Genomic DNA, 56,760 nt, shown 5'->3' with positions numbered 1-56,760 from the left:
TCGATTTTGCGCGCGAAGGGTTGAACGAAGGCTTCAAGTTCTATAACCCGAACGTCAAGGATGAGTGCGGTTGCGGAGAAAGCTTCCGTATCTGATTCATCGCGGCGGAAGTCGCATTTCATCGGAGCCTGACAACGCGCAGGCTCTTTTGTTTGCAGCACACCAGAGACCTGTTTCCAACCACGCCGAACAGCGGCACGCGTAGCAATCGCCAACGCAGCATGCACAATCACTTCGAACTCTTTCAACTCCCCGTTCAGTTTGCGATCGACCAGTCGGCGCTGGATCGTGCCTATCACGAAGTACAGGGCAGGGTGCATCCCGATCGTTTCGCCAATGCCTCGGATAGCGAAAAGCGCGTTGCCATGCAATGGGCCACACGAGCGAACGAGGCATACAAGACGCTCAAGAATCCGTTCAAGCGCGCGGCCTATCTGTGCGAATTGCATGGGATCGATCTTGAGGTCGAATCCAATACGGCGATGCCCGTTACCTTTCTGATGCAACAGATGGAATGGCGCGAAACGCTGGACGATGCACGTGGCAACAAGGATGCCGCTGCGCTAGACAAGCTCGAAGCCGGCTTGCGCGCCGAACGCAAGGAAACGCTGACGACCATTGCCGCGCAGCTCGATGCAGGCCAGTTCAAGGATGCAGCCGGTCTGGTGCGTCAACTGATGTTTCTGGAAAAATTTTCCGAGGAAGTCGCCAATGCACAGGATGCATTTGCCTGATTTCTCCTTGTATCCTGTGCCATGCACAGGATAAAACCAAGACACTACAAAGCATTCAATCGTTATGGCTTTACTTCAAATCGCAGAACCCGGCATGTCCACCGCGCCGCATCAGCACCGGCTGGCGGTGGGGATCGATCTTGGAACGACCAATTCGCTGGTGGCGACTGTGCGCAATAGCGTGCCTGAAGTGTTGAGCGACGAAGAAGGGCGCACGCTGTTGCCATCGGTCGTCCGCTATCTGCCGGATGGCAATGCACATATCGGGCACAAGGCACAGGCTGCGCAAAACAGCGATCCGAAGAACACCATCGTTTCGGTCAAGCGCTTCATGGGCCGTGGCCTGAAAGATATCGCCTATGTCGAAAACCTGCCGTATGACTTCATCGATTCGCCAGGCATGGTGCAATTGAAGACGGTTGGCGGCATCAAGAGTCCGGTCGAGACTTCGGCCAATATTCTGGCAACGCTGCGTCAGCGTGCGGAGGATGCATTGGGCGACGATCTGGTCGGTGCGGTCATTACGGTACCGGCTTATTTCGATGATGCGCAACGTCAGGCGACCAAGGATGCTGCCAAGCTGGCCGGCCTGAACGTATTGCGTCTGCTGAATGAGCCGACGGCTGCCGCGATTGCCTATGGCCTCGACAATGCTTCGGAAGGTATTTTTGCGGTCTATGACCTTGGCGGCGGCACATTCGACATTTCGATTCTGAAGCTGACTAAAGGCGTATTCGAGGTCCTTGCGACCGGTGGTGATTCGGCGCTCGGTGGTGACGATTTTGATCATCGCCTTTTCTGCTGGATCATTCAGCAAGCGGGGTTGTCGCCCTTGTCGGATGAAGACACCAGTCTGTTGATGGTCAAGGCGCGTGAAGCCAAGGAACTGTTGTCGAGTCGTGCCGAAACGCATATCGATGCAGTCTTGAGTACCGGCGAAGAAGTGCGCCTGACATTAAGCGCCACCGAGTTTGCCGAGATGACGCAGAATCTGGTTGCCAAGACGCTGGCGCCGACGCGCAAGGCATTGCGCGATGCGCAATTGTCAGTGGACGATGTCGATGGCGTCGTACTTGTCGGCGGTGCCACGCGCATGCCGCACGTACGCAAGGCGGTTGGCGAATATTTTGGTGCACCTCCGCTCGGCAATATCGATCCCGACAAGGTGGTGGCGTTGGGTGCGGCGATCCAGGCCAATCTGCTGGCGGGTAATCGTACTGCCGGCGATGACTGGTTGCTGCTCGATGTGATCCCACTGTCGCTCGGTATCGAGACGATGGGCGGATTGGTCGAGAAAGTCATTCCGCGCAATTCGACGATTCCCTGTGCCCGTGCTCAGGAATTCACCACCTTCAAGGACGGCCAGACCGCGATGGCGATTCACATTGTCCAGGGTGAGCGCGAGCTGGTCAGCGATTGCCGTTCGCTCGCGCGTTTCGAGCTGCGCGGCATTCCACCAATGGCTGCCGGCGCGGCACGCATCCGTGTGACGTACCAGGTCGATGCCGATGGTTTGTTGTCGGTTTCCGCGCGTGAATTGCGCTCGGGCGTCGAAGCCTCGATCAGCGTCAAACCGTCTTACGGTCTGGGCGACGATCAGATTGCCCAGATGCTGCAGGATTCCTTCCAGTCTGCCGATCATGACATGCTTGCACGCGCGTTGCGTGAAGAGCAGGTCGACGCAGAGCGCATTGTGCTGGCGACGCAATCGGCACTCGATGCCGATGGCAATCTGCTTTCCGATGACGAACGTGCCGAGGTTGTCCGCTTGCTTGATCTGGTAAGGCAGGCAGCCGGTGGCGACGATCACGAAGTGATCAAGGCGGCCGTGCATGCGCTCGCGCATGGAACGGAGGAATTTGCTGCGCGCCGCATGGATCGCAGCGTGCGTACCGCGTTGTCCGGCAAGAAGCTGGATGAAGTCTGATTCCCAAACCTATTTCAATCGAACCGAATATTTCATTTGCAGAGGTAGTTCAAGTGCCCCAAATCGTCGTTCTTCCCCATCATATTTTGTGCCCTGACGGCGCGGTCATCGAAGCGCCTGCCGGCAAGACTGTCTGTGACGCCTTGCTGGAACATGACATTGACATTGAACATGCCTGCGAAAAATCCTGTGCCTGCACCACCTGTCACATCATCGTGCGTGAGGGTTTCGATTCGCTGAATGAAGCCGAAGAAAAGGAAGAGGATTTGCTCGACAAGGCTTGGGGACTGGAAGCGCAATCGCGCTTGTCGTGCCAGGCAATTGTGGCCGATGAAGATCTGGTCGTGGAGATTCCGCGCTACACCATCAATCACGCTAGCGAACATCATTGAGGAGTGTGAGCATGAAATGGACTGATACGATTCGCATCGCAGAAGAACTCAACGACAAATTCCCTGACATCGATCCCTTGACGGTGCGCTTTACCGATCTGCATCGCTGGGTGTGCGAACTGGAAGACTTCGACGACAACCCGAACAATTCCGGCGAAAAAATTCTGGAAGCGATCCAGATGGCATGGATAGATGAAGCAAAATGATCATCCAATAAAAAGAGCGGCTTGAAGCCGCTCTTTTTTGTTTGCCTCGCCGATTAGCGAATTAGCGGGCGCGCAGATAACCGTCGACAACACGTACGCGGTCACCTTCAGACCATTGTGGCGGATTGTTGTAAGGGAAGGTGCGGATGTTACCGTCTTCCATACGGACGCGGACCTGGTACGTGGTATGCGTGCGTGTGCGTTTTTCAATCTCGTTACCGGCATAGCCGCCGCCTACGGCACCTGCGACTGTGGCCAGGGTTTTGCCATTGCCGCCGCCAATCTGGTTACCGAGCAAACCACCGACGACAGCACCGCCGACGACGCCGACGCCGCTAGGCTGACCGGCAGTCTGGACGGTACGTACCGATTCGACGCGACCGCAGTTATGGCAAATCGGCGCTTGCGCCACTTGGGTTGGACGATCATCCGCCTTTGCTGCTGCAGCACGGCGACGTTCTTCTTCCTTGCGTAATTGCGCAGCCTTGTCTGCTGCGACCTTGGCCTCGGCCTCTGCTGCAGCCGCTTTTTCTTCCGCAGCTTTCAATTCAGCCTGCTGGGCGGCAATTTCCTTGTTGTCACGGTTGGAGCTATTGGAGGTCGGCAGCAAGCCGGTCATTGCGGCAACACCGACGAGGCTAACCAGCAAGACGGCAATGGCAGCTGCCGCGACCAGGGGATGAAGGCGATTCGAATTGTTGTTGGCTTCCATGATGTCCTCCGTTGAGGGAACTGGTTGTTGATCACGTACAAAGTATTACGGACACACAGATAAATAAAAAGCATGAACCTGTGTAAGTTGTAAGACGATGTTACTCAGACATCAAGGTGCAATTTTGGTTGCCAACAGACAAGCAGGCATCCGGCATATAAGAAAAAAGGACTGCCGTAGCAGTCCTTTCCGTGGAGCAATGTAAGTTTATTCTTCGCGGCGCAGGTGGGGGAACAGCAGCACGTCGCGAATGTTCGGCGAATCGGTGATGATCATCATCAGGCGATCGATACCGATACCGCAACCGCCGGCTGGCGGCATGCCGTATTCGAGTGCACGGATGTAGTCGGCATCGTAATACATGGCTTCTTCATCGCCAGCGTCCTTTGCGGCAACTTGTGCCTGGAAGCGTGCGGCCTGGTCTTCGGCGTCGTTCAATTCCGAGAAGCCATTGGCGATTTCGCGGCCGACCATGAACAATTCGAAACGCTCGGTAATGCCTTCACGTGTATCCGATGCACGTGCCAGTGGCGAGACTTCAACCGGATAGTCGATGATGTAGGTCGGTTCCCACAATTGGGCTTCGGCCGTTTCCTCGAACAGGGCCAGTTGCAATGCGCCGAGACCTGAATGTGCATGCGGCTTGACACCAAATTTCAGCAATTCCTGCTTGATGAATGCGGCGTCGTTGAGTTGTTCGTCCGTGTAGCCGGGCGCGTACTTGTTGATGGCTTCGACGATGGTCAGGCGATGAAATGGTTTAGCCAGATCGAGTTCACGGCCGCCGTAGGTCAGTGTCGCCGTACCGTGCGCATCGATGGCTGCCTGGCGAATCACGGCTTCGGTGAAATCCATCAGCCATTTGTAATCGGTGTAGGCAGCGTAGAACTCCATCATCGTGAATTCCGGATTGTGGCGGATCGAGACGCCTTCATTACGGAAGTTGCGATTGATTTCGAACACGCGATCAAAGCCGCCGACGACCAAGCGTTTCAGATACAGCTCCGGCGCGATACGCAAGAACATCTGCATGTCGAGCGCATTGTGATGCGTGATGAACGGTTTAGCCGACGCGCCGCCCGGAATCGTGTGCAGCATCGGCGTTTCGACTTCCATGAAGTCATTCTTTGCCATGAAATTACGAATGGAAGCGATGGCTGCCGTACGCGCCTTGAATGTACGACGCGTCTCTTCGTTCATGATCAGATCGACGTAGCGCTGGCGATACTTGGTTTCCTGATCGGCCAGACCGTGGAATTTGTCCGGCAGCGGGCGCAGCGATTTAGTGATCAGGCGCAGTTCGGAAACCTTGATCGTGAGTTCATCGGTCTTGGTCTTGAACAAGGTGCCGGTCACGCCTAGGATGTCGCCCAGATCGTAGTGGTGCAGGGCAGCCATCGCTTCTTCCCCGACCTGATCCAGTTGGACGTAAATCTGGATACGGCCATCGGCGCGTGCGCCCGAGGCATCCTGCAAGGTCGCAAATGCTGCCTTCTTGCCGGCTTCGCGCTTGAGCATCATGCGGCCGGCCAAAACGACCGTTGCTGGCGCGGCTTCGAGTTCTTCACGGGTCTTGCCGTCGTATTGCTCGTGCAGTTCCGCAGCCTTGTGTTGCGGGCGAAAATCGTTGGGGAAGGCCACGCCTTGCGTGCGCAGTGTAGCGAGCTTGGCACGGCGCTCGGCGATGATCTTGTTTTCGTCCTGTGGCAGTGGAGCGGCGGCGTCAGTATGCGTGGTCATGGAATGCAACGATCGGTTGGGTACGTAAGATAAAAATGAAATGAGCACGTGCGTTCATACCGCACGTGCTGCCGATTACACGCCCTGCTTGAGCGAGGCGGCGATGAAGTCGTCCAGATCGCCATCGAGCACGGCCTTGGTGTTGCCGGTCTCGAAGTTGGTACGCAGATCCTTGATGCGCGACTGGTCGAGCACGTACGAACGAATCTGGTGACCCCAGCCGACATCGGTCTTGGAGTCCTCAAGCTTTTGCTGTTCACTCATGCGGTTGCGCAGTTCGAGTTCGTACAGCTTGGCTTTCAGCATGTCCCATGCTTCGGCCTTGTTGCGATGCTGCGAACGGTCGTTCTGGCATTGCACGACGATGCCCGACGGGCCGTGCGTCAGACGTACGGCGGAGTCGGTTTTGTTGATGTGCTGACCACCCGCGCCCGAAGCACGGTAGGTATCGATACGCACGTCGGCCGGGTTGATCTCGATGTCGATCGAATCATCGACTTCGGGATAGACGAACAGACTCGAAAACGATGTGTGACGACCATTGGCCGAATCGAAAGGCGACTTACGCACGAGACGATGCACACCGGTTTCGGTACGCAGGAAGCCATAGGCATATTCCCCCTCGACTTTCAGCGTCGCGGTCTTGATGCCGGCAACCTCGCCATCGGACTGTTCGAGAATTTCAACCTTGAAGCCCTTGCGTTCGCAATAGCGCAAATACTGCCGCAGCAGCATGGACGCCCAGTCTTGCGCTTCCGTACCGCCGGCACCGGCTTGAATATCGATGAAGCAGTTGTTCGCATCCAGCGGGTTGCTGAACATGCGACGGAATTCCATCTCTTCAACCAGCTTCAGCAGTTCCTGCGCATCGGCTTCGATGGCGACAATGGTGTCATCGTCATTTTCTTCGCGCGCCATCTCGAACAGGTCGCGTGCATCGGCCAGTTCGCTGTCGATCTTGATCAGGGTGTGGACGATCGCTTCCAGCGACTTTTTTTCCTTGCCCAGATCCTGGGCGCGCTTGGGATCGTTCCAGACGTCGGGGTCTTCGAGTTCCCCGTTGACTTGTTCGAGTTTCTCCGACTTCACATCGAAGTCAAAGATACCTCCGAAGTTCGGCTTCGCGATCGGCCAGATCGGTCAGCAGGGATTGTAGGGAATTGAGGCGTTCGGCTTCCATGATGTTTTCTTTTGCAATCAAACCGGTGATTATACCTGCTCGACGGTCTTTTTCAGTGTGCCGGCTGTAGTAGTCGCCTGCGCAAGTATTCCGTGGCATGATCCAGGACTGGTCATTTTGACAAGGAAAAGATGATGCGCGTAACGATGATGTTGGTGCTGGGTCTGGCCGCATTGTTGAGTGCTTGTTCGACAGCGCCAGGTCCGCGTGGCGAAGTGCGCGGCATGACCAGCGGTGGCGGTGAAATGGGGCAGTCCGATACCAATCGCATGGCGACGATCACCATGCGTTACAACCTCGACAGCCTCTACCTGCTGATGGACAAGCTGTACCGGCGTAATCCAGCCGAGTGGAAGAAGACGGCAGCCAGCCGTGAAGATGCCATCGGCAAGGTGCGCAGCACGATCGAGCAGCGCGCGCCGTGGCCCGGTTTGCAGGGCGAACGCGACATCCGCGCCTTGTCGCTGGCATTGCGGCCCGATTTCGCGGGCGATCGCGTGGCGGCCTTCATCTACGCCACGGCCGACATGATCATCGCCGCGCATGGCGGCAAGACGGAATTCTTCCTGGTCGATAGCCTCGATGCGCAGCATCTCTATAACGCAGCACGCAATGTGGAAATCGCCGTATGGCTGCTGGGTAGTCGGCGTGATGCCAATGGTCAGCCTTTGCTGCTGGCAGACGACATCGGTACCGGCGCGCGCAATCTGAGTTTCGAGCGTGAATTCGGCAAGATCGTCGGTCGGCTCGATGTGCTGGCAACCTTCATGACAGAGAAATACCGGCGTGCCGGCATCAACTATGTGCAGAACCTGATTGGCGGCGGCTTCATCCAGTTCTTGCCGGTACGTTAAGGCTCGCTGTTGTCAGTATCGTTTTCTTTGCGATGGCTGTGATGCCGGAGTTTCAGGCGGCTTCGGCGTGTTCCACCAACAGCTGCACGCGCGTGCGTCCATTGAATTCGTTGGCATCGAGTCGGTAGGCAACGCGCGCGTGGCTAGGCAGGGAGTCGCTGTTGCCGAACCAGATCGCATCGAATTGCTGGCCGTCTTTTTCCAGTGTCAGCTTCAGGTGGCGCTCCTTGAGGATGCGCTGGTTGACGACGCGGAATTCATCGCAGAACACAGGCGGCGCAAAGCCCTGGCCCCATACCTGATTGTTTATGATGTCGATGAATTGCGTGTTGAAGTAGGGTAATTCCAGCGAGCCATCGGTTTCCAGCACACGTTCGAGCTGGTTGTCGTCCAGCCATTCGCTACCGACGGCCTCGAAAGCCTGCGAGAACGCATCGAAGGCATCCGCACGAATCGTCAAACCGGCTGCCATCGCATGGCCGCCGAATTTATCGATCAGTGTCGGCGCATGTTTGGACACCAGATCGAGCGCATCACGCAAATGGAAGCCTGCGATCGAGCGTCCCGATCCCTTGATCCAGCCATTGCCGGCATCGGCAAACGTAATCGTCGGGCGATAGAAACGATCCTTCAGGCGCGAGGCGACGATACCGATCACGCCCTGATGCCAGCCGGCATCGAACACGCTGATGGTGCTTTTATTTTGTGGATCGAAACTGTCGAGAAGATGCAGCGCGGTTTCCTGCATGTCGGCTTCGATGGTGCGGCGTTCGCGATTGATTTCATCGAGCTGTTGTGCGATGGCCCAGGCGCGCCCGGGATCGTCGGTCGTCAGGCATTCAATACCGAGTGACATGTCGGCCAGACGACCGGCCGCATTCAAGCGCGGCCCGAGCGCGAAGCCCAGATCGAACGGCGACGCGCGTCGCGCCTCACGGCCAGCCGCACGGAACAGCGCGGCAATGCCTTCATGCATGCGGCCGGCGCGCATGCGCTTCAGGCCCTGCGCGACGAGGATGCGGTTGTTGGCATCGAGCTTGACGACGTCGGCCACGGTGCCGAGCGCCACCAGATCCAGCAGGCTGTCGAGCTTGGGCTGGGTATTTGCATCGAAAATGCCACGCTTGCGCATTTCGGCCCGTAACGCCAGCAGCACATAGAACATGACGCCGACTCCCGCCAGATTCTTGCTCGGGAAGCCGCAGTGCGGCTGGTTGGGATTGACGATCACGCGTGCCGCCGGCAGCTTGTCACCTGGCAGATGATGGTCGGTAACAACGACATCGATCCCGCGCCGGTTGGCTTCGGCGACGCCATCGATGCTGGCGATGCCGTTATCGACTGTGACGATGATGTCGGGCGATTTTTCGCGCACCGCCAGTTTGACGATTTCGGGTGTCAGCCCGTAGCCGTATTCAAAACGATTGGGCACGATGAAATCGATTTCTGCGCCGAGCGCCCGCAAGCCGCGCAAGCCGACGGCGCAGGCAGTCGCGCCGTCGCAATCGTAATCGGCGACGATCACCATTTTTTTATGTGCGGCAATCGCATCGGCCAGATAGCCGGCGGCGGCGTCGATATGCAGCAGGCCGGGTGGCGGGATCAGTGCCGTCAGATCACTGACCAGTTCACGTGCATCGAGCAGGCCACGTGAGGCGAAGATGCGTGCCATCACGGGATGCAGGCCGGATTGCAGCAGGCGTTCCGCATCGCTGGCGGAATAGGGGCGAACGACGATACGGGTCATGCTGCGAGTACGGACAGAGAAGGTTTTTTCCAGAATTTGCGCAGAGAGCTGGCGCTGACGTCAATGTGCCTGAGTGCGGCGTGGTGGCCGAGCGTGATGCCGAATTGGCGAATCCTTCCCGTGCGGAGCGCTTCCAGTAGCGGCGCGAACCACTGTGTTTCCATCGCATTCAGGCGGGCAATCCATTCGGCCCAGTCTTCGGCGAGTATCGTTTCGGTGAGATCATCCAGCAGCAGGAGCGGGCGTGCCGTCGTACTGGCAAGCAGGGCATCGACGCCGGAGGCCTGATGCGCTTGCAGGCTCGCGAGCAAACCGTTTGTGGCTGCCGAGCCCGCATTCGAACTGGTATGAATCACATCGAAACGCCGGGTATCGACATCTTCTGTTGCTGCGCCACCCCACAGCCAGACGGAATTGATCGGTTTCTGACCGCGCGCAGCACGTTCGTCGTTGATGGCATGGTTGTGCCAGTGCATCTGGACTTCGTTTTGCAAGCGCCGCCAGTCACGTGCGCGTTCACCTTGTGCCATCCAGATATCGACATTGTGGCCGCAGGCTGCATCGGGCGAGGCGGTTTGCAGTTCGTGCCAGTCATCGGCGTGCAGCAGCCACAGACCGGCGTCGGCATACAGCAGGGTTTTGCCGACTTCGGCAAACAGGCTTTGGGCCGTATCGAACAAAATGTGCGATTCGTCCTCGCTGATTTTTAACTGGCGCGGATCGGTCAGCACCAGATGGTCGCGCGCCACGTGCAAATGGAAAGGCTGCAGGATGAACCAGAAGCCTGCTTCCAGCGTGATTCCCTTTGCCTTTGCCAGATGCGTGGCGAGCGGCAGATGGCCGCTGTTGCCATGCGGCGTCTCTTGCCCGAACCGTTGCCCGAGCAGCCAGTATTCGTGCGGCAGCGCGCGGGCGAATTCGTCGCTCGCATGTTCGCCGACGCGTTTGCCGCGTCCGAGCAGCATGGCCAGCGAGGGCGTGTGCAGTTCGCGCTGCAGGTCGCGCGCGAGTTCGGGCGGTGTCAGGGAAAAGGGTAAAAGCAGGTCGAGGCGATTCATGCCGCGATTGTAGGTCAATTGCCGCGCATGCGGGCGGCAGGGAACGGAATCGCGCGCCGGCAGTCCATTCCAGCGCATTGCAGTTTCATGCATTCATGGGAGGGACGGCTTTGCTGCCGCCGTGCAATATATGGCACACTGCCGGGCAACCTGCTTGCCCCGGGCAGAAAAAAACGTGCTGCAAACTGGAGTCTTTTTTGAGCATCATAAAAAATCTATCGTTCGAATGGCTGATCGGCGTGCGCTACACGCGTGCCGGCAAGCGCAGCGGTCGCAACAGCTTCATTTCCTTCATTTCCCTGATTTCGATGGCCGGCATTGCCGTCGGTGTGGCGGCACTGATCATCGTGCTGTCGGTCATGAACGGTTTTCAGAAAGATGTGCGCGATCGCATGCTGTCCGTGCTGTCGCATATCGAAGTGTTCGAACCCGGCGGTTCCTTGCCCGACTGGCAGAAAACGGCAGAGGAAGTCAGTGCCAATACCGAGGTGATCGGCACCGCACCCTACGTCGATTCGCAGGCGATGATGACCCGTGACGATACCTTGCGCGGCGTCATGATTCGCGGCGTGCTGCCCGATCAGGAGCCGCGTGTGTCGGATGTGGCCAAGCACGTCAAGCAAGGCAGTCTCGACAATCTGCGCCCCGGCGAATTCGGCATCGTGCTCGGTAGCGAGCTGGCGCGTGCCATGCATGTCTACATGGGGGAAAAAGTCACCATGATCGCGCCGCAGGGGCAAGTGACGCCCGCCGGCGTGATTCCGCGCCTCAAGCAGTTCACCGTGGTCGGCGTGTTCGATTCCGGCCATTTCGAATACGACTCGTCGATGGCGTTCATTCATATTCAGGATGCGATGACGATGTTCCGCCTCGCTGCGCCATCGGGCTTGCGCCTGAAGATCACCGATATGCAGCGTGCGCCCCAGGTGGCGATGGATCTGGCACGGCATCTCAGCGGCGATCTGCTGATTCGTGACTGGTCGCGACAGAACCGAAACTGGTTCGCTGCCGTGCAGACTGAAAAGCGCATGATGTCGCTGATCCTGACGTTGATCATTGCTGTGGCCGCATTCAATCTGGTTTCCACGCTGGTTATGACGGTGACGGACAAGCAGGCCGATATCGCCATCTTGCGCACGCTGGGTGCGTCGCCAGCATCGATCATGAAGATTTTCATGATTCAGGGAGCGCTGGTTGGTTTGATAGGCACGGCAGTTGGTGTCGCCGGGGGCGTGCTGGTGGCACTGAATATCGACGTGATCGTGCCGTTCATCGAAAGCGTGTTCCAGGTGCAGTTCCTGCCCAAGGATGTGTACCTGATCAGCGAGCTGCCATCCGATTTGCGCTGGCCGGATGTCTGGACCATCGGCGGTATCGCTGTGGTGCTGGCCTTCCTGGCTACGCTCTATCCAAGCTGGGCAGCTGCCCGCGTCAAACCTGCGGAGGCTTTGCGCTATGAGTAATTCTGTTCTGTCCTGCCGCAATCTGGCCAAGACTTTCACCCAAGGCAAATACGCGGTCGATGTGCTGAAAGGTATCGATCTGGATGTGGTCAGAGGCGAGCGTGTGGCGATCATCGGCGCCTCGGGCTCCGGCAAATCGACGCTGCTGCATCTGCTCGGCGGGCTCGATGTGCCGACTGCGGGTTCCGTACATTTGCTGGGTGAGGATTTTGCGAGTCTCGACGAAAAACGCCGAGGCACATTACGCAACCAGTCGCTCGGGTTTGTCTATCAATTCCACCATCTTCTGCCGGAATTCACGGCTCTCGACAATGTCGCTATGCCGCTCATGATTCGTCGTGTGCCGCGCGATCAAGCGCACAAGGTGGCGCGTGCGATGCTGGCGCGCGTCGGGCTGGAGCATCGTGTGACGCACGTGCCGGGCGAACTATCGGGCGGCGAGCGTCAGCGCACGGCACTGGCGCGTGCACTGGTAACGCAACCTGCCTGCGTACTGGCTGACGAGCCTACTGGCAATCTTGATCGGCATACGGCACAAAAGACCTTCGATCTGATGCTGGAACTTTCGCAGTCGCTGGGAACGGCCTTCGTCATTGTCACGCACGATGTGGAATTGGCGACGCACTGCGACCGCATATTGCGCTTGTCGGATCAGGGTTTGCAGCTGTATGAAGAGCCAAAGACATCCGATAGTCTGGTGAGCTGAGTAATCGAGTTCACAAGATGTTGTGATCCTGATTTGCGTTTTCATCAGTTATCAAGTGATTGGATGTTTCCTCCACAACGCATGACTTCGAACTTTTATTTCACTGTCTGATTGATTATGTGGATCGATACGCACTGTCATCTGGATGCAGCGGAGTTTGCCAGTCAGGCAGACGAGGTGGCGCGTGCGGCGGCGATCCGGCAGGTTGGCATGATCGTTATTCCCGCGGTTGAACGCGGCAATTTCGATGAGGTGGCTCGTCTGGCACATGCGCATGCGAATTGCAGTTATGCGTTGGGCATACATCCTATTTACGTGCCGCAGGCACAAGAAAGCGATCTGCAGGTCTTGCGCGAGTGCGTGGCGCAGGCAATGGCCGATCCGCGTTTCGTGGCGATAGGCGAGATCGGTCTCGATTTCTTTGTTCCCTTGCTGACCGAGCCGGCCATGCGCGACAAGCAGGAGCATTTTTACATCGAACAATTGAAGATCGCACGCGATTTCGATTTGCCTGTGCTGCTGCACGTGCGTCGGTCGCAGGACCAGATTCTCAAGCAATTGCGGCGCATCAAGGTGGTCGGCGGCATCGCGCACGCTTTCAACGGCAGTTTTCAGCAGGCGCAAGTATTTATCGATCTCGGCTTCAAACTTGGTTTCGGTGGCGCGATGACGTTCACGCGTGCCTTGCAGATACGCCGTCTCGCTACCGACTTGCCGCTGGAAAGCATCGTTCTGGAAACCGATGCACCGGATATTTCGCCAGCCTGGCTACATCCGCAACGCAACAGTCCTGAGCAATTGCCGCGGATTGGCGAGACGCTGGCCGAATTGCGTGGAGAAGACTCCGCTGTCATTGCCCGGCGCACTTCCGACAATGCACGTGCGGTCATGCCGCGCCTGCAAGCCTTGCTCTGACAACGCATGCGCAGCGCGATCATCGGCTTGGTTGTCGGTGCTTGGCTGTTGCAGCAACAGGCTGCGCTCCCTTCCTTCATTCTTCTCGCGGCGCTTGGCGCGCTAATCCTTCTTTTGTTCGCGTCATGGCGACGTGCGCTTGCCCGTCCGCGCCTGCGCATGTTGCTTGCCGCGCAGGCCGGTCTTCTGACGGGTTTCGTCTGGGCCGCATTGTTTGCACACTGGTATCTGGCCGAGGAATTGCCGCACGAGTGGGAAGGGCGCGATGTCACCCTCATCGGCACCGTTGACAGCTTGCCCAATTATTTCGAGCGTGGTGTGCGCTTCCAGTTTGCGGTAGAAGAGGTAGTGCCGGTCGATGGTGTCATGCCCGTCGTGCCGGCAACACTGGCGTTATCTTGGTATTCGGCATTCAATCCAGATGAATGGCAGCAGGTTGGTGCAGTGCACGCCGGCGAACGCTGGCGCTTGACAGTGCGCTTGCGTCGGCCGCACGGCAATGCCAATCCTTACGGTTTCGATTACGAACGTTGGTTGCTTGAGCAGCACATCAGGGCGACTGGCTACGTGCGTCCCGATCAGCGCTCATCGGTAAAGAATGAACGACTGGCAGATTTTGTCCCCGGCTTTGGTCACGCGGTGGAGCGTGCGCGCGGCTATCTGCGCGATCGCATCCAGCGCTCCTTGCAGGGGCAACCCTACGCGGGCGTCATCGTGGCACTGGTGGTGGGCGACCAGCGCGCCATCAGTCAGGAAGACTGGACCATTTTCAATCGCACAGGTGTATCGCATCTGGTCTCGATTTCAGGCTTGCATATCACGATGGTTGCCGCCCTGTTTGCGCAATGCGTGCTTTTTCTGTGGCGGCGTTCGTTCTTTACATCTGCCTCGTTGCCACTGCTGCTGCCAGCGCAGAAAGCCGCGGCGATTGCCGGTGCGTTTGCTGCATTCGTATATGTGTTGCTGGCGGGTTCCGGTGTGCCGGCGCAACGCACGCTGTGCATGTTGCTGGTCGTCGCCGCTGCAATGTGGTTCGGCAGGCTGACGAATGTGTCGCATGTACTGTGTCTGGCGTTGGCGGCGGTGGTGCTGATGGATCCGTGGGCCGTGATGGCACCGGGATTCTGGCTGTCGTTTGGCGCGGTGGCAGTCATCCTGTATGCCAGCGTCGGTCGCGCGCGGACGCAGGGTGAACATGGCCGACCACATTGGCAGACTGTGCTGGAAACCGCGGTGCGCACGCAATATGCCGTCACGCTGGGTTTGGTGCCGCTGACCGTGCTGCTGTTCGGCCAGGCATCGCTGATCAGTCCGCTTGCCAATGCGATTGCGATTCCGCTCGTCAGTTTTCTGGTGACGCCCTTGTCGCTTGTCGGCAGCGTATTGCCGGCACCGCTTTCCGATGGTTTTCTCTGGTTGGCGCATGGATTGATTGCAGCGATGGCGGGCTTGCTGGGCTGGTTCAGTGCCATGCCGTTATCGGTCTGGACCGTACCGATTCCAACATGGTGGATGTTTGCTCTGGCGATGCTGGGAACGCTCTGGTTGCTGGCACCCCGAGGTTGGCCCATGCGTTACCTCGGCCTGTTCTGCTGGCTGCCGCTGGCTTTCCATGCGCCGCAACAGCCACGTGATGGCACGCTGTGGGTGACTGCATTCGATGTGGGGCAGGGCATGGCTTTGTTGATCGAAACCCGACATCATCGCCTGCTGTACGATACCGGCCCGGCATATTCGCCTGAAGCCGATGGCGGTAATCGCGTGGTGTTGCCGTACTTGCGCGCGAGAGGTATTCATCGGCTGGATGGTGTGATCATCACCCATAGCGACACCGATCATGCAGGTGGCGCGATGTCGATTTTCAGGGAAATGCAGGTCGGTTGGACTGCTTCTTCATTGCCGCAAACACATACGATTGTGCAGGCCGCGCCAGGGCATCGCCGTTGCGAGGCCGGGCAGCGCTGGGAATGGGATGGCATTCTCTTTGAAATGCTGCATCCCTCTGCGGAATTTCACGACAGCGAGCGCTGGAAGCCCAATGCGCGCAGTTGCACGCTCAAGATCACGCAGGGAAATCGCGCCATCCTGTTGACTGGCGATATCGAGGCGCAGCAGGAGGCCTTGCTGGTGCGAACGTATGGCGAAGACTTGCGTGCCGCTGTCTTGCTGGCACCCCATCACGGCAGCGGGACGTCTTCGACGCTGCCGTTCCTGCGCACGGTGGATCCGCAACTCGCGCTCTTTCAGGTCGGTTATCGCAATCGCTACCGGCATCCCAAACAGGAAATTTATGATCGATACGGCGAACTCGGCATTGCGCGCCTGCGCAATGATATATCGGGTGCGATCACCATTCGTTTCGAAGACACAATGACGGTTGGCGAGTATCGACGCGAGCATGCACGTTACTGGTACGGGCGATGATGTCGGTCCGCATGCAACGCGCTGCAAATTTTGCCGGATGAAGCTCAAAGAGTCGTACCCATTTGGGGTATAATTTGAATTTCCCGCATGTGCCGTTCGGCACCTACAGCAATGACCAAGTTTGTTTTCGTCACTGGCGGTGTGGTTTCTTCCCTTGGTAAAGGGATTGCCGCCGCCTCTCTCGCTGCGATCCTCGAATCGCGCGGCCTCAAAGTCACTCTCCTCAAGCTCGATCCGTACATCAACGTCGATCCCGGCACGATGAGTCCGTTGCAGCACGGCGAAGTGTTCGTCACCGACGACGGTGCCGAGACCGACCTTGATCTGGGCCATTACGAGCGCTTCATCTCGGCCAAGATGAAGAAGGTCAACAACTTCACGACCGGCCAGGTATACGAATCGGTGATCCGCAAGGAACGCCGTGGCGAATATCTGGGCAAGACGGTGCAGGTGATTCCACACATCACCAACGAGATTCAGGAATTCATCCATCGCGGTGCCGAAGGTTTTGATGTGGCGCTGGTCGAGATCGGTGGCACGGTTGGCGATATTGAATCGCTGCCTTTCCTCGAAGCAGCACGTCAATTGAGCCTACGTGCAGGCCGCAACGCGACGGCTTTCGTGCATTTGACGCTGGTGCCGTTCATCGCCTCTGCCGGTGAACTGAAAACCAAACCGACCCAGCATAGCGTGCAAAAACTGCGCGAGATCGGTATTTTCCCCGATGCATTGCTGTGCCGCGCCGACCGTCGTATTCCTGACGATGAGCGCTCGAAGATTTCGCTGTTCTCCAACGTGCAGGAAGAGGCCGTCATTTCGGTCTGGGATGCCGACACCATTTACAAGATTCCGCAAATGCTGCTCGATCAGGGGCTGGATCGCATCGTCTGCGAAAAGCTTGGCCTGTCGCCGGCACCTGCGGATCTGTCGATGTGGAGCAAGCTTGTCTACACGCTGGAAAATCCAAAGCACAATGTCACCATCGGCATGGTCGGCAAGTATGTCGATCTAACAGAATCGTACAAATCGCTGACCGAAGCACTGCGTCATGCCGGCATTCACACCGAAAGCCGCGTCAATATCGAATATCTGGATTCGGAAGAGATCGAAACGGCAGGCCCGCAATCGCTCGCGAAGTACGACGCGATTCTGGTGCCCGGCGGTTTCGGCAAGCGCGGTGTGGAAGGCAAGATTGCCGCGGCCCGCTTCGCCCGTGAAAACAAGATTCCTTACTTGGGCATTTGCCTTGGCATGCAGGTTGCGCTGATCGAATACGCGCGGCACATGGCGGGTCTCACCAAGGCAAACTCGACCGAATTCGATCCCGATACAGAACAGCCGGTTGTCGCGCTGATCAACGAATGGCAAAACCACGATGGCAAGGTCGAGCGTCGCGATGTCAATTCCGATCTCGGTGGCACCATGCGTCTCGGTGCGCAAACCTGCGATATCAAGCCGGGTACGCTGGCTGCCGAAATCTATGGCGACAAGGTGACGGAACGTCATCGTCATCGCTATGAAGCCAACAACCACTATCTCGGTCGCGTCGAAGAAGCGGGCCTGATCGTGGCGGCGCGTACACCGACCGAATCGCTGTGCGAAATCATGGAATTGCCACGCACTGGCGACAATGCGCACCCTTGGTATGTGGGCGTGCAATACCACCCCGAATTCAAGTCAACGCCGCGCGATGGACACCCGTTGTTCATCTCGTTCATTCAGGCCGCGCTGGCGCATCAGCAAGCGAACAAGGCGTGAACCAATCGCGACGACGCGCAAATACAGTAAAAAATCTGAGATCAGGAGAAAAATAGATGAGTGCAATTGTTGACATCATTGGCCGCGAAGTAATCGATTCGCGCGGTAATCCAACCGTTGAATGCGACGTGCTGCTGGAATCAGGCGTCATGGGCCGCGCAGCGGTACCGTCGGGCGCATCGACCGGCTCGCGCGAAGCGATCGAACTGCGTGATGGCGACAAGAGCCGTTACTTCGGCAAAGGCGTGTTGAAAGCCTGCGAAAACATCAACACCGAAATCTCCGAAGCCATCATGGGTCTTGATGCCAACGAACAGGCTTTCCTCGACCGCACCCTGATCGACCTCGACGGTACCGAAAACAAGGAACGCCTCGGCGCGAACGCCACGCTGGCCGTTTCGATGGCTGTGGCAAAAGCCGCTGCCGAAGAATCGGGCCTGCCGCTGTATCGCTATTTCGGCGGCTCGGGCGCGATGCAGATGCCGGTACCGATGATGAACGTCATCAACGGCGGCGCACACGCCAACAACACGCTGGACCTGCAAGAGTTCATGATCATTCCGGTCGGCGCGCCAAGCTTCCGTGAAGCAATTCGCTACGGTGCCGAAGTTTTCCATACGCTGAAGAAAATCATCAACGACAAGGGCTTGTCCACCGCGGTCGGTGACGAAGGCGGTTTTGCGCCTTCCGTCGAAAACCATGAAGCTGCCATCAAGCTGATCCTGCAAGCAATTGAACAAGCCGGCTACGAGCCAGGTCGTCAGATCGCGCTCGGTCTGGATTGCGCTGCCAGCGAGTTCTACAAGAACGGCAAGTACGAACTGCACGGCGAAGGCTTGACCTTGTCGAGCAACGACCTGACCAACCTGCTGGGTACCTGGTGTGACAAGTACCCGATCATCTCGATCGAAGACGGCATGGCCGAAAACGACTGGGAAGGCTGGGCTACTCTGACCGCTGCACTCGGCAAGAAAGTCCAGTTGGTCGGTGACGATCTGTTTGTGACCAACACCAAGATCCTGCGTGAAGGCATCCAGAAAAACATCGCTAACTCGATCCTGATCAAGATCAACCAGATCGGTACGTTGACCGAAACCTTCGCTGCCATCGAAATGGCCAAGCGTGCCGGTTACACGGCGGTGATTTCGCATCGTTCGGGCGAGACCGAAGATTCGACGATTGCCGATATCGCGGTCGGTACCAATTCGCTGCAGATCAAGACCGGCTCGATGTCGCGTTCGGATCGCATGGCGAAGTACAACCAGTTGCTGCGTATCGAGGAAGATCTGGGCGACATCGCTACCTATCCTGGTCGCGACGCGTTCTATAACCTGAAGTAATCGTACGATCGGCCATGCAATTGCATGGCCGATCTTTTGTTCACAGTCGGTAGTTTATGTTTGTCTTTTTGCGATGCGCCTGATCATTCTCAGCCTTGCATTTCTGGTGGTGTTGATCCAGTACCCGCTCTGGCTGGGAAAGGGCGGTTGGCTGCGTGTGTGGGATCTCGATCATCAAGTGCAGGATGCGCGCAAGAAGAACGATGAACTGCGCGCACGCAATGCCAAGCTAGGTTCCGAAGTGCAGGATTTGAAGGATGGCACGGGTGCCGTCGAGGAACGTGCGCGTTTCGAGCTCGGTATGATCAAGGAGAACGAAGTGTTCGTGCAGGTCATTGATCCGAACAAGCGTTCGACTTTCGTGGCAATTCCACCGCCGCCAGTTGAACCGAAAAAGGAAAAGAAGAATTAAAAAACGCGCCCAGGGCGCGTTTTTTTTTGTCTGCCAAATGAGTAAGTGAGGTGGCAGATGCGCAAGCCAACGTAGCTCGTCATGCTGGCTATACGGTGGGCAGGGCAGGTTGTGCAAGTAGGCTATACATTTGACTACCTGGAGCCACGACAACAATCAGGTGATTGTGGCGGCGCTGTGCTTTTAATGCCGTTGCTCGTTCGCTGGCAACATCGTTTCCACTGGCGAGGCATCGACAAACAGTTGCGCGCAATCGACACGGTCGAATTCGTAATGCTGCCCGCAGAAGTCGCAATCGATTTCGAGCTTGCCGAGTTCTTCAACGGCTGATGCCACTTCCTCTTCACCCAGCATTTTCAGCATGGCACCAACCTTGTCGCGCGTGCATGAGCATTGGAATTGCGGATGACGAGGATCGAAGACGCGAATGGTTTCTTCCCAGAACAGGCGGCGCATCAGCGTTTCGATATCGGTACTCAGCAATTCCTCGCGTCGCAGCGTTTGCGCCAGCATGACACTGCGTTCCCAGGTAGCGAGATCGTCGGAATCACCTTGCGTGTCGGACGTGCCGCCTTCACGTGGCAGTTTTTGCAGCAGCAGGCCGCGTGCTACGTGATCGTCGGCTGCCAGCCAGAGCTTGGTGTCGAGCTGTTCCGAACGCAGCATGTAGTTTTCGATGACGATGGCGACCGATTCACCGCTCAGCGGCACGATGCCTTGATAGGCTTGCTGGCCCGGCAGTTTGTCTTTCGGATCGAGTGTAATAACGAAGCGACCTTCGCCGTGTGCATTGACGAGATCGGTAAGGCTGGCATCGTCAGCCACGCTCACGCCTTCCGCGAGTTTGGCGGTGGCGCGCAGATTCAGATCGGAATCACATTCGACGACGAGCAGGCGTACCGGGCCGTCGCCATGAATCTGCATGACGATCACGCCATTGAACTTGAGATTGGCCGACAGCAGGGCGGCGGCTGCGACCATTTCGCCAAGGACGGTCTTGACGGCAGGCGGGTAGTCGCGGTGCTGTTGAATGTGTTGCCAGGTGGCCGATACATCCACCAGTTCGCCGCGCACGGCGCTGTCTTCGAACAGAAATTTTTGCAGCAGATCTGCCATGGTTATCCTATTTTCTTCAATTGTGTTTTGAATAGACGACTGCGCTCGGCGTAGCTGTCGGCAATGCGGCGCAGGTTGGCGATTTCAGTTTCATCGAGCGTGCGCAAGACGCGTGCCGGCGTACCGATGATCAGGCTATTGTCGGGAAAGGATTTGCCTTCGGTGACGAGCGCGCCAGCCCCGACCAGACAGTTTTTGCCGATACGTGCGCCGTTGAGAACGATGGCTTGAATGCCGATCAGCGAACCTTCGCCAATCGTGCAGCCGTGAATCATTGCCTGATGGCCGACGCTGACGTTGTCTTCCATGTTGATCGGGAAGCCGGGGTCGGCATGCAGCACGGCACCTTCCTGCAGATTGCAGTTGCGCCCAATGACGATGTCTTCATTGTCGCCGCGTACCGTGGATTGGAACCAGACGCTGGAATCCTCGCCAATCGTCACGCGACCGACCACGGTTGCCGAATCGGTCACGTAGGCCGATTCAGCAATGTTTGGGACGTGTTCGCCTAATTGGTAGATTGACATGGTTTCAGTAGAATGATGCGCTACACGATGTAGCCTTGCGCTGATTGGGGCTTCGTCTGATGCTGTACCGCCGTGCTGGCTATGGGCTGCTCAGCGCCTGCCTTGCCAACCCAGATGGGGACGGCGACAGAAATCGAAAGGGCCGGCGTACTCGACAGGACAAGTGGCGGCACGCTTGCATCATGTGTCGCCGCGACAAAGCCGTTATTTTACGTTACCCATGACAGATTCTTCTTCCTTCGCTGCAAACGCCATGGCATTGCCTTTCAAGGAATTGCGCGAAGCGGCGTTGTGCCTGCTGGTCGAGTGTGATCCGGGCATCAAGGCCGGGCAGACGATTGCCCTGGCAAAGGCATGGGCGGAAGGTGGCATCACGCTCGATACGGTTGCGCAACTGCTGCCGTCGGCACCGATTCCCGGACGCCCGGCGCATCCGATTTTGTTGCCACCCAAGGATGTGGCGCGGCGCGCCATGCATACGCCCGAGGGCAGGGCGATTGCCATTCATGCCTTGACGCATATCGAGTTCAACGCGATCAACCTTGCCTTGGATGCGATCTGGCGCTTCGCGGACATGCCGCACGATTACTACGCCGACTGGTTGAAGGTTGCCGCTGAAGAGGCTTTGCACTTCTCGCTGCTGGCGGCGCATTTGCAGCGTTTGGGTTACGCCTATGGCGATTTTTCAGCGCATAACAGTCTGTGGGAAATGACCGAAAAAACGGTGGGCGACGTGCTGGCCCGCATGGCATTGGTGCCGCGCACGATGGAAGCACGCGGGCTTGATGCATCGCCGCCGATGCGCGCCAAACTGGCACAAGCTGGTGATGCCGAGGCAGCGGCCATTCTCGACATTATCCTGCGCGATGAAATTGGCCATGTTGCAGTCGGCAACCGCTGGTATGCCTTTCTATGCGCGCAGCGAGGCCTGGAGCCGGTTTCCACCTATCGGCAGTTGTCGCGCCATTACAAGGCACCTATCGTCCGTGGGCCGTTCAATCTGGCAGCACGGCGCGCCGCCGGCTTTAGCGAGGCCGATCTGGCCGATTTGCTGTCGGCAGCACAGTCGTGACGAAATAACAACGTTACACCTTGTTACCGAGTTGCAAGAACTTGGGAAAAAGATCACAGTCAAATTGGTGCGTGACGATGCAAAGTCACCGCATCGCGGACGCACGAATCTATGAAGGGATCATGATGAATACTAAAAAAACCTTGATGGCAGTACTGGCAGTTAGCGCATTGGCATTCGGTCTTGCCGCATGCCAGAAGAAGGAAGAAGGACCGGCCGAGCGTGCAGGCAAGAAGATTGATGAAGCCACCGCAACGGCGGCGGAAAAGGTCGAAGAAGTCACCGCCAAGGTCGGCGAGAAGATGCAGGAAGCAGGAAAAGAAATCCAGAAAGCTGCAGACGACGCAAAGAAATGAAAACAAGCGAGGTAGCGGAGTCGATCCGTCCTCGCCAATGATGTCTTCCCATTCCCTCATCCTGAAAGGATCATTACCATGAATACCAAGAAAACCTTGCTGTCCCTGATCGCTGTTGGCTTGCTGGCTGTTGGTTTGAGCGCCTGTCAGAAGGAAGGTCCTGCAGAGCGCGCCGGCAAGCAGGTCGATAACGCCGCAGCCAGCGCTGGCGAGAAAATGAAAGAAGCAGGACAAGATATCCAGAAAGCCGCAGACGACGCCAAGAAGTAAATGTTTTGCTGGCTGCGCGCATCGATGCTCAAACATCGATGCGCGTATTTTTTTGTAATTGCGCGCGCGATGCCGTGACGGCTTTAGTGCGCGCCAGACAGGATGAACGAATTGCAGGATATGAAGCCTTCCCGTTCGGAATGGATTACCTTGCGGGGTTTGCGGTATCACGTGCGCCATTGGGGCGACGATGGGGCACCTATCGTCGTCATGTTGCATGGCTGGATGGATGTGTCGGCCACTTTCCAGTTTCTGGTTGATGCCATGCAGGCGCGCGTACACTTCATTGCGCCGGATTGGCGCGGTTTTGGTGGCACGGCGCATGCGCCCGGCGGTTACTGGTTTCCCGACTATCTGGCCGATCTGGATGCACTGCTGGCGCACTATGCGCCTGATGCGCCGGTCGATTTGCTCGGGCATAGCCTCGGTGCGAATGTGGCCGGCGTGTATGCCGGGGTACGTGCAGACCGCGTGCGTCGCCTGATTCTTCTGGAAGGATTCGGCATGCCGGCGACCCGCCCGGAGCAGGCACCGGGACGCTATGGGCAATGGCTCGATGAGTTGCGCAATCCGCCTGCCTTGCGGAGCTATGCCGACCGGGACGAAGTGGCGCGCCGACTGCAGAAAAACAATCCGCGCCTGACCGATCGTCGCGCCGCATTTCTGGCCGGCCATTGGGCAGCGCCCGATATGCGCAGTGCGTGGGTGTTGCAGGCCGACCCCCGCCATCGGTTGTCGAATCCGATGCTGTATCGTCTCGACGAAGTCCTGGCTTGCTGGCAGGCCGTGCGTGCGCCCGTGCTGTGGGTGGATGCTAAGGAGAGTGAACTGATGCCACGCTTTGGCGATGCCGGGCAGGCAGATGCAGAAATCGCGCGACGCAAGGCGCATTTCGGTAACGTGATTTCGCTGCGCGTGCCGGATGCCGGCCACATGTTGCATCACGACCAGCCGGAACAGATTGCGCGTGCCGTTGACACTTTCCTGGAATGATTTTTGCGGGATGAGAACAATGAGGTATGGCATTGCTTCCGGTAAGGATGAAGCAATACCCGTACAATCATGTCTGTTGTCTCACCGAGTTGAAAACGATGTTGAATTTTGATCTGCACTGCCATTCCACCGTGTCCGATGGCACGCTGTCGCCTACCGATCTGGCGGCGCGCGCCAAACGTAATGGCGTGGATGTGTGGGCAATGACGGATCACGATGAGGTTGCCGGCATTGCCGAGGCACGTGCTGCTGCGAAGGCACTGGATCTGCCGTATGTAACGGGCGTGGAAATCTCGATCACCTGGGCGTCGCAAACTGTGCATATCGTCGGCTTGCAAATTGACGAAACCAATCAGACGCTGATCGATGGCTTGGCCGGCATGCGTGGTGGGCGCGAAAACCGCGCACGCGAGATGGCGGCGCAATTGGAAACAGTTGGTATTCATGGCGCGTTCGAAGGCGCATTGAAATTTGCCGGCAATCCCGATCTGATTTCGCGCACGCACTTTGCGCGCTACCTGCTTGAGCTTGGGGTCTGCAAGGATCTGTCCGAGGTGTTCAGCAAGTACCTGGGGGAAGGCAAGGCGGGCTTCGTGCCGCATCGCTGGGCGACTTTGTCGGACGCCATGCAGTGGATACGCGGTGCGGGTGGCATTGCCGTGATTGCCCATCCGGGGCGCTACAAATTCGATGACACGGCATTCGATGCCTTGTTCGCCGAATTCAAGGACCTTGGCGGTACGGCCATCGAAGTGACGACCGGCAGCCACACGGTGGACCAGTATGAGGAATATGCGCGCGTGGCCAACCGTTTCGGCTTTCTTGCCTCGCGTGGCTCCGACTTCCACGGTCCAGGCGAATCGCGTGTCGATATCGGCACCTTGCCGCCTTTGCCAAAGAGTGTAAAACCGGTCTGGCACGACTGGACGATCTGATTTTTTGCGGGCGTTTCATTGAGCCGGAGGATGGTTTCCGGTATCTTGCGCCCTTGAAATTCGCGATTGCGATCGCATTTGAAGACCGCATTCGGATAAAGCGCAATGTGCGACTCGACCGAATCTCCGCGAATCCCGTTTAATACCCGATGGAGGCAATTGAATGAAACGGATCCTGTTGTTTATCGCAACCAATATCGCCGTGATTGCGGTGATGTCGATCGTCCTGTCCGTGCTGGGCGTCGATCGCTTCATGACGCAGTCCGGGCTGAACCTGCCGATGCTGATGGTGTTCTCCCTGGTGGTTGGTTTCACGGGTTCGATCATCTCGTTGCTGATCAGCAAGCCGATGGCCAAGTGGTCAACGGGTGCTCGTGTGATCGATTCGCCGTCGTCGAGCACCGAATTGTGGCTGGTCGATACGGTGCGTAAATTGTCGGATCGCGCTGGTATCGGCATGCCGGAAGTGGCTGTCTATGACGGCGAACCCAACGCATTTGCCACCGGTGCTTTCAAGAATTCTGCCCTGGTAGCGGTTTCCACCGGTTTGTTGCAAAGCATGACGAAGGAAGAAGTCGAAGCCGTGCTGGCACACGAAGTGGCGCACGTTGCCAATGGCGACATGGTGACCATGACGCTGGTGCAAGGTGTGGTGAACACCTTCGTCGTATTTCTGGCGCGTGTGGTTGGCTATTTTGTTGATCGTGCCATTTCGCGCAACAGCAATAGCGAGGGGCAAGGCATCGGTTACTTTGTGACGGTCATGGTTTGCCAGATCGTGTTCGGTATTGCCGCTTCGGTGATCGTTGCCTGGTTCTCGCGTCATCGCGAATATCGTGCCGATGCCGGTGCTGCCAAACTGATGGGTAGCCCGCAACCGATGATGAAGGCGCTGGCGCGTCTTGGTGGCATCGAGCCAACCCCGCTGCCGGAAAACCTGAAGGCTTTCGGTATCAGCGATCGACCAGGCTTTACCGCACTGTTCTCGACGCACCCACCGATTGAGCAACGTATTGCCGCTTTGCGTAATATTCAATAATTGTTTTGACGAAGGATCACTGGCGGCGGTGGCCCGACGGCTGCCGCCGCCATTATTTTCATGAGCCAATTTTTTCAGATTCATCCCGACAATCCGCAAGCGCGCCTGATCGCACAGGCGGCGAAAATCGTGCGTGAGGGCGGCATCGTCGCCTTGCCGACAGATTCCTGCTATGCGCTGGTTTGTCACCTCGATGACAAGGACGCCGTTACGCGCTTGCGCCGGATTCGCAATGTCGATGACAAGCATCATCTGACCTTGCTGTGCCGCGACCTGAGCGAGATCGCCAACTATGCGCGCGTGGACAATCAGCAGTACCGCATGCTCAAGGCGGCAACACCGGGACCGTACACCTTCATTCTTGAAGCAACCAAGGAAGTGCCGCGTCGCGTCAGCCATCCGTCGCGCAAGACCATCGGCCTGCGTGTTCCCGAGAATGCTATTGCCCATGCCTTGCTGGGCGAGCTGGCACAGCCTTTACTTGGCACGACCCTGATTTTGCCGGGCGATGACGGCCCGCTGACCGATCCTGACGAGGTGCGCGAGCGTCTCGAAAAACTAGTTGATCTGGTGATTGATGGCGGTGCCTGTAGCCTGGAACCGACGACCGTGATCGACATGACCGGCGCGCAGCCGGAATTGCGGCGTCAAGGGCGGGGCGATGCCAGCGCGTTTGGCCTTTGATAGTCGACTCCATTACCTGATCATCCAAAGACTTTGCCATGAACGACCTCATCCAGACGTTTTCCGTCTATGCCTTGCCGATTGTGTTTGCAATCACCTTGCACGAAGCGGCGCATGCTTACGCAGCCAAATATTTCGGTGACAACACAGCTTATGCGCAAGGACGCATGAGTTTGAATCCGATCAAGCATATCGATCCGATCGGTACCTTGCTGATCCCGATCGCGCTGTATTTTGCCGGCAGTCCTTTTCTGTTCGGTTACGCCAAGCCGGTACCTGTGGTGTTCGGCAATTTGCGCAATCCGAAAAAGCAGATGGCATTCGTTGCGTTTGCGGGGCCGTTGGCAAATCTGGTCATGGCGCTGGGTTGGATGCTGCTTGGTATTTTCCTTGCGGCTATCGGTTCGCAAGAGGAATTTCTGATGCGCATGGCACAAGCCGGCGTGCTGACCAACCTGGTGATCTTTGCCTTCAACCTGTTCCCGGTGCCACCGCTGGATGGCGGACGTATCGTGACCAGCATGCTGCCGAATCGTTACGCATATAAATTTGCCAAGCTGGAACCTTACGGGTTTTTCATCGTGATCGGATTGGTCATTCTGAAAGTTCTGCATTACTGGATGGTGCCGGTCATGGCCGCCGCAGGAAAATTGCTGCAAATGCTGGTTTTCCCGCTCACGTTTTTACTCACCTGAATCATGGGCGAACTCGGCAAGAAACCCGATCTGCACGAAGCGCAGGGCCAGCCTTCGGGCTGGGTACAGCGTTTTGCCGGCCTCATTCCTGCGGGGGAAGTCCTCGACCTGGCGTGCGGGGCAGGGCGCCACAGTCGGCTGATCGCCGGACTTGGCCATTCGGTGCTGGCGGTGGATCGCAATCCTGAAAGCCTGGCACTGGTGCACGGCGAAGGAATTCAAACGCTTGCGCTGGATCTGGAAACGGGAGATAGCGCGCGCTCATGGCCTTTTTCAGCAGGACGTTTCAGCGGCATTATCGTCACCAATTATCTGCATCGGCCGTTATGGTCCTTGCTGGCCGATGGCCTCGCGCCGGGTGGCGTCTTGATTTATGAGACTTTTGCCATTGGCAATGAACAGTTTGGCAAGCCGTCCAATCCCGATTTTCTGCTGGCGCGCGGCGAATTGCTGTCCGTGGCGCGCGATTACGGTTTGCATGTCATCGCATTCGAGGATGGCTGCGTTACCTCTCCCAAGCCGGCGATGCTGCAACGCATTTGCGCGGTGAAGTCGGGCGCTCAGCAAGTCGGTGGAATCGGGCATTTTGTCCTGAATTGATCCACACGATTGGGCTATCCGCTACAATCACCTATTCTTCATTTTTTTCGCTCAACTATCATGATTCAGGGCAGCATTCCCGCAATCGTTACTCCCATGCACGCAGACGGCTCTCTCGATTTGCCGGGACTGCGCAAGCTGATTGACTGGCACATCGCCGAAGGTACGGATGGCATCGTTATTGTCGGCACGACCGGCGAATCGCCGACCGTTACCGTGGAAGAGCATTGCGAACTGATCCGTGTTGCGGTTGAGCACACCGCCAAGCGCATCCCAATCATCGCCGGCACTGGCGGCAACTCGACTGTTGAAGCGATCGAACTCACGCAGTTTGCCAAGGATGTCGGTGCCGATGCATCGTTGCAGGTTGTACCGTACTACAACCGTCCTACCCAGGAAGGCATGTACCAGCATTTCAAGAAGATTGCCGAAGCGGTCGATCTGCCGGTGATTCTGTACAACGTGCCGGGCCGTACCGTGGCCGACATGTCCAACGAAACGATTTTGCGTCTCGCGCAGGTGCCGGGCGTGATCGGCGTCAAGGACGCAACCGGCAACATCGCACGCGGTTGTGATCTGATCCGTCAGGCACCGAAGGAATTCGCCGTCTATTCGGGCGACGATCCAACTGCGATGGCTCTGATGTTCTGTGGCGGTAAAGGCAATATTTCCGTTACGGCCAACATTGCACCGCGTGCCATGCATGACTTGTGCGATGCGGCGATGAATTTGCGTGTGGCCGAAGCGATTGCCATCAACAACAAGATGTTCCCGCTGCATAACAAGCTCTTCGTCGAACCGAATCCTGTTCCCCTCAAATGGGCAATGGCTGAAATCGGTTTGATTCCGCCGGGTATGCGCCTGCCTATCGTGCCATTGGCCGAGCAGTATCACGAAGTCGTGCGTGCGGCGATGCGCGAATCGGGTGTATTACAATAAGCGACTGACCTGATTCGCCGATTGCAGCAGATCTGAATCGGGTCCCCAATTTACTTTCGGAAGATTGATTACATGGCTCAACGTAGCTTCGCAAAACACGGCGTGATTTACGCGCTTGCGCTTACCAGCCTGGTCGGATGCAGTTCGATCAATTCCATGCTTGAACCGAATCGCATGGATTACAAGAGCGAGACTCCGCAAAACAATACGTCGAAGCTCGAAATTCCACCGGATTTAACGCAGCTGCAACGTGACAATCGCTACGCCTTGCCTGATGCAAATCGCGGTAGTGCCACAGCCTCCGCCTACAATGCCCAGCAAACCGCTCGTCCAGTCGAGCAGGCTGCGGCTGTTGCACCAAGCCAGCTGGCAGATGTGCGGATCGAACGTAGTGGTTCGCAACGCTGGTTGGTCGTCAATCAGGCGCCTGAAGTGTTGTGGCCACGTATCAAGGATTTTTGGCAAGACAATGGTTTCCTGATCAATATCGATTCGCCGGATACCGGTGTGATGGAAACCGATTGGGCGGAAAACCGTGCCAAGATTCCACAGGATTTCATCCGCCGCAATCTCGGCAAGATTTTCGATTCGTTCTACTCGACGGGCGAGCGCGACAAGTTCCGTACGCGTCTGGAACGTGGCCCGAACGGCACCACTGAAATCTATCTAAGTCACCGCGGTGCTGAAGAAGTGCTGACGGGTCAGGACAACGAGCGTACGGTTTGGACGGCGCGTCCTTCCGATCCGGAACTGGAAGCCGAATTCCTGTCGCGCCTGATGGTGCAGTTGGGCGTGGAAGAGAAACGTGCCAAGGCATCTGTCGCCAACGTCGCACCACAAGCATCGCGCAGCAAACTGGCGCAAGGGGTGCAGGGGACGTATGTGCAGGTCGATGAAGGCTTTGATCGTGCATGGCGTCGTGTCGGCCTGGCCCTGGATCGCGTCGGTTTCACGGTAGAAGATCGTGACCGTTCGCAAGGTCTGTACTTCGTGCGTTATGTGGATCAGGGTGACGATGCGCAGGCTACGCAGAAGAAAGGCTTCTTCGGCAATCTGTTCTCGTTCGGTTCCAGCAAGGATAAAGACAAGGCGGCAGCCCGTTATCGCATTTCGGTGAAGGGCTCTGCTGATTCCAGCCAAGTGACGGTTCTGAATAACGAAGGTCAGGTTGAAACATCGAAAACCGGCCAGCGTATTCTGAGCCTGCTGAACGATCAGCTCAAGTAAGCTGGTTACGATTCTCGTTTTCCTCTTCGTACCCACAGTTGCTGCTGACGAGGTTGTGCATTGAAATTTGCCAGCCTCGGCAGTGGTAGCGAAGGTAACGCGCTTCTTCTGTCTGCCGGTTCCGGTACGACACAATCATTCGTGATGCTCGATTGCGGATTCACCGTTCGGGAAACTGAACGGCGTCTTGCAAAACGCGGTGTCGTTCCCGAGCAGTTATCCGCTATCGTCGTTACGCATGAGCATCACGATCATGTCGGCGGTGTGTTCAAGTTCGCCCGACGCCACCGTATTCCGGTCTGGATGAGTTGTGGCACGCATCGTGCGGTGGCTGATCGTTGCGAAGATGTAGAGCTGCATTTCTGCGGCGATGGCGACGTGGTGGAGATTGGCGATCTGTGCCTGCGACCCTACACCGTGCCGCATGATGCCAATGAGCCGATTCAGTATGTCGCTACGGATGGTGCACGCAAGCTCGGCGTATTGACAGACGCCGGCCATGGTACGGCACACATGATCGCGGCACTGGACGGTTGCGATGCACTCTTGCTCGAATGCAATCACGATGTGCACATGTTGCAGACTTCGGCATATCCATCATTTCTCAAACAGCGCATTGCTGGCGACTATGGGCATTTGTCCAATACCGCGGCAGCGGAAATTCTGGCGTCCCTAGACCGTTCACGTTTGCAGCAGGTTATTGCAGCGCATTTGAGTTCGACGAACAACACGCCGGCCCTCGCTCATGCCGCGCTTAATGCTGTCGTGGGCCAGAGTGCGCTCATTGAGATTGCCGGTCAGCAAGAGGGCTTCAACTGGATCGAAATCGCGTAATGTGACTTGGCAGCAATTTGCTTAATAAAAACAGACAATAAAAAAGCCGACCTGAGGTCGGCTTTTTTACTTCGGAGAAATCCGAATTATTTTGCAGGAGCTGCTGGGGTTTCAGCGGCTGGTGCTGCAGGAGCTTCGGTTGCAGGAGCTGCTGGAGCTTCTGCTGCAGGAGCTGCTGGGGTTTCAGCGGCTGGTGCTGGAGCTGCTGCTGGAGCTTCTGCTGCTGGTGGGGTTACGACTTCAACTTTAGGTGCTTCTTCTTTTTTGCTGCAAGCGGTCAAAGCGATAGCAAACAGGGAGGCGATCAGCAGGGATTTGGTCATGATTTATCTTTCAAATAAGTCAATGGTTAATTGCAATATGCAACGTTTTTTACGGCGATGAATAATTACCGGTAATTAATCGCTCTTAGGTGGCTGTTGTTGTACGAACCTTGCTGCGGTGCGATGCAACCAAGCTTCCTAACCGAGAATTATAGCGCTGTTTTTTGCTTATGACACAACGCTTTTTTGTATTTGGTTAAGAGCGATGGTGATATTGACAACCTTTGCACCAAAAGATTCCCGATATCGCTATGACATTGTTTTTAAACAACTTATCTTAACCATTTCATCACTTTTCTCTCACGTTTTTACGCTTCGAGCCAGCTGAGCCAGCCATCTGTGAACCAGGTATGGAGCGCGTCAATGACATCATCCGAAGCAAAAGATATTTTCTCTGCGGAAATCATGCGTTCGTTGGCCAGCACGGCGAGAATGCCCAGATCATCCGACTCGACCTCGAACGACGTGCCGTTGATAAAGATATACGGATCGCGATACAGCATTTGTGATTTGCGTTCCAGCTTGACACCACGTTTTTTTGCCTGTTGTAGAAACTTGGCACGCGACAGTGCCGGCGGTGCCTCGAAAAACACATTCGATTTGGGTTCTGAGAGATATTCGCCGAGGAACAGGGCGATATCTTCCGACGTAAAACGCACCTTGTTGATCTCGCTCGAGATGCGCGTCAGCATGGTCTTGCTGATTTCAGCCGGTTGATTGCTCGGTTTCAGATCAGGGTCGGCGTAGCGACCCGGCAAATCGATGGTGTCGATCATGGATTCGAGAAACGCCTCGCCCAGTTCCTGATAGGAAGGTGCACGAAAACCGATGGAGTACGTCATGCATTCATCCATCGCTGTTCCTTCGTGCGCATACTGCGGTGGCAGGTAGAGCATGTCGCCGGGGGCAAGGATGAATTCTTCTTCGGGCTGGAAATTCTTCAGGATTTTCAGTGGTACGCCATCGACCAGCGACAGGTCTTCCTGCGCGCTGATGCGCCAGCGGCGATGACCGTGCGCTTGCAACAGAAAAACATCATAGGAATCGAAATGGGCACCGACGCCGCCGGTCTCGGTGGCATAACTGATCATCAGGTCATCCAGACGTGTATTCGGAATGAAGCTGAACTGGCGCATCAGCGCATCGGCAGCATCATCATGCAGGTTGACGCCTTGTACCAGCAGCGTCCAGTTTTTTTGCGTCAGGGGCGGCACGGCCTCGAATGGGCCACTTTCCATTTCCCATTGTTTCCCGGTATGCGTGATCAGGCGCGATTCCACGTCTTCACTCTTGACCAGTGCAAACAGTTCGTCGCGTGACAGCAATGGCTTGAAATCGGGAATGGCCTGGCGGATCAGCAAGGGCTTCTTGTGCCAGTAATCGCGCAGGAATTCGGCAGGGGTGATATTCCCCAGAAGAGTCAGTTTTTTCATGGCGGCATTATAGGACAGCACTTCCGGCCTGCGCGTAGCTTGCATAAAAATCACCGAGTCGAGGCAAACAGGTAGGCACGGTTATAATGTCAGGATTAGAACGAAAGGATCACAACATGCAGATTGCCAAGGATACGGTTGTTACCGTCGAATACACATTGTCGGACGCGCAGGGAGAAGTGATTGAAGACGGTCGCGAGCCGATGGTCTATCTGCACGGCGGCTATGAAAACACCTTGCCAAAGATCGAGGAAGAGCTTGATGGCAAGGCGGTCGGTTACGAAAGCACGATTCAGGTCGAGCCTGAAGATGCATTTGGCGATTATGATCCCGAGCTGGTCAAGATCGAACCACGCAATCGTCTGCCATCGCCACTGGAAGTCGGCATGCAGTTTGAAGGTTCGCCGGAAACGCCCGACGATGATGAAATCCCTGTCATTTTCACCGTGACCGATATTGCCGAAGATAAGGTCGTGCTGGATGGCAACCATCCGCTGGCCGGCATGGCATTGCGTTTTCGTTTGAAGGTGACCGAAGTACGCGCTGCGACCGAAGAAGAAATCGCGCACGGTCATGTGCATGGAGCGCATGGTCATCATCACATCGATGATGACGAAGAGGGTGATCAGTTCCGCAGCCATCCGCTGCATTGATCGCGCCATTGCGTTTGTCAAAGAGGATGCTGCGGCATCCTTTTTTATTGCGCGCTTAATTGGACGGTATCGGCCTGGGACGATAGTCGGATCAGCGTTTGCCGTTATCAGTGCGTGGTGTGATGGCGAACAGTGGTTTTGCCGACGGCGTTACTGATAATCGGGTCCAGCCCGGATCGACGCGCACGGCACCGATATTGTCTTTCCAGACGATGGTGTGACGCGCGGCATTGCGGTCGGCATCGGGATCGCTATGGACGATCAGGATCTGTCCGTGGAAATCCTTGGCGGCACGGGCGATCTGGCGACGGATGTCGGCGAAGCCTTCACGTTTCTCGCTGGAGAAGAAGCCTGTTGTTTGCGCCCGGTGCGCCATCGGATTGGCATCGGTGAACAACACGATGCCTTGCAGTTTGTTGCCCTTGGCGGTGATGAACAGACGCTTGATCCAGTCCGTATTGGCAACCTGACGATCTTCGTATTCGCTGTTGCGGCCGGCCGCATTCAGAAAATTGTTGTTGTTGGCTGGCAGGTTGATGGTGGCGAACAACACGTCGCCAATACGCCATTGCATGTTTTCGGCATACAGACGGAACGAAGGAATGGCCGATTGTCGGATCAGTGGCAGCTTGCTGTCGCCGAACGAGAACTCATCGACAAAAAACATTTCGCGCAGGCGTGCAATGCGCTCGACGGCAATGGTGCGGTTGCGCGCATTGACGCAGCGTGCCCAGTCGCTGGCGGCGAGTGAAACGATCAGCCCGTTTTTTGCACTTTCGAACAGGGAACGTCTTTCCTGATACAGCTTGTCATCGCAGGCTTCGTTGTCCGCCTTGATGCCATTGACGACTACAAAGGCAAGATTGTCACGATCAGTTTGATGAATCGCTTCTCTGACTGCATTTGCCCCTGTCGATGCCGAGGATGGTTTGGCGATCACGGCGAAGCTGAATGGCTCGCCAGCATATGTCAGTCCAGGCAGCAGCAAGGACAGCGAGAACAGCCGTGAAGTCAGCAGGCGGAGGAATGGCTGTTTCATGAGCGCGGCGTGTTGCCGATTTCCTTCAGTCGATACAGCGCATCCAGTGCTTCTCGTGGGGTGAGTGCGTCCGGGTCCAGCGCGGCCAACGCATCTTCGACAGGCGAAGGCTGCGGCTCGGTTGCCTCCTCTTCATAGGAGACGTTTCCCGGCTCGGTGAACAGATCGAACTGCGGTGTCGGTTGCATGGAACCCGCTTCAAGGTCGGCAAGATGCTTGCGTGCCGCCCGAATTACCGGTTGCGGCACGCCAGCCAGCTGGGCGACTTGCAGGCCGTAGCTTTGCGAAGCGGGGCCGGGTTGTACCGCATGCAGGAAGACGATGCGGTCCTTGTGTTCCACTGCGGAAAGATGGACGTTGGCTGCCGGTGGGTGCAGTTCGGGCAATTGCGTCAGTTCGAAATAATGCGTTGCGAACAGTGTGAAGCTTTGTGTCTGCTCGATCAGGTGACGCGCAATCGCCCACGCCAGAGCCAAGCCGTCGAAAGTGGACGTGCCGCGTCCGACTTCATCCATCAATACCAGCGAATGGGCCGTAGCGCCGTTGAGAATGGCTGCCGATTCCGTCATTTCGACCATGAAGGTCGAGCGACCTCCTGCCAGATCGTCGGCCGCGCCGATACGCGTGAAGATGCGATCGATTGGGCCGATGGTGGCGCTGCTGGCTGGCACGAAGCTACCGACGTAAGCCAGTAGCGTAATCAGCGCAACTTGCCGCATGTACGTCGATTTACCGCCCATGTTAGGGCCGGTGATCAGCAGCAGTTTGCGTTCGTGATTGAGCATGCAGTCGTTGGCGATGAACCGTTCAATGTGGTTTTCGACAACGGGATGGCGTCCTTGTTCGATTCGAATCGTCGGATCGGCGACCAGTTGCGGTGCGCACCAGTTATGGCGGATCGCATGATCGGCCAGCGCAACCAGCGTATCGAGTTCCGCCACGGCACAGGCAATCGCTTGCAAAGCGGGAATGTGTGCAGCCAATTGCACCAGCAACTGTTCGTACAGCAGCTTTTCGCGCGTCAGTGCGCGTTCCTGCGCGGACAGGGCCTTGTCTTCGAAGGCTTTGAGTTCGGGCGTGATGTAGCGTTCGGCATTCTTGAGTGTCTGGCGGCGGCGATAGTCATCCGGCACCTTGTCGGTCTGGCCGTGCGTAACCTCGATGTAGAAGCCATGCACCTTGTTGTATTCGACGCGCAAATTGCTGATGCCCGTGCGTTCGCGTTCGCGTGTTTCAAGATCAACCAGGAACTGGCCGGCATTTTCGGAAAGCGCGCGTAGTTCATCGAGTTCGGCATCGTAGCCACGCGCAATCACACCGCCATCGCGCACCATGGCAGCGGGTTCCATCGCAATCGCGCGCTCGATCAGATCGAGACAGTCGTTGGGCGTGGCAAGTGATTGATGCAGTTGCTGGAGTAAAGGCGCGTCGGCGTCCTTGTTGCACATCGAGACATAGGCGCGCAACGAAGGCAGTTGTTGCAAGCCGCCACGCATACCGGCCAGATCGCGCGGGCGCGCGCTCATCAGCGCAATGCGTGTGGTAATGCGTTCGATATCCGGCACCGAGGCCAGCGTCGAGAACAGTCCCGAGGTGGCATCACCGCGCATCAAGGCATGGATGGCAGCGTGGCGCGACTTGGCTACATCCTGCGTGCGCGGTGCGTGGTGCAGCCAGTGGCGCAAAAGGCGCGAACCCATCGATGTACGACAGTGATCGAGCAGGGAAAAGAGGGTGGCGCTCGATTGTTCCGGACCGCGAATGGATTCGGTCAGTTCCAGATTGCGACGCGTGGCAGCATCGAGTCCGATGTATTCGTCTTCATTTTCGACCACGAGGGTGCGCACATGCTGCAAGCCGCGTCCCTGTGTGGATTGTGCGTAGCGCAGCAAGGCGCCCGCGGCACCGATCGCGGCTGAGAGCGATTCGGCGCCGAAGCCGCTCAGCGTCGCAACCTGTAACTGTTCATGCAGTGATTTGGTACCTTGTGCGAGATCGAAATGCCAGTCGGGTACGGTGGTATTGCGTGCAAAAGGATAGTCGCTGAATGGTGTATCGATGCTGCCTGGTACCAGAATTTCTGCGGGAGCAAGGCGTTCCAGTTCATGCCGCAGGCGTGCATCGGCTTGTGAGGTATCGCATGAGAATTCCATCATGCGCAGTGCGCCGCTGGCCATCGAAAGCCATGCCATACCGACAGTGATGCCGCGTCGCTGGTTGACAGCGTAAAGCGCCAGCAGGGGCTGTTCGGATTTTTCCGGCAGCAAATCGGCATCGCTGAGGGTACCGGGTGTGATAACGCGAATGACCTTGCGCTCGACCGGCCCCTTGCTGGTGGCGGGATCGCCAATCTGTTCGCAGATGGCGATTGATTCGCCGAGTTTGACGAGCTTGGCCAGATATTGTTCGACAGCGTGAAAGGGGACGCCCGCCATCTTGATCGGCTGACCATTGGAACTGCCGCGCTGCGTGAGCGTAATTCCCAGCAGGCGTGAAGCTTTTTCCGCATCCTCGAAAAACAGTTCGTAGAAATCGCCCATGCGATAGAACACCAGCGTGCTCGGATAATCCGCCTTGATGCGAAGGTATTGCTGCATCATGGGCGTGTGCGCACTTTTCGCCTCGCCGGATTGATTGGGTGTCGCGATGTTTTTTTCAGCTGTTTCAGGTGTTTTCAATGGCATATCGTCGGGTTAGGCATGTCCTGTTCGTTGCGTTCCAGGCAAGAGATCGCAATAGGGCAGGGCAAAGGATGCATGCCGCCATGCGTGCGGCTTCGAGTGACTGACAAAACCCTTCTGGCGTCGTTGCTGCGTCTTGCCGCGTCACACGTATTGTTTGCAATACGCCTGACCAGAATCGCTGCGCCGGATTTTGTTCGCCACTCTTGATGGAGCAGTATTGTATACATGCCACTGGCCGCCGACCAACTGTCCACCAATCTGATTGACTTGCCAGGTAACGGTTCCTAAGCTGTGATCACCTACTTTGCCTGCGAAGAGAGTTTTTCCATGCCGGCAGCAGCGCCTTATCCATTTCCCGTTTTTACGGAAGGAACGCCGATCATGTCCATCACGCTGTTACTGCGTTGCCACGACATGGACAAAACCGCAGAGTTTTACCGCAGCGTTCTCGACTTTCGCGTGACCGTTGCGGCAGGGACGCTCACGGTGGAAAAGCATGGCGGTCGGATTGTTTTCACCGATCGGGATTTGTGGAATGTGCCGTTGACGTGCTCCGGCACGATGTATTTCACGGTACCGGATATCGAAGCCTATTATTCGCGCCTGGAAGACAAGAACATCGTCGTATGGCCGATTCAGGAAATGTCCTATGGGGCAACCGAATTCGGCGTTGTGGATTGCAATGGGTATACGTTGGCGTTTCAGCAGCTAGTGTGATGCCTGTAATTGAGATCGCGGTTTTGCCAGCGATCTTGCAGGTCGTGCGATATAAGTCGTCAGGGCAGTTGTTCTGCTTGTTCGGTATTTTTTGAATATCGCCAACTGCAAAAAAGCCTTCACTGGCAAATGCCATGTGAAGGCTTTTTGATTCCTGTCAGCGACCGCCGGAGCGATGCTGCGATGGTTGGCGCGAGCCGTTGCCAGTACCTGGTGGCTTGCCTTGTCCGCTGCGTGCAGCTTGTCCACCCGGTTGCGGATTGCTTGATCTTCCGCCTGCCTTGTTGCCACTGCCGCCACCCGCATTGCCGCGCGACTGTTGCGGGCGACGTCCGCCGCCACCGTGGCCATGACTGCGCAGCTGAATCGGCTGTGCCTTGGCGTTCGGATCCGGCTCGAAGCCTGCAATGACTTCGGTTGGCAACGTGCGCTTGATCAGTTTCTCGATGTCTTTGCGCATGTTGTGTTCGTCTACGCATACGAGCGACACCGCTTCGCCCGTCGCACCGGCACGGCCCGTGCGGCCGATACGGTGAACATAATCTTCCGGCACGTTGGGCAGGTCGTAGTTGACGACATAAGGAAGCTGATCGATATCGATGCCGCGTGCCGCGATATCGGTGGCAACCAGCACTTGCAGGCTGCCATCCTTGAATTCGGCTAGTGCCTTGGTACGTGCGCTTTGGCTCTTGTTGCCGTGAATCGCCATGCCGCTGATGCCATCCTTGCCCAGTTGTTCGACCAGACGATTGGCACCGTGCTTGGTGCGCGTAAATACCAGTACCTGATGCCAGTTGCGGGTCTTGATCAGATGCGCAAGCAAGGGATGCTTGCGGTCGCGATCGACCGGATGGATTTTCTGATCGATGACTTCGACGGTGGAATTGCGACGCGCCACTTCGATCGTGGCGGGTGAGTCGAGCAGGCCATCGGCGAGTGCCTTGATCTCATCGGAAAAGGTAGCCGAGAACAGCAGGTTCTGACGTTTGGGCGGCAGCGCGGCGAGCACCTTGCGGATATCGCGGATGAAGCCCATGTCCAGCATGCGATCGGCTTCGTCGAGCACCAGAATTTCGATCTTGTCGAGATTGACGGTGCCTTGCTGCATGTGATCGAGCAGACGACCTGGCGTGGCAACGAGAATATCGACGCCATGCTTGAGCAGCTTGATCTGTGGATTGATGCCGACACCGCCAAAGATGACGGCTGAATTCAGGTTCAGGTACTTGCCATAGATTTGCACGCTTTCTTCGACTTGCGCAGCAAGTTCACGCGTTGGCGTCAGCACCAGTGCGCGGATCGCACGCGGCGCAGTTTTGTTGGCATGTTGCTTGCCGGTAGTGGACAGGCGATGCAATACGGGTAAGGTGAAGCCGGCGGTCTTGCCGGTGCCGGTTTGTGCGCCGGCGAGCAAGTCACCACCGTGCAGTACGGCGGGAATTGCTTGGCTTTGAATCGGTGTAGGTTGGGTGTATCCCTGTTCGGTTACGGCGCGAACAATGCCTTCGGCCAGGCCGAGGTCAGCAAATGACATGAAAACTCTTAAGGAAAAATCGGCCTGTCGCCATGGATGGCGCCAGTCTCAGGCAAACGGATGGGAGAAAGTCTTGATGGACGCGCGGCTGGCAGACTGGAGAGGCGCCGCGTGGGGCAAGTATAACAGCAGGCTTGCTTGTGTGCTCAGTAATGACCCGCGCTGCTACAGATGGGGTAATTCGTACTGACGGGCATCATGCTTCCCATGATGCCCGTATGGCCATGGCTTATTTCTTGGCGAATTCGCTGAGGTGTGACACCAATTGTGCAAAGATTTTCGGTGAACCGGCGAGTACATCGCCCTTGTACAGGTAGTCTGATTCGCCTTCGAATGTGCCGACGATGCCACCCGCTTCGGTGATCAGCAGCGAGCCTGCTGCGATGTCCCACGGCTGCAAACCTTTTTCGAAGAAACCGTCGAGACGACCTGCGGCAACGTAAGCCAGATCGAGTGCAGCGGAACCGGGGCGGCGCAGACCGGCGCAGCTTTGCGTCATGATCTTGAACATCTTCATATATTGATCGATGTTGTCGCCCTGACGGAATGGAAAGCCGGTACCGATCAGTGCATCGGCCATCTTGTCGCGACGCGTGACGCGAATGCGTTTCTCGTTCAGGAAGGCGCCAGCGCCCTTGGTTGCGGTGAACAGGTCATTACGGTTCGGGTCGTAGACGACAGCTTGCGTAATCTGGCCCTTGTGCTGCAAGGCGATCGATACCGCGTATTGTGGAAAGCCGTGGATGAAGTTGGTCGTGCCATCAAGCGGATCGATGATCCAGACGAACTCTTTTTCATCGTGAAGATTGGCAGAAGCGCCGGACTCTTCGGCGAGAATGGCGTGGTCAGGGTAGGCATTCAGCAGAACCTCGATGATCGCCTGCTCGGCGGCCTGATCGACTTCGGTGACGAAATCGTTGGGCTTTTTCTCCGTAACCTTGATGCGGTCCAGATCGAAAGAAGCGCGGTTGATGACAGCGGCGGCGCGACGAGCAGCCTTGATCGCCGTGTTGAGCATGGGATGCATAGGGATTCCGTTAAAATGGCGGCGCTGCGCGCAATGCGCAAAGACACAACCTGATTTGACCTTAATGAGCGATGCGGGGAAGGCGGAGCAGTCATCTCATGCTTTTGCACTGGACCATACGCTCGTTTTCGCCGCGATCCCGCTATTTTAAATGAACCAGACTATTTCCGACACGCCTCTTTTCACGCGCCTGCGCTTCGTTCTGGTGGAAACCAGCCGTCCCGGCAACATTGGCGCTACGGCACGCGCCATGAAAAACATGGGTTTCGACGATCTGGTGCTAGTCAATCCGCGTCAGGCCGATTGCCTGCAACACGAGGAGGCGATCGCCTTTGCCAGCGGCGCGCAGGATATTCTGGCTGCGGCACGCATTGTCGGTTCGATGGACGAAGCCCTTGTCGACTGTAATTTTGCCGCTGCGGTAACAGCACGTTTGCGCGAATTTTCACCGCCGGTCATGACACCCAGAGGATTCTCGGCACATCTTCGCGAACAGGCTGGATTGAAGGCGGCGCTGGTATTCGGTAACGAGCGTTTCGGCTTGCCGAATGAGTTGGTACAGCGCTGTAACGTCTTGATCAATATTCCTGCGAATCCCGACTATTCCTCATTGAATCTGGCGCAAGCCGTGCAAGTGCTGTCCTATGAGGCGCGCATGGCAACGCAGGATGCACAGCCGCTGCAATCCGGTATCGGTTTTCAGGGGCAGGCTGCCAGCATGGCGCAGATCGAGGGCATGTTTGCGCATCTTGAGCAGGCGTTAGTGGCAATCGATTTTCTTGATCCCGAGAATCCCAAGAAATTGATGCCGCGTTTGAAACGCTTGTTTTCGCGTGCCGGTCTGGAGGAGGAGGAAGTCAATATCCTACGCGGGATGGCCAGCCAGATGCTGACCGGCAGGAAAGTCCGGCATAAGGATAAATAAAAGAGGTGGGAATAAATTAAAGAGCTGGGAAGTCGGCACGTGGCCGATCAAGCGCATTTATGCCATCTCTTGAAGTGGCAAGGCGGTTTGTCCGCCTTGCCAAGGCCGCTCAATTCCAGCTACGCATCAATCCTACGGCCAAACCTTCGAGCGCAAAGTCGTCCTGAGCCAGATCGACACGAATCGGTTCGAACTCGGGGTTTTCCGGCAAGAGCTCAACGAGAGAGCCGGATTTCTTGTAGCGCTTGACAGTGACTTCTTCGCCCAGACGGGCCACCACGATCTGTCCATTGCGTGCGCTGTCGATTTTCTTTACTGCCAGCAGATCGCCATCGAGAATGCCGGCGTCGCGCATCGACATGCCGCGCACCTTGAGCAAAAAATCTGGTTTGGCGGAAAACAGCGCAGGATCGACATCGTAGGTGGCTTCGATATGTTCCTGCGCAAGGATGGGCGAGCCTGCGGCGACGCGTCCGACCAGCGGCAGACTCAATTGCATGAGTGCAGGGTGCGGGAGTGCCATCTGCGCATGCGCGTGACGTTCGCCAGCGTGCTGATCCTTGAGGCGAATGCCGCGTGACGTACCGGGGGCAATTTCGATGGCACCCTTGCGCGCCAATGCCTGCAAATGTTCTTCGGCGGCATTGGCGGAGCGGAAACCGAGCTCGGCAGCGATCTCGGCGCGGGTGGGCGGAAAGCCCGTGTGTTCGATGGCATCGCGAATCAGATTCAGGATTTGTTCCTGCCGTGCGGTCAATTTGATCATGTCTGAATCCGAATAAGCCCAATTTGGCGGGCTGTAAATATGAACAGTCTGTATTTTTATACAGTACATGCGGTAAAGCAAGGGATTGACCCTCTTGATGCAGGAAAAATTCCCCGCCCCGTGCGGTTTTTCGGAACAAATGCGCTGAGAACATTGAGTTTTCCTATGTTTAAGCGTATAGTCGCGGGTTTTCCTCTTCCCACACCCGTCTGACGCCGGGGTGGGCGTTCTTCAAACAGTCCAAAGGAGTTTGCATGCGTCATTATGAAATCGTATTTATCGTTCACCCTGATCAGAGCGAGCAAGTGCCTGCAATGATCGAACGCTACAAAGGCATCGTCACCACCCGTGGCGGTACCGTTCACCGCGTGGAAGACTGGGGCCGTCGTCAACTGGCCTACATGATCCAGAAACTGGCAAAAGCACACTACGTCTGCCTGAACATCGAATGTGACAGCGAAACGCTGGCTGAAATCGAAACCGGCTTCAAATTCAACGATGCCGTCCTGCGTCACCTGACCGTCAAGATGAAGAAAGCTGAAACGGCTCCTTCGCCAATGATGAAGGCCGTGCAGAAGGAAGACGCTGCCAAGAACCGTACTGAGGCTCCTGCTGCCTGATAGGGCATTGGCGTATCGGGAGTGAATCAGCTTCAGATCGTTGCCACCATTGCCGAGCGTGAAATTTTGCGCTATTCCCCGGCAGGTGTACCGATTGTGTCAGCCATGTTGCTGCACAGTTCACAACAAATCGAAGCGGGTATGCCAAGGTTGGTCGAGTTTGAAATTGCCGCGATTGCCGCGGGTGAGATTTCAGGCAGATTTGACCGAGCCCAATTGGGCGGCACCTATCAGTTCACCGGATTCTTGGCACGCAAAAGCCGTAACAGCAAAAGTCTCGTATTCCATCTGACAGATTTCGAAGAACCACATTTAGATACAGGAGCCAAAAATGGCATTCGGTAAAAAATTCGACAAGAACAAACTCAAAGAAAAACGCAAACAGCAAAATCCTCTGTTCAAGCGCAAAAAATTCTGCCGTTTCACCGCTGCACACGTTGAATCGGTCGACTACAAGGACGTCGACACCCTGAAAGACTTCGTTCAGGAAAACGGCAAGATCATGCCAGCACGTCTGACCGGCACCAAGGCAATCTATCAGCGTCAGGTTGATACCGCGATCAAGCGCGCACGCTTCCTCGCATTGCTGCCTTACACCGATCTGCACAACGCCTGATCAACGACTGAAATAGGAGAAAAACATGCAAGTCATTCTGTTGGAAAAAGTCGTTAATCTCGGCAATCTGGGCGACGTCGTCAAAGTCAAGGACGGTTACGCACGTAACTTCCTGATTCCGCAACGCAAGGCTCGTCGTGCAACGACGGCAGCTGTTGCCGAATTCGAAGTCAAGCGCGCAGAACTGGAAAAAATCGCTGCAGAAAAACTGGCAGCAGCTACGGCACAAGGTGAAAAACTGAGTGGCCAAAGCATCCAGATTTCGCAAAAAGCCGGCGTCGATGGCCGTCTGTTCGGTTCCGTGACCAATAGCGACATCGCTGAAGTCCTGACCAAACAAGGTTTCGCTGTTGAAAAAGCGCAAATCCGCATGCCAAACGGCCCGCTGAAAGTGACCGGCGACCACGCAGTTTCGGTTTCGCTGCACACCGACGTGCTTGTCGAAGTGACCATCAACGTTGTTGGCGAACAGGCTTAAGCCTACGCTGTTCTTTCTGGTGCATTGCACCATTGAAAAAGCCGGGAATTCCCGGCTTTTTTGTTGCGCGCTTGCCAAAGCGGGTGCGCCTAAACAGGTATAATTGCGCGCCATGAATACCCCGTCCGATCCGCAGCTGGATTCCCTTCGCGTTCCCCCTCATTCGATCGAAGCAGAACAATCCGTCCTGGGTGGCCTGCTGCTCGACAATGCGGCGTGGGATCGCATTGCGGACTTTGTCGGCGAAGACGATTTCTACCGCTACGACCATCGGATCATCTTTCAGCACATCGTCAAGCTGATCAATAGCGCCAAGCCGGCAGACGTGATCACCGTGTTCGAGGCGATGACGACCAGTGGCAAGGCGGAAGATGTCGGTGGCTTGGCGTATCTGAATGCGCTGGCGCAGAACACGCCGTCCGCAGCCAACATCCGTCGCTATGCCGAGATCGTGCGTGACCGCGGGGTGCTGCGCAAACTGATCACGGTAGCAGACGAGATTTCGGGTTCTGCTTTCTCGCCACAGGGCAAGGAAGTCAAGCAGATGCTTGACGAAGCGGAGTCCAAGATCTTCGCGATCGCCGAAGAGGGCGCACGCGGTGCGCAAGGATTTCAGGAACTGCAGCCGCTGCTAACGCAGGTGGTCGAGCGTATCGACGAACTCTACAGCCGCGACAGCAATAGCGATATTACGGGCGTGCCGACCGGCTTTGCCGATCTGGACCGCATGACTTCCGGTCTCCAGCCCGGCGATCTGGTGATCGTGGCGGGTCGTCCATCGATGGGTAAGACCGCATTTTCGATCAACATCGGTGAAAACGTGGCGATCGACAGTGGTTTGCCGGTTGCCGTGTTCTCGATGGAGATGGGCGGCACCCAGCTTGCCATGCGTATGCTGGGTTCGGTCGGCCGTCTCGATCAACATCGTCTGCGTACCGGCCGTCTGGTCGATGAAGACTGGCCGCGCCTGACGCATGCGATTCAAAAAATGAATGATGCCCAGTTGTTCATCGATGAAACGCCCGCGCTGAGCCCGATCGAATTGCGCGCACGTTCGCGTCGTCTGGCCCGTCAATGCGGCAAGTTGGGGTTGATCATCGTCGATTACCTGCAATTGATGTCGGGTAATGGCGGCGGTTCATCCGAAAACCGCGCCACTGAAATTTCCGAGATTTCCCGAAGCCTGAAAGGGCTGGCAAAGGAACTCAACTGTCCGGTCATTGCGTTGTCGCAGCTCAATCGTTCTCTGGAGCAACGTCCGAACAAGCGCCCCGTGATGTCCGATTTGCGCGAATCCGGCGCGATTGAGCAGGATGCCGACGTGATCCTGTTCATCTATCGCGACGAGGTCTACAATCCGGATTCGCCGGACAAAGGCACGGCCGAGATCATTATCGGCAAGCAGCGTAACGGCCCGATTGGTGCCGTGCGCCTGACTTTCCTTGGCCAATTCACGAAATTCGAAAACTACACCGGTTCTGCTGCGTTGTATCAAGGGGACTGAAGAGACTGTTTGTTCTGTTTTACCGCTTTATCGTTTCGTCGGCTTGATTTTGTCGCTGATGAAATGCCTACCGATTTCAATGTCTTAATCTTCAAAGAGAGTAATCATGTTTGGACGACTTCTGCCGAAAGAAGGCAAATTCTTCGATCTATTCAACGAGCACGCAGAATATTGCGTCAAGGGCGCCAAGGAAATGGTCGCGCTGATGACCAATTTCGACGACCTCGAAATTCGTGTGCATGCCATCGAAGGCATCGAGAAAGAGGCAGACAAGGTCACCCACGCCACGCTGGATGCCTTGCACAAGACCTTCATCACCCCGCTTGATCGCGACGACATCCACCAATTGATCACACGGATGGATGACATTCTCGATCTGCTGGAAGATGCGGCTCAGACGATTTCGCTGTACGACATCAAATCGACCACGCCGGAAGCCAAACGTCTGGCTGAGTTGTGCCTGGCATGCACCGAAAAGGTCAAGGCGGCTGTCGGCCTGCTGCACAATATGGATAACTCGCGTCAGATCCTGGAAATCTGCCAGGAAATCGATCGTCTGGAATCGGATGCTGATCACGTTATGCGTGCCGCGATGTCCAAGCTGTTCCGCGAAGAGCCGGACGTGCGTACTCTGATCAAACTCAAAGCCATTTATGAACTGCTGGAAACCGTGACTGATCGTTGCGAAGATGTTTCCAACATCATCGAAGGCATCATCGTCGAGAACGCCTGATCGGGCGAATGCCGCCGCCATTTGTGCGGCGGTTTGCGTTTACGGAGCTGCATTGCGCTTCGTCGTTTTTCGGTCACGCGCCATTGCGTGATCGTGCAGATTGAAAAAGAACATACCCATGCAAACACTCACCATGAGTTTTTACGTCCTGGCCTTTCTGGTGATTCTGGCCCTGGTCTTCGACTTCATGAACGGCTTCCATGATGCTGCGAATGCGATCGCCACGGTGGTTTCGACCGGCGTGCTGAAACCGCAAACAGCTGTCGCGATGGCTGCTTTTTTCAACTTTGCTGCAATCGGTGTCTTTCACCTGAAAGTCGCTGCGATGATCGGTACCGGCACCATCGATCCGATCGTGATTGACCATTATGTCGTGTTCGGCGCATTGGTCGGCGCCATAGTCTGGAACGTGGTGACCTGGTACTTTGGTCTGCCATCGTCGTCTTCGCATGCTTTGATCGGTGGCTTGGTCGGTGCGGCTGTCGCCAAGGCGGGTACCGATGCACTGATCGCATCAGGCCTCTTCAAGATCATCCTGTTCATCGTGTTGTCACCGACGCTGGGTTTCCTGTTCGGTTCGCTGATGATGCTGCTGGTGTCGTGGCTGTTTGTGCGCTCATCGCAACGCACGGTGGATCGCTGGTTCCGCCGCCTGCAACTGATCTCGGCTGCCATGTACAGCTTGGGTCACGGTGGTAACGACGCGCAAAAGACCATGGGCATCATCTGGATGCTGTTGATTGCTGCCGGCACCATGACGGCAGCCGATCCGCTACCGACCTGGGTCATTCTGAGCTGCTACACCGCGATCAGCCTTGGTACGCTGTTTGGTGGCTGGCGTATTGTCAAGACCATGGGCCAGCGCATTACCAAGCTCAAACCGGTCGGTGGTTTCTGTGCCGAAACCGGTGGTGCGATCACCTTGTTCCTCGCCACCATGCTGGGTGTGCCTGTATCGACCACGCATACGATCACGGGTGCCATTGTCGGTGTTGGTGCATCGCGCAAGATGTCGGCAGTGCGCTGGGGCGTTGCGGGTAATATCGTCTGGGCCTGGATCTTTACGATCCCTGCTTCTGCCTTTGTGGCAGCGATTGCTTGGTGGATTGGCACCCAATTCCTTTGATGGTCGGCTAGAACAAAGAAGCGTTCGTTATAAAAAGCCTGCCTATCTCGCGATAGGCAGGCTTTTTTATGACCGCGATTAGAGGCGATTAGGGATAGCTGAGTGTCTTACAGCACGTCGCTCGCATGGTCGGCCAAGCGTGAGCGTTCGCCACGCGCCAGCGTCACATGTCCGCTATGCGCCCAACCCTTGAAGCGATCCACAACATACGTCAGGCCACTCGAACCTTCCGTCAGGTATGGCGTATCGATCTGCGCGATGTTGCCGAGGCAGACGATCTTGGTACCAGGACCCGCACGCGTGACCAACGTTTTCATTTGCTTTGGCGTCAAGTTCTGTGCTTCATCGATGATTAGGAACTTGTTGACGAAGGTGCGGCCACGCATGAAGTTCATCGATTTGATCTTGATGCGTGAGCGGATCAGATCCTGCGTCGCGGCACGGCCCCATTCGCCAGCGTCGTTGTCGGTCTTGTTGAGCACTTCAAGGTTGTCGTCGAAGGCGCCCATCCAGGGTCCCATTTTTTCTTCCTCGGTGCCTGGCAGGAAGCCGATGTCCTCCCCAACGGGAACGGTGACACGGGTAACGATGATTTCGCTGTAGAGTTTGGTTTCCAGCACCTGGGCCAGGCCTGATGCCAGCGCCAGCAGCGTCTTGCCAGTGCCAGCCTGACCGAGCAGGGTGACGAAATCGCATTCGGGATCATTGAGCAGGTTCAGCGCGAAATTTTGCTCGCGGTTGCGTGCGGTCACACCCCAAACACTGTTCTTGTTATGCGTGTAATCGCGCAGCGTCTGGATGACCGCAGTTTTGCCATTGATCTGGCGCACCTGACCGTAGAACGATGCTTCGCCATTTTGCGGTTCCATGAACACGAACTGGTTCACCAGCATGGCTGGCACGCTTGGTCCCGTGACGCGGTAGAAAGTGTAGCCGGTGCCGTGCTTGTTTTCTTGCCAGGATTCGAGCCCCTTGGCGTGTTTTTCCCAGAAATCATCCGGCAGTTGCAGGATGCCCGAATACAGCAGGTCGGTGTCTTCCAGAACGTGATCGTTGAAGTATTCTTCCGCCGGCAAGCCCATTGCACGCGCTTTGATGCGCATGTTGATGTCCTTGGAAACCAGCACGACCGGGCGACCAGGGTGCTGTTTCTCCAGTGCCTGTACAACCCCCAGAATCTGGTTGTCTGCCTTGCCATTGGGAAGACCGGTCGGCAGGGCGACGTCGTTCAGTTTGGTCTGGAAAAACAGACGTCCGCCGGCATCCTTGTTGCCCAGTTTGGCCAGCAGAATACCTTCGTCGATGGCGTTTTCTTCCTCGCCGCTGACCAGTGCATCCAGCGAACGTGACACCTGGCGGGCATTACGTGCGACCTCCGACATGCCTTTCTTGTGATCGTCGAGCTCTTCGAGCGTGATCATCGGCAGGTAGACGTCATGCTCATCGAAGCGGAACAGTGCCGTCGGATCATGCATGAGCACGTTGGTATCGAGCACGAACAACTTGCTCGGTCCGGTTTTGCCGGCGGTACGACGGCCCGTGGCTTTTTGTGGTGCCGCTTGCGATGCATTCGCCGCAGGCTTGCTGCTGCGAGTTGGTGCGGATTTTTCTGCGCGTTTGGCAAGGGGGGCCGAGGGGGCTACAGGGGCGGTTTCTGTTTTGCGTGCGGCCGGTTCGACCAGTGTCAGTGGTTTGACGATCTTGTCCTTGTCGGCTTTGGGATAGTCCTGCGGCGAAAGAAGGGCGGCAGGCTTGGTCGGTATTTTAGGCAATGGCATCAGGACCTCGATCAGGAAAATGGTAAAAACGATACGGAGACAGGGGACGGCCGTGCAGCTGGCTGGAAGACTGATGCGAATGAAACAGGGTTGGTGGGAGGGTAAAAACGGTGATCAAAGCAGGCAGTTGGCAAATCAAAAAGTAAAAAAGCCGTTTGGGAAGGCCTTCGGCCTAATCCGCAAACGGCTTGTTCTCTAGAAAATTCTTTTGAATTCAATGGCTTTGTAAACCTAGGCAAGAGCCTTCACAAATTCCAGTACATCATCGATGTGTCCAGGCACTTTTACTCCACGCCATTCTTTCACCAATGTGCCGGCTTCGTCAATCACAAAGGTCGAACGTTCAATACCGCGTACCTTTTTGCCGTACATGTTCTTGATTTTCATGACATTGAAGAGATTGCACAGCGTTTCTTCAGAATCTGAAATCAGAGGGAAGGGTAATTCCAGCTTGGCCTTGAAGTTTTCGTGCGAACGCAGGCTGTCGCGGCTGACGCCGACGATTTCGGCATTAGCTGCCTGAAATTCGGGATACAGATCGCGGAATTGCAAACCTTCCGTTGTACAGCCCGGCGTGTTGTCCTTGGGGTAAAAATACAGAACGATCTTTTTTCCCTTGTAGTCGGGCAGATTGAACGTTTGCTCGCCGGTCATGGCAGCACTGAAGTCGGGCACGGTCTGGCCGACGGCGGATACGGCTTCGGCGACGGCTTGATCTTGATCCATGGTCATCTTTCTGGCTTGAGGCCGCAGTGAACGCGGCAAATTGCTTGCTGGAGCGGGAAGGCTCGTTTCGATTAAAGCAGATGGGGGCGGCAAATGCTTGTTCAAGCGATAAAAATGGTGTCAGGCAAGAAATTTTTGGAAATCTTCTTGCCGCTTCTTTTCATCCTTCGAAAATCAGTGCCAGAGCGACTTTACGGCCTTCACTCATCAAAATGTTGTAGGTGCGGCAAGCAGCCTGATTGTCCATGCTTTCCACACCAATTCGGCGTTGCGACAGCGAGGCGATCAGGCGCGGATGCACGAAGCGTTGACGTGCGCCGGTGCCGAGAATGACGACATCCGGCTGCAAGGCATTGATGGCGTCGAAGTGCGTAGCGCTCAGTGAATCGAATCCGCTGACATCCCAGGCGACGGGGGCGGATTCAGGCAGCACCAGCAGGCTGTGCGCATAGCGCTTGAGGTTGATTTCGACGCCTTCATCGTCGTAGGCAGTCACGGTTTGATATTGCTGGGTCGGTGTGCTGTGCAGCTTCATGGCGGTTGTTTCGTATGGCCGTCGCAGCGGCAGGGTTTGGCGAGCGACTATCTCGGAAAAGTAAAGGCCAATTGTAACGTTTTCATCTGCGGAACAACCCTTATCGATTGATAAAATCACGCGACTTCGGCAAAATGACTCTCTTTTGCGATGCATTCAGGCATTGCCATTTCTGACGCCGAACCCCGTCCCGCTTCCCCTGGCGCCAAAGGTCTCCGGCGCCGCCGCCCGCTCATGAGCAGCCTCTTGCCACTCTGACATTATTCAAGGAAACCCCGCTGTGCGACCGATTCAAAAATCGAAAAAACTGGATGACGTTTGTTATGACATTCGTGGCCCCGTGCTCGAAAAAGCGCGTCAGATGGAGGAAGAGGGGCACAAGATCATCAAGCTGAACATCGGCAATCTGGCGACTTTCGGTTTCGATGCGCCGGACGAGATCGTGCAGGACATGATTCGCAATATGTCGAATGCGTCGGGTTACACGGATTCCAAGGGTTTGTTCGCCCCGCGCAAGGCCGTCATGCAGTACACGCAGGAGAAGAAGATTGCCGGCGTCACGATCGACGATATTTATCTGGGTAACGGCGCATCGGAACTCATCGTCATGAGCATGAATGCGCTGCTCAACAGCGGCGACGAAGTGCTGGTGCCATCGCCCGACTATCCGCTGTGGACCGCAGCGGTCAGCCTGTCCGGCGGCCGTCCTGTGCATTACGTTTGCGACGAGCAGGCTGACTGGTTTCCGGACATTGCCGATATCAAGAGCAAGATCAATTCGAACACGCGTGCAATCGTTGTCATCAACCCCAACAATCCGACGGGCGCACTTTACCCCGTTGAATTGCTGCAGCAGATCGTCGAGCTGGCGCGCCAGCATCAATTGATCGTTTTCGCTGACGAGATTTACGACAAGGTTCTTTACGATGGTGCCACGCATACGTCGCTGGCTTCGCTGGCCGATGATGTGTTGTTTATCACGTTCAACGGCCTGTCGAAGAACTACCGTGCATGTGGTTATCGCGCCGGCTGGATGATCGTTTCCGGCGAAAAGCGCCATGCCAAGGACTACATCGAAGGTTTGAACATGCTGGCGTCGATGCGTCTGTGCTCGAACGTGCCCGGCCAGTTCGCCATTCAGACTGCGCTCGGCGGCTATCAAAGCATCAATGATCTGATCGGCCCTGGCGGTCGTCTGCTGCGTCAGCGCGATCTGGCGCACAAGCTGCTGACCGACATTCCGGGTGTGACCTGCGTCAAGCCGAAATCGGCGCTCTACATGTTCCCGCGCCTAGATCCGAAGATGTATCCGATTGCCGATGATCAGGAATTTGCCTACCAGTTGCTGGCCGAGGAAAGCGTGCTGATCGTGCAGGGCACCGGCTTCAATTGCCCGACCACGGATCACTTCCGTGTCGTGTTCCTGCCGAATTCGGACGATTTGACGGTGGCCATCGGCCGCATCGCGCATTTCCTCGAAGGCTATCGCCGCCGCGTCGGCATTGCTGCCTGAGCGTCTGATTCCGGTAGCACCGTTATTCCCTTTACATAGAGATTTATGAAATCGATCAAAGTAGGCTTGCTGGGCATTGGTACCGTCGGTGCCGGCACATTCAACGTTCTCAAACGCAATCAGGAAGAAATTGCACGCCGTGCCGGTCGCGGTATCGAGATCGTGATCGTGGCCGATCTGAATGAAGCGCGTGCGCGCGAGCTGGTCGGTACGCAGTGCGAAGTCGTCAGCGATGGCAATCTGGTTGTCAATCATCCCGACGTCGATATCGTCATCGAACTGATCGGTGGTTACGGTGTGGCCAAGGAACTGGTGCTGAAGGCGATTGCCAACGGCAAGCATATCGTTACGGCCAACAAGGCCTTGCTGGCGACGCATGGCGACGAGATTTTCCGTGCTGCACAGGAAAAAGGCGTGATGGTGGCGTACGAAGCGGCGGTAGCTGGCGGCATCCCGATCATCAAGGCGCTGCGTGAAGGCTTGACGGCCAACCGCATTCAATGGATTGCCGGCATCATCAACGGTACGACCAACTTCATCCTGTCGGAAATGCGCGACAAGGGATCGGATTTCGATACCGTGTTGAAAGAAGCGCAACGCCTGGGCTACGCGGAAGCCGATCCGACTTTCGATATTGAAGGTATCGATGCCGCGCACAAGGCCACTCTCATGGCTTCAATGGCATTCGGTATTCCCGTGCAGTTCGCTAAGGCGCACGTGGAAGGCATCACCAAGCTCGAAGCGGTCGACATCCGCTATGCCGAACAACTCGGTTATCGCATTAAGCTGCTCGGCATTGCCAAACGCACGGAGGCTGGTATCGAGTTGCGCGTGCATCCGACGCTGATTCCTTCCAAGCGTTTAATCGCGAATGTCGAAGGGGCGATGAATGCCGTACTCGTCAATGGCGATGCTGTTGGCGCCACCCTGTATTACGGCAAGGGCGCCGGTTCCGAACCGACCGCTTCGGCCGTGATTGCCGATCTGGTCGATATCGCACGTCTGGCAGATGCGTCGCCTGAACAACGCGTACCGTATCTTGCATTCCAGCCGCAGTCGATTTCGAATCTTCCCATTCTGCCGATCGCCGAAGTGACGACTAGCTATTACCTGCGCTTGCATGTGGCCGACAAACTGGGCGTGCTGGCCAATGTAACCAGCATCCTCGCCGAATCGACGATCTCGATCGATGCCATGATGCAGAAAGAGCCGGCTTTGGGTGAAACGCAGACCGACATCATCATCCTGACGCATCAGACGCAGGAAAAGAATGTCGAAGCCGCCATCCGCAAGATCGAAGCCTTGCCGACCGTTCTTGGTCAGGTAACGAAACTGCGACTCGAACATTTCAGCTGAGTTTGTCAAGAATGCAAAAAGAAGGCGCTTAGGCGCCTTTTTTGTTGCCGGCTTTCTCCGGTGATGTCGCATGCGGGAAATGCGCTGCCCTAGGGGAAAAATGCCGTCGAGGGGTATAATGGCGGCTCGCGCCATTGCGCGTTCTTCGCTATACGGTTGACCTCCGCCGGTTGGCCGTTTTTCGGTTTTCACTTCTACACGACATGCAATATATTTCGACGCGTGGCAATGCTCCTGATCAGTCCTTTTCACAGATTCTGCTTGGCGGCCTTGCGCCCGATGGCGGCTTGTACCTGCCGGCCAGTTATCCGCAAGTAACACTAGCCGAACTCGATACATGGCGCACGCTGTCGTATGCCGATCTGGCGTATGAAATTCTGAAGAAATTCGCTACCGACATTCCGGATGCCGATTTGCATGCGTTGGCGCACAAGACCTACACGGCGGATGTGTACCGTAATGCACGCCAGGGTGAGGATGCTTCGCGCATTACGCCGGTGCGCCTGGTCGAAGAGAAAAACGGCAGCAAGTTGATGTTGCAAGCGCTGTCGAATGGTCCAACGCTGGCCTTCAAAGATATGGCAATGCAGTTGCTCGGCAATCTGTTCGAGTACACATTGGCCAAACAGCATGCCGAACTCAATATCTTTGGTGCGACATCTGGCGATACCGGCAGCGCTGCCGAATACGCGATGCGCGGGAAGAAGGGCATTCGAGTCTTCATGCTGTCACCGCACAAGAAAATGAGCGCCTTCCAGACCGCACAGATGTTCAGTCTGCAAGATCCAAATATTTTCAATCTGGCCGTAGAAGGTGTGTTTGATGACTGCCAGGACATGGTCAAGGCCGTATCGAACGATCACGCGTTCAAGCAAAAGCACAAGATCGGCACCGTCAATTCGATTAACTGGGCACGCGTGGTGGCGCAGGTCATCTACTATTTCCGTGGTTACCTGAGCGTGACGGCCAGCAACGAGCAAAAGGTGTCGTTTACCGTGCCATCGGGTAATTTCGGCAATATCTGCGCCGGTCACATTGCGCGCATGATGGGTTTGCCGATCGACAAGCTGGTCGTCGCGACCAACGAAAACGATGTGCTCGACGAATTTTTCCGTACCGGCATTTACCGCGTGCGCAAGTCGGCCGAGACGTATCACACCACCAGCCCGAGCATGGATATCAGCAAGGCATCCAACTTCGAGCGCTTTGTCTTCGATTTGCTGGGCCGCGATGGCGCGCGCGTGCGCGCCTTGTTCCAGAAAGTGGAAACGCACGGCGGCTTCGATCTGTCGGGCCAGCCGGGCAGTGATGGCGACGAGTTTGCGAAGGTTGCGCAGTTCGGCTTTGTATCGGGCAAATCGACGCATGCCGACCGCTTGGTGACGATTCGCGAGCTGTTCCAGCAGCATGATCTGATGATCGATACGCATACGGCGGATGGCTTGAAAGTCGCGCGCGAGCACATGACGCCCGGTGTCACCATGATCGTGATGGAAACCGCCTTGCCGGCCAAGTTCAATGAAACGATTCAGGAGGCGCTGGGCCGCGATGCGGAGCGTCCGGCCGGTTTCGAAAATATCGAAGACCTGCCACAGCGCTTTGAAGTGATGACGACCGACATTGACAAGATGAAGGCGTTCATCGCCAGTCATACCGGTTTGTAAGCGGCATGACAGAACGTTCGTTTGTCGCCAAAGACATGACCGTATCCACGAATCCTCCCGCAATGAAACCCATGTTGAGTGTCGCGGACGCACGGGATTTTCTGCTGGCTGCAGCACGGCCGCTGATGGAAACGGAAAAGCTCGCCACCATCGATGCGCACGGCCGCATTCTGGCCGAAGCACAAACCTCGCAACTGAATGTGCCGCCTGCCGACAACACGCAGATGGATGGCTATGCCGTGCGCGCGGCGGATTGCGCCAGTGGCAGCGCCACCTTGCACATCAGCCAGCGCATTCCGGCCGGATACGTCGGCCAACCCCTGGAGCCTGGTACGGCGGCGCGCATCTTTACCGGAGCGATGATTCCTGACGGTGCCGATGCGGTCGTGATGCAGGAAGCTTGCGAAGCCGGCAAGAACGAGTACGGCGATGTGGTTACCGTGCGTCATGTGCCGGTCGCGGGGGAATGGATACGTCGTGCCGGTGAGGATATTCGCGAAGGCGCGACCATCCTGCAAGCCGGGCAGCGTCTGCGTGCGCAGGAACTGGGGCTGGCCGCATCGGTTGGCCTCGCCACGTTGCCAGTGGTGCGCAAGTTGCGGGTCGCCGTGTTCTTTACCGGTGATGAACTGGCGATGCCGGGAGAAGCGCTGAAGCCCGGTGCAATCTATAACTCCAATCGCTTTACCCTGCGTGGCTTGCTGCAGCGTCTTGGCTGCGAGATGACCGATTACGGTATCGTGCCCGATACGCTGGAAGCGACGCGCACGACCTTGCGCCGCGCCGCGCAATATCACGATCTGATCATCACCTCGGGCGGCGTATCGGTCGGCGAGGAAGATCACGTCAAGCCGGCGGTCGAAGCCGAAGGGCGGCTGAACATGTGGCAGATTGCGTTGAAGCCGGGCAAGCCGCTGGCATTTGGTGAAGTCGATCGTTCCGGATCAGATGCCGATGCCGCAGGCAAGGCATTCTTCCTCGGCTTGCCCGGCAATCCGGTATCGAGTTTCGTGACCTTTTTGCTGTTTGTGCGTCCCTTTATTCTGCGTTTGCAGGGCGTGCAGGATGTCGGTGTGCCGTCGTATGCCATGCGCGCCGATTTCGACTGGCCGAGAGCCGACCGTCGCAATGAATTCCTGCGTGCGCGCATCAATCCGCAGGGTGGGCTCGATCTGTTTCCGAACCAGAGTTCGGGCGTGCTGACCTCGACGGTGTGGGGCGATGGCCTGATCGATAATCCGCCGGGCAAGACGATTGCCCGTGGCGAGGTGGTGCGTTTTATTCCTTTCAGTGAATTGATGGCCTGAACATGAAGATTGAACTCCGTTTTTTTGCCAGCGTGCGTGAAGCGCTGGGTGTGTCGCAGGAAACTGTGGAACTGCCGGACGGCGTGAACACGGTCGGTGCCGTGCGCGCCTTCCTGCGTGAACGCGGCGGCGTCTGGGCCGAAACGCTGGCCGAAGGGCGTTCCCTGCGCATGGCTTACCAACAGAATATGACCGATGCCGACACGCCGATCGAAGACGGCAGCGAAGTCGCATTCTTCCCGCCGGTTACCGGCGGTTGATCCTGCAAGCGGAGGCCGCCATGCCGGTACGAGTCCAGACCGAAGATTTTGATGTCAGCGCCGAAGTCGCTGCCTTGCGCGCCGACTGTCCGCAGATCGGTGCCGTCGTCACGTTCATCGGTACCGTCCGCGACATGAACGAAGGCAGCAATGTCGCTGCGATGGAGCTTGAGCACTATCCGGGCATGACCGAAAAGGCGCTGCAGAATATCGTCGATGAGGCAAAGCAGCGCTGGCAACTTGGTGATGCGCTGGTGATCCACCGCGTTGGCCCATTGCTGCCGAAGGATCAGATCGTGCTGGTGGCGGTCACCTCGGCGCATCGTGGCGAAGCCTTCGACGCCTGCGAATTCATCATCGATTACCTGAAGACCGACGCACCGTTCTGGAAAAAGGAACAGACGCCGCAGGGCGCGCGATGGGTCGATGCACGCGTGACGGATGATGAAGCGCTCAAGAAATGGCATATCGACCTTGCCTTGCAGGGTGGTGAAAAATGATGTCCTGGTTGGCAGTCGGCGTGGGAGGCGTGCTCGGATGCTGGTTACGCTGGGGGCTGCAGGTCGGTCTGAACGCCATCAGCCCGCA

58 protein-coding genes (1 of these 58 only partly in view) are annotated in these 56,760 nt (G+C 56.6%); 42 read left to right on the top strand and 16 right to left on the bottom strand.

Annotated elements, in window-relative coordinates; translation table 11 throughout:
* From iscA to iscX, 5 genes are all read left to right on the top strand, one after another.
* Positions 1-95, top strand: the end of a protein-coding gene (iscA, locus tag QZ725_RS00290) for an iron-sulfur cluster assembly protein IscA (RefSeq protein WP_293775449.1). Its footprint begins 229 nt before the window's first position; only the last 95 of its 324 coding nucleotides appear in the window; its start codon lies beyond the left edge, outside the window; its stop codon occupies positions 93-95.
* Between the two features lie 126 nt (positions 96-221).
* A complete protein-coding gene (gene hscB / locus QZ725_RS00285; RefSeq protein ID WP_293775506.1) occupies positions 222-734 on the top strand; it encodes a Fe-S protein assembly co-chaperone HscB in 513 nt (170 codons plus the stop codon).
* 64 nt (positions 735-798) lie between these two features.
* On the top strand, positions 799-2,661 hold the full coding sequence (hscA, locus tag QZ725_RS00280) for a Fe-S protein assembly chaperone HscA (RefSeq protein ID WP_293775448.1): 1,863 nt from the start codon (positions 799-801) through the stop codon (positions 2,659-2,661).
* A gap of 53 nt (positions 2,662-2,714) precedes the next feature.
* A complete protein-coding gene (fdx, locus tag QZ725_RS00275) occupies positions 2,715-3,053 on the top strand; it encodes an ISC system 2Fe-2S type ferredoxin (RefSeq protein WP_293775447.1) in 339 nt (112 codons plus the stop codon).
* Between the two features lie 11 nt (positions 3,054-3,064).
* A complete protein-coding gene (iscX, locus tag QZ725_RS00270; RefSeq protein ID WP_293775446.1) occupies positions 3,065-3,259 on the top strand; it encodes a Fe-S cluster assembly protein IscX in 195 nt (64 codons plus the stop codon).
* Positions 3,260-3,320: 61 nt separating this feature from the next.
* Here iscX and QZ725_RS00265 read toward each other — a convergent pair whose 3' ends face one another.
* The 3 genes from QZ725_RS00265 to prfB all read right to left on the bottom strand — a co-directional run bounded on the left by QZ725_RS00265 (position 3,321) and on the right by prfB (position 6,891).
* Entirely contained in the window at positions 3,321-3,971 is a 651-nt protein-coding gene (locus QZ725_RS00265; RefSeq protein WP_293775445.1) for a glycine zipper 2TM domain-containing protein, read from the bottom strand.
* Between the two features lie 207 nt (positions 3,972-4,178).
* Entirely contained in the window at positions 4,179-5,711 is a 1,533-nt protein-coding gene (gene lysS, locus QZ725_RS00260; RefSeq protein WP_293775444.1) for a lysine--tRNA ligase, read from the bottom strand.
* A gap of 75 nt (positions 5,712-5,786) precedes the next feature.
* A protein-coding gene (gene prfB / locus QZ725_RS00255) for a peptide chain release factor 2 (RefSeq protein ID WP_293775443.1) occupies positions 5,787-6,891 on the bottom strand; the annotation gives its coding sequence in 2 pieces (ribosomal slippage) (positions 5,787-6,809 and positions 6,811-6,891; 1,104 coding nt in all).
* A 131-nt stretch (positions 6,892-7,022) separates the two neighbouring features.
* Here prfB and QZ725_RS00250 point away from each other — a divergent pair.
* Entirely contained in the window at positions 7,023-7,745 is a 723-nt protein-coding gene (locus tag QZ725_RS00250) for a hypothetical protein (protein ID WP_293775442.1), read from the top strand.
* Between the two features lie 52 nt (positions 7,746-7,797).
* On the opposite strand, the gene recJ is transcribed toward QZ725_RS00250, so the two are convergent.
* Together recJ and QZ725_RS00240 are read right to left on the bottom strand one after the other, a co-directional pair.
* Complete coding sequence (recJ, locus tag QZ725_RS00245) at positions 7,798-9,492, bottom strand: single-stranded-DNA-specific exonuclease RecJ (protein ID WP_293775441.1); 1,695 nt, start codon at positions 9,490-9,492, stop codon at positions 7,798-7,800.
* A complete protein-coding gene (locus QZ725_RS00240; RefSeq protein ID WP_293775440.1) occupies positions 9,489-10,643 on the bottom strand; it encodes a hypothetical protein in 1,155 nt (384 codons plus the stop codon). Before QZ725_RS00240 ends, recJ begins: the two co-directional genes overlap by 4 nt.
* Before the next feature lie 104 nt (positions 10,644-10,747).
* On the opposite strand from QZ725_RS00240, the gene QZ725_RS00235 reads away from it, so the two are divergent.
* The 7 genes from QZ725_RS00235 to ftsB all read left to right on the top strand — a co-directional run bounded on the left by QZ725_RS00235 (position 10,748) and on the right by ftsB (position 19,568).
* The gene (locus tag QZ725_RS00235; RefSeq protein ID WP_293775439.1) at positions 10,748-12,013 is read left to right on the top strand and encodes a lipoprotein-releasing ABC transporter permease subunit; all 1,266 of its coding nucleotides are present in this window, start codon (positions 10,748-10,750) and stop codon (positions 12,011-12,013) included.
* Positions 12,006-12,719, top strand: coding sequence for a lipoprotein-releasing ABC transporter ATP-binding protein LolD (lolD, locus tag QZ725_RS00230; protein ID WP_293775438.1), 714 nt, complete (start codon positions 12,006-12,008; stop codon positions 12,717-12,719). The genes QZ725_RS00235 and lolD overlap by 8 nt, the downstream gene beginning before the upstream one ends.
* A 117-nt stretch (positions 12,720-12,836) precedes the next feature.
* Entirely contained in the window at positions 12,837-13,634 is a 798-nt protein-coding gene (locus tag QZ725_RS00225; protein WP_293775505.1) for a TatD family hydrolase, read from the top strand.
* 6 nt (positions 13,635-13,640) lie between these two features.
* A complete protein-coding gene (locus tag QZ725_RS00220; protein ID WP_293775437.1) occupies positions 13,641-16,058 on the top strand; it encodes a DNA internalization-related competence protein ComEC/Rec2 in 2,418 nt (805 codons plus the stop codon).
* A gap of 111 nt (positions 16,059-16,169) precedes the next feature.
* Complete coding sequence (locus tag QZ725_RS00215; protein ID WP_293775436.1) at positions 16,170-17,816, top strand: CTP synthase; 1,647 nt, start codon at positions 16,170-16,172, stop codon at positions 17,814-17,816.
* 56 nt (positions 17,817-17,872) lie between these two features.
* Positions 17,873-19,156 (top strand): phosphopyruvate hydratase, encoded by a 1,284-nt coding sequence (gene eno / locus QZ725_RS00210; RefSeq protein WP_293775435.1) that lies wholly within the window; start codon positions 17,873-17,875, stop codon positions 19,154-19,156.
* Between the two features lie 73 nt (positions 19,157-19,229).
* Positions 19,230-19,568 (top strand): cell division protein FtsB, encoded by a 339-nt coding sequence (gene ftsB / locus QZ725_RS00205; protein WP_293775434.1) that lies wholly within the window; start codon positions 19,230-19,232, stop codon positions 19,566-19,568.
* Between the two features lie 183 nt (positions 19,569-19,751).
* Here ftsB and hslO read toward each other — a convergent pair whose 3' ends face one another.
* Together hslO and QZ725_RS00195 are read right to left on the bottom strand one after the other, a co-directional pair.
* Positions 19,752-20,684 (bottom strand): Hsp33 family molecular chaperone HslO, encoded by a 933-nt coding sequence (hslO, locus tag QZ725_RS00200; protein ID WP_293775433.1) that lies wholly within the window; start codon positions 20,682-20,684, stop codon positions 19,752-19,754.
* A 2-nt stretch (positions 20,685-20,686) separates the two neighbouring features.
* Positions 20,687-21,211, bottom strand: a complete 525-nt coding sequence (locus QZ725_RS00195) for a gamma carbonic anhydrase family protein (protein WP_293775431.1) — start codon at positions 21,209-21,211, stop codon at positions 20,687-20,689.
* Between the two features lie 253 nt (positions 21,212-21,464).
* On the opposite strand from QZ725_RS00195, the gene QZ725_RS00190 reads away from it, so the two are divergent.
* From QZ725_RS00190 to QZ725_RS00130, 13 genes are all read left to right on the top strand, one after another.
* Positions 21,465-22,283 (top strand): ferritin-like domain-containing protein, encoded by an 819-nt coding sequence (locus QZ725_RS00190; RefSeq protein ID WP_293775430.1) that lies wholly within the window; start codon positions 21,465-21,467, stop codon positions 22,281-22,283.
* Between the two features lie 125 nt (positions 22,284-22,408).
* A complete protein-coding gene (locus tag QZ725_RS00185) occupies positions 22,409-22,639 on the top strand; it encodes a hypothetical protein (RefSeq protein WP_293775429.1) in 231 nt (76 codons plus the stop codon).
* 78 nt (positions 22,640-22,717) lie between these two features.
* Positions 22,718-22,909 carry a hypothetical protein gene (locus tag QZ725_RS00180; protein ID WP_293775428.1) on the top strand — a complete coding sequence of 64 codons (192 nt, stop codon included), beginning with the start codon at positions 22,718-22,720 and terminating at the stop codon, positions 22,907-22,909.
* Positions 22,910-23,029: 120 nt separating this feature from the next.
* Positions 23,030-23,902, top strand: a complete 873-nt coding sequence (locus tag QZ725_RS00175; protein ID WP_293775427.1) for an alpha/beta hydrolase — start codon at positions 23,030-23,032, stop codon at positions 23,900-23,902.
* Positions 23,903-24,000: 98 nt separating this feature from the next.
* Positions 24,001-24,837, top strand: coding sequence for a 3',5'-nucleoside bisphosphate phosphatase (locus QZ725_RS00170; protein WP_293775426.1), 837 nt, complete (start codon positions 24,001-24,003; stop codon positions 24,835-24,837).
* 163 nt (positions 24,838-25,000) lie between these two features.
* Entirely contained in the window at positions 25,001-25,876 is an 876-nt protein-coding gene (gene htpX / locus QZ725_RS00165) for a protease HtpX (protein WP_293775425.1), read from the top strand.
* Between the two features lie 60 nt (positions 25,877-25,936).
* A complete protein-coding gene (locus tag QZ725_RS00160) occupies positions 25,937-26,560 on the top strand; it encodes an L-threonylcarbamoyladenylate synthase (protein ID WP_293775423.1) in 624 nt (207 codons plus the stop codon).
* 38 nt (positions 26,561-26,598) lie between these two features.
* Complete coding sequence (locus QZ725_RS00155) at positions 26,599-27,255, top strand: site-2 protease family protein (RefSeq protein ID WP_293775422.1); 657 nt, start codon at positions 26,599-26,601, stop codon at positions 27,253-27,255.
* Positions 27,256-27,258: 3 nt separating this feature from the next.
* The gene (locus QZ725_RS00150; protein WP_293775421.1) at positions 27,259-27,855 is read left to right on the top strand and encodes a class I SAM-dependent methyltransferase; all 597 of its coding nucleotides are present in this window, start codon (positions 27,259-27,261) and stop codon (positions 27,853-27,855) included.
* Between the two features lie 60 nt (positions 27,856-27,915).
* A complete protein-coding gene (gene dapA, locus QZ725_RS00145; protein WP_293775420.1) occupies positions 27,916-28,794 on the top strand; it encodes a 4-hydroxy-tetrahydrodipicolinate synthase in 879 nt (292 codons plus the stop codon).
* 72 nt (positions 28,795-28,866) lie between these two features.
* Positions 28,867-30,021: an outer membrane protein assembly factor BamC gene (gene bamC / locus QZ725_RS00140; RefSeq protein WP_293775418.1), complete on the top strand. Its 1,155-nt coding sequence runs from the start codon at positions 28,867-28,869 to the stop codon at positions 30,019-30,021.
* Positions 30,022-30,081: 60 nt separating this feature from the next.
* Positions 30,082-30,855: an MBL fold metallo-hydrolase gene (locus tag QZ725_RS00135; RefSeq protein WP_293775416.1), complete on the top strand. Its 774-nt coding sequence runs from the start codon at positions 30,082-30,084 to the stop codon at positions 30,853-30,855.
* A gap of 6 nt (positions 30,856-30,861) precedes the next feature.
* Positions 30,862-31,239: a hypothetical protein gene (locus tag QZ725_RS00130; RefSeq protein ID WP_293775415.1), complete on the top strand. Its 378-nt coding sequence runs from the start codon at positions 30,862-30,864 to the stop codon at positions 31,237-31,239.
* Positions 31,240-31,486: 247 nt separating this feature from the next.
* Here the strand turns inward: QZ725_RS00130 and QZ725_RS00125 are convergent, their stop codons facing one another.
* Positions 31,487-32,611 (bottom strand): cupin domain-containing protein, encoded by a 1,125-nt coding sequence (locus QZ725_RS00125; RefSeq protein ID WP_293775413.1) that lies wholly within the window; start codon positions 32,609-32,611, stop codon positions 31,487-31,489.
* Positions 32,612-32,727: 116 nt separating this feature from the next.
* On the opposite strand from QZ725_RS00125, the gene QZ725_RS00120 reads away from it, so the two are divergent.
* The gene (locus tag QZ725_RS00120; protein ID WP_293775412.1) at positions 32,728-33,264 is read left to right on the top strand and encodes a peptidylprolyl isomerase; all 537 of its coding nucleotides are present in this window, start codon (positions 32,728-32,730) and stop codon (positions 33,262-33,264) included.
* Positions 33,265-33,355: 91 nt separating this feature from the next.
* On the opposite strand, the gene QZ725_RS00115 is transcribed toward QZ725_RS00120, so the two are convergent.
* Positions 33,356-34,303 carry a hypothetical protein gene (locus QZ725_RS00115; protein ID WP_293775411.1) on the bottom strand — a complete coding sequence of 316 codons (948 nt, stop codon included), beginning with the start codon at positions 34,301-34,303 and terminating at the stop codon, positions 33,356-33,358.
* A complete protein-coding gene (mutS, locus tag QZ725_RS00110; protein WP_293775504.1) occupies positions 34,300-36,903 on the bottom strand; it encodes a DNA mismatch repair protein MutS in 2,604 nt (867 codons plus the stop codon). Before mutS ends, QZ725_RS00115 begins: the two co-directional genes overlap by 4 nt.
* Before the next feature lie 465 nt (positions 36,904-37,368).
* On the opposite strand from mutS, the gene QZ725_RS00105 reads away from it, so the two are divergent.
* Positions 37,369-37,704 (top strand): VOC family protein, encoded by a 336-nt coding sequence (locus QZ725_RS00105; protein WP_293775410.1) that lies wholly within the window; start codon positions 37,369-37,371, stop codon positions 37,702-37,704.
* Positions 37,705-37,861: 157 nt separating this feature from the next.
* Here the strand turns inward: QZ725_RS00105 and QZ725_RS00100 are convergent, their stop codons facing one another.
* Together QZ725_RS00100 and QZ725_RS00095 are read right to left on the bottom strand one after the other, a co-directional pair.
* The gene (locus tag QZ725_RS00100) at positions 37,862-39,238 is read right to left on the bottom strand and encodes a DEAD/DEAH box helicase (protein WP_293775409.1); all 1,377 of its coding nucleotides are present in this window, start codon (positions 39,236-39,238) and stop codon (positions 37,862-37,864) included.
* A 229-nt stretch (positions 39,239-39,467) separates the two neighbouring features.
* On the bottom strand, positions 39,468-40,265 hold the full coding sequence (locus QZ725_RS00095; protein WP_293775408.1) for an inositol monophosphatase family protein: 798 nt from the start codon (positions 40,263-40,265) through the stop codon (positions 39,468-39,470).
* A gap of 151 nt (positions 40,266-40,416) precedes the next feature.
* On the opposite strand from QZ725_RS00095, the gene QZ725_RS00090 reads away from it, so the two are divergent.
* The gene (locus tag QZ725_RS00090; RefSeq protein ID WP_293775407.1) at positions 40,417-41,190 is read left to right on the top strand and encodes an RNA methyltransferase; all 774 of its coding nucleotides are present in this window, start codon (positions 40,417-40,419) and stop codon (positions 41,188-41,190) included.
* Between the two features lie 109 nt (positions 41,191-41,299).
* On the opposite strand, the gene lexA is transcribed toward QZ725_RS00090, so the two are convergent.
* Complete coding sequence (gene lexA / locus QZ725_RS00085; protein WP_293775406.1) at positions 41,300-41,956, bottom strand: transcriptional repressor LexA; 657 nt, start codon at positions 41,954-41,956, stop codon at positions 41,300-41,302.
* 254 nt (positions 41,957-42,210) lie between these two features.
* On the opposite strand from lexA, the gene rpsF reads away from it, so the two are divergent.
* From rpsF to QZ725_RS00050, 7 genes are all read left to right on the top strand, one after another.
* Positions 42,211-42,576, top strand: a complete 366-nt coding sequence (rpsF, locus tag QZ725_RS00080; protein WP_293775405.1) for a 30S ribosomal protein S6 — start codon at positions 42,211-42,213, stop codon at positions 42,574-42,576.
* A 21-nt stretch (positions 42,577-42,597) separates the two neighbouring features.
* A complete protein-coding gene (gene priB / locus QZ725_RS00075) occupies positions 42,598-42,921 on the top strand; it encodes a primosomal replication protein N (RefSeq protein ID WP_293775404.1) in 324 nt (107 codons plus the stop codon).
* Entirely contained in the window at positions 42,908-43,192 is a 285-nt protein-coding gene (gene rpsR / locus QZ725_RS00070; RefSeq protein WP_293775402.1) for a 30S ribosomal protein S18, read from the top strand. The genes priB and rpsR overlap by 14 nt, the downstream gene beginning before the upstream one ends.
* Positions 43,193-43,217: 25 nt before the next feature.
* Positions 43,218-43,670 (top strand): 50S ribosomal protein L9, encoded by a 453-nt coding sequence (gene rplI / locus QZ725_RS00065; RefSeq protein ID WP_293775400.1) that lies wholly within the window; start codon positions 43,218-43,220, stop codon positions 43,668-43,670.
* Positions 43,671-43,782: 112 nt separating this feature from the next.
* Entirely contained in the window at positions 43,783-45,174 is a 1,392-nt protein-coding gene (locus QZ725_RS00060) for a replicative DNA helicase (RefSeq protein WP_293775398.1), read from the top strand.
* A 106-nt stretch (positions 45,175-45,280) separates the two neighbouring features.
* Positions 45,281-45,907 (top strand): DUF47 domain-containing protein, encoded by a 627-nt coding sequence (locus QZ725_RS00055; protein ID WP_293775396.1) that lies wholly within the window; start codon positions 45,281-45,283, stop codon positions 45,905-45,907.
* A gap of 118 nt (positions 45,908-46,025) precedes the next feature.
* Positions 46,026-47,033 carry an inorganic phosphate transporter gene (locus QZ725_RS00050; protein WP_293775394.1) on the top strand — a complete coding sequence of 336 codons (1,008 nt, stop codon included), beginning with the start codon at positions 46,026-46,028 and terminating at the stop codon, positions 47,031-47,033.
* A gap of 107 nt (positions 47,034-47,140) precedes the next feature.
* Here the strand turns inward: QZ725_RS00050 and QZ725_RS00045 are convergent, their stop codons facing one another.
* From QZ725_RS00045 to QZ725_RS00035, 3 genes are all read right to left on the bottom strand, one after another.
* Positions 47,141-48,811, bottom strand: a complete 1,671-nt coding sequence (locus QZ725_RS00045; protein WP_293775392.1) for a PhoH family protein — start codon at positions 48,809-48,811, stop codon at positions 47,141-47,143.
* Between the two features lie 231 nt (positions 48,812-49,042).
* Positions 49,043-49,537 carry a peroxiredoxin gene (locus QZ725_RS00040; RefSeq protein WP_293775502.1) on the bottom strand — a complete coding sequence of 165 codons (495 nt, stop codon included), beginning with the start codon at positions 49,535-49,537 and terminating at the stop codon, positions 49,043-49,045.
* 160 nt (positions 49,538-49,697) lie between these two features.
* Entirely contained in the window at positions 49,698-50,072 is a 375-nt protein-coding gene (locus QZ725_RS00035) for an Mth938-like domain-containing protein (RefSeq protein ID WP_293775391.1), read from the bottom strand.
* Between the two features lie 280 nt (positions 50,073-50,352).
* Between QZ725_RS00035 and QZ725_RS00030 the strand changes: the two genes are divergently transcribed.
* From QZ725_RS00030 to moaE, 6 genes are all read left to right on the top strand, one after another.
* Positions 50,353-51,585, top strand: a complete 1,233-nt coding sequence (locus tag QZ725_RS00030; protein ID WP_293775389.1) for a pyridoxal phosphate-dependent aminotransferase — start codon at positions 50,353-50,355, stop codon at positions 51,583-51,585.
* Between the two features lie 45 nt (positions 51,586-51,630).
* Positions 51,631-52,941, top strand: a complete 1,311-nt coding sequence (locus tag QZ725_RS00025) for a homoserine dehydrogenase (protein ID WP_293775387.1) — start codon at positions 51,631-51,633, stop codon at positions 52,939-52,941.
* 203 nt (positions 52,942-53,144) lie between these two features.
* Complete coding sequence (thrC, locus tag QZ725_RS00020) at positions 53,145-54,605, top strand: threonine synthase (protein ID WP_293775386.1); 1,461 nt, start codon at positions 53,145-53,147, stop codon at positions 54,603-54,605.
* A gap of 71 nt (positions 54,606-54,676) precedes the next feature.
* Positions 54,677-55,912, top strand: coding sequence for a gephyrin-like molybdotransferase Glp (gene glp, locus QZ725_RS00015; protein WP_293775501.1), 1,236 nt, complete (start codon positions 54,677-54,679; stop codon positions 55,910-55,912).
* 2 nt (positions 55,913-55,914) lie between these two features.
* Positions 55,915-56,172, top strand: coding sequence for a molybdopterin converting factor subunit 1 (gene moaD, locus QZ725_RS00010; RefSeq protein ID WP_293775384.1), 258 nt, complete (start codon positions 55,915-55,917; stop codon positions 56,170-56,172).
* 20 nt (positions 56,173-56,192) lie between these two features.
* On the top strand, positions 56,193-56,672 hold the full coding sequence (gene moaE, locus QZ725_RS00005; RefSeq protein ID WP_293775382.1) for a molybdopterin synthase catalytic subunit MoaE: 480 nt from the start codon (positions 56,193-56,195) through the stop codon (positions 56,670-56,672).
* Positions 56,673-56,760 lie beyond the last annotated feature (88 nt).

The sequence above is a fragment of the uncultured Oxalicibacterium sp. genome (assembly GCF_913776015.1).
Taxonomy (GTDB): Bacteria; Pseudomonadota; Gammaproteobacteria; order Burkholderiales; family Burkholderiaceae_D; genus Oxalicibacterium.
This window is presented reverse-complemented; position numbering and strand designations above follow the sequence as displayed.

Bases quoted from the DNA above. Each gene is read 5' to 3' on its own strand.
- hscB (WP_293775506.1), top strand. From the start codon at position 222: ATGCACAATCACTTCGAACTCTTTCAACTCCCCGTTCAGTTTGCGATC.
- hscA (WP_293775448.1), top strand. From the start codon at position 799: ATGGCTTTACTTCAAATCGCAGAACCCGGCATGTCCACCGCGCCGCAT.
- iscX (WP_293775446.1), top strand. From the start codon at position 3,065: ATGAAATGGACTGATACGATTCGCATCGCAGAAGAACTCAACGACAAA.
- QZ725_RS00265 (WP_293775445.1), bottom strand. From the start codon at position 3,971: ATGGAAGCCAACAACAATTCGAATCGCCTTCATCCCCTGGTCGCGGCA.
- lysS (WP_293775444.1), bottom strand. From the start codon at position 5,711: ATGACCACGCATACTGACGCCGCCGCTCCACTGCCACAGGACGAAAAC.
- QZ725_RS00250 (WP_293775442.1), top strand. From the start codon at position 7,023: ATGATGCGCGTAACGATGATGTTGGTGCTGGGTCTGGCCGCATTGTTG.
- recJ (WP_293775441.1), bottom strand. From the start codon at position 9,492: ATGACCCGTATCGTCGTTCGCCCCTATTCCGCCAGCGATGCGGAACGC.
- QZ725_RS00240 (WP_293775440.1), bottom strand. From the start codon at position 10,643: ATGCATGAAACTGCAATGCGCTGGAATGGACTGCCGGCGCGCGATTCC.
- lolD (WP_293775438.1), top strand. From the start codon at position 12,006: ATGAGTAATTCTGTTCTGTCCTGCCGCAATCTGGCCAAGACTTTCACC.
- QZ725_RS00225 (WP_293775505.1), top strand. From the start codon at position 12,837: ATGTGGATCGATACGCACTGTCATCTGGATGCAGCGGAGTTTGCCAGT.
- QZ725_RS00220 (WP_293775437.1), top strand. From the start codon at position 13,641: ATGCGCAGCGCGATCATCGGCTTGGTTGTCGGTGCTTGGCTGTTGCAG.
- QZ725_RS00215 (WP_293775436.1), top strand. From the start codon at position 16,170: ATGACCAAGTTTGTTTTCGTCACTGGCGGTGTGGTTTCTTCCCTTGGT.
- eno (WP_293775435.1), top strand. From the start codon at position 17,873: ATGAGTGCAATTGTTGACATCATTGGCCGCGAAGTAATCGATTCGCGC.
- ftsB (WP_293775434.1), top strand. From the start codon at position 19,230: ATGCGCCTGATCATTCTCAGCCTTGCATTTCTGGTGGTGTTGATCCAG.
- hslO (WP_293775433.1), bottom strand. From the start codon at position 20,684: ATGGCAGATCTGCTGCAAAAATTTCTGTTCGAAGACAGCGCCGTGCGC.
- QZ725_RS00195 (WP_293775431.1), bottom strand. From the start codon at position 21,211: ATGTCAATCTACCAATTAGGCGAACACGTCCCAAACATTGCTGAATCG.
- QZ725_RS00190 (WP_293775430.1), top strand. From the start codon at position 21,465: ATGGCATTGCCTTTCAAGGAATTGCGCGAAGCGGCGTTGTGCCTGCTG.
- QZ725_RS00185 (WP_293775429.1), top strand. From the start codon at position 22,409: ATGAATACTAAAAAAACCTTGATGGCAGTACTGGCAGTTAGCGCATTG.
- QZ725_RS00180 (WP_293775428.1), top strand. From the start codon at position 22,718: ATGAATACCAAGAAAACCTTGCTGTCCCTGATCGCTGTTGGCTTGCTG.
- QZ725_RS00175 (WP_293775427.1), top strand. From the start codon at position 23,030: ATGAAGCCTTCCCGTTCGGAATGGATTACCTTGCGGGGTTTGCGGTAT.
- QZ725_RS00170 (WP_293775426.1), top strand. From the start codon at position 24,001: ATGTTGAATTTTGATCTGCACTGCCATTCCACCGTGTCCGATGGCACG.
- htpX (WP_293775425.1), top strand. From the start codon at position 25,001: ATGAAACGGATCCTGTTGTTTATCGCAACCAATATCGCCGTGATTGCG.
- QZ725_RS00160 (WP_293775423.1), top strand. From the start codon at position 25,937: ATGAGCCAATTTTTTCAGATTCATCCCGACAATCCGCAAGCGCGCCTG.
- QZ725_RS00155 (WP_293775422.1), top strand. From the start codon at position 26,599: ATGAACGACCTCATCCAGACGTTTTCCGTCTATGCCTTGCCGATTGTG.
- QZ725_RS00150 (WP_293775421.1), top strand. From the start codon at position 27,259: ATGGGCGAACTCGGCAAGAAACCCGATCTGCACGAAGCGCAGGGCCAG.
- dapA (WP_293775420.1), top strand. From the start codon at position 27,916: ATGATTCAGGGCAGCATTCCCGCAATCGTTACTCCCATGCACGCAGAC.
- bamC (WP_293775418.1), top strand. From the start codon at position 28,867: ATGGCTCAACGTAGCTTCGCAAAACACGGCGTGATTTACGCGCTTGCG.
- QZ725_RS00125 (WP_293775413.1), bottom strand. From the start codon at position 32,611: ATGAAAAAACTGACTCTTCTGGGGAATATCACCCCTGCCGAATTCCTG.
- QZ725_RS00120 (WP_293775412.1), top strand. From the start codon at position 32,728: ATGCAGATTGCCAAGGATACGGTTGTTACCGTCGAATACACATTGTCG.
- QZ725_RS00115 (WP_293775411.1), bottom strand. From the start codon at position 34,303: ATGAAACAGCCATTCCTCCGCCTGCTGACTTCACGGCTGTTCTCGCTG.
- mutS (WP_293775504.1), bottom strand. From the start codon at position 36,903: ATGATGCAGCAATACCTTCGCATCAAGGCGGATTATCCGAGCACGCTG.
- QZ725_RS00105 (WP_293775410.1), top strand. From the start codon at position 37,369: ATGTCCATCACGCTGTTACTGCGTTGCCACGACATGGACAAAACCGCA.
- QZ725_RS00100 (WP_293775409.1), bottom strand. From the start codon at position 39,238: ATGTCATTTGCTGACCTCGGCCTGGCCGAAGGCATTGTTCGCGCCGTA.
- QZ725_RS00095 (WP_293775408.1), bottom strand. From the start codon at position 40,265: ATGCATCCCATGCTCAACACGGCGATCAAGGCTGCTCGTCGCGCCGCC.
- QZ725_RS00090 (WP_293775407.1), top strand. From the start codon at position 40,417: ATGAACCAGACTATTTCCGACACGCCTCTTTTCACGCGCCTGCGCTTC.
- lexA (WP_293775406.1), bottom strand. From the start codon at position 41,956: ATGATCAAATTGACCGCACGGCAGGAACAAATCCTGAATCTGATTCGC.
- rpsF (WP_293775405.1), top strand. From the start codon at position 42,211: ATGCGTCATTATGAAATCGTATTTATCGTTCACCCTGATCAGAGCGAG.
- rpsR (WP_293775402.1), top strand. From the start codon at position 42,908: ATGGCATTCGGTAAAAAATTCGACAAGAACAAACTCAAAGAAAAACGC.
- rplI (WP_293775400.1), top strand. From the start codon at position 43,218: ATGCAAGTCATTCTGTTGGAAAAAGTCGTTAATCTCGGCAATCTGGGC.
- QZ725_RS00060 (WP_293775398.1), top strand. From the start codon at position 43,783: ATGAATACCCCGTCCGATCCGCAGCTGGATTCCCTTCGCGTTCCCCCT.
- QZ725_RS00055 (WP_293775396.1), top strand. From the start codon at position 45,281: ATGTTTGGACGACTTCTGCCGAAAGAAGGCAAATTCTTCGATCTATTC.
- QZ725_RS00050 (WP_293775394.1), top strand. From the start codon at position 46,026: ATGCAAACACTCACCATGAGTTTTTACGTCCTGGCCTTTCTGGTGATT.
- QZ725_RS00045 (WP_293775392.1), bottom strand. From the start codon at position 48,811: ATGCCATTGCCTAAAATACCGACCAAGCCTGCCGCCCTTCTTTCGCCG.
- QZ725_RS00040 (WP_293775502.1), bottom strand. From the start codon at position 49,537: ATGGATCAAGATCAAGCCGTCGCCGAAGCCGTATCCGCCGTCGGCCAG.
- QZ725_RS00035 (WP_293775391.1), bottom strand. From the start codon at position 50,072: ATGAAGCTGCACAGCACACCGACCCAGCAATATCAAACCGTGACTGCC.
- QZ725_RS00025 (WP_293775387.1), top strand. From the start codon at position 51,631: ATGAAATCGATCAAAGTAGGCTTGCTGGGCATTGGTACCGTCGGTGCC.
- thrC (WP_293775386.1), top strand. From the start codon at position 53,145: ATGCAATATATTTCGACGCGTGGCAATGCTCCTGATCAGTCCTTTTCA.
- glp (WP_293775501.1), top strand. From the start codon at position 54,677: ATGTTGAGTGTCGCGGACGCACGGGATTTTCTGCTGGCTGCAGCACGG.
- moaD (WP_293775384.1), top strand. From the start codon at position 55,915: ATGAAGATTGAACTCCGTTTTTTTGCCAGCGTGCGTGAAGCGCTGGGT.
- moaE (WP_293775382.1), top strand. From the start codon at position 56,193: ATGCCGGTACGAGTCCAGACCGAAGATTTTGATGTCAGCGCCGAAGTC.